The 55,293-nt window shown below is 68.8% G+C and carries 56 protein-coding genes and 5 pseudogenes (1 of these 61 only partly in view); 27 read left to right on the forward strand and 34 right to left on the reverse strand.

Annotated elements, in window-relative coordinates; genetic code table 11:
• Positions 1–129 precede the first annotated feature (129 nt).
• Positions 130–621, forward strand: a complete 492-nt coding sequence (locus tag ABTX60_RS15680) for an NUDIX hydrolase (protein ID WP_352097592.1) — start codon at positions 130–132, stop codon at positions 619–621.
• A 472-nt stretch (positions 622–1,093) separates the two neighbouring features.
• On the opposite strand, the gene ABTX60_RS15685 is transcribed toward ABTX60_RS15680, so the two are convergent.
• Positions 1,094–1,450 carry an ANTAR domain-containing protein gene (locus ABTX60_RS15685; RefSeq protein ID WP_352097593.1) on the reverse strand — a complete coding sequence of 119 codons (357 nt, stop codon included), beginning with the start codon at positions 1,448–1,450 and terminating at the stop codon, positions 1,094–1,096.
• Between the two features lie 139 nt (positions 1,451–1,589).
• Entirely contained in the window at positions 1,590–2,051 is a 462-nt protein-coding gene (locus ABTX60_RS15690; RefSeq protein ID WP_502992336.1) for an ATP-binding protein, read from the reverse strand.
• A 594-nt stretch (positions 2,052–2,645) separates the two neighbouring features.
• Between ABTX60_RS15690 and ABTX60_RS15695 the strand changes: the two genes are divergently transcribed.
• Positions 2,646–3,089 carry a hypothetical protein gene (locus ABTX60_RS15695; RefSeq protein ID WP_352097594.1) on the forward strand — a complete coding sequence of 148 codons (444 nt, stop codon included), beginning with the start codon at positions 2,646–2,648 and terminating at the stop codon, positions 3,087–3,089.
• A gap of 602 nt (positions 3,090–3,691) precedes the next feature.
• Here the strand turns inward: ABTX60_RS15695 and ABTX60_RS15700 are convergent.
• The gene (locus ABTX60_RS15700) at positions 3,692–3,829 is read right to left on the reverse strand and encodes a hypothetical protein (RefSeq protein ID WP_352097595.1); all 138 of its coding nucleotides are present in this window, start codon (positions 3,827–3,829) and stop codon (positions 3,692–3,694) included.
• Between the two features lie 174 nt (positions 3,830–4,003).
• On the opposite strand from ABTX60_RS15700, the gene ABTX60_RS15705 reads away from it, so the two are divergent.
• The gene (locus tag ABTX60_RS15705) at positions 4,004–4,588 is read left to right on the forward strand and encodes a dihydrofolate reductase family protein (RefSeq protein WP_352097855.1); all 585 of its coding nucleotides are present in this window, start codon (positions 4,004–4,006) and stop codon (positions 4,586–4,588) included.
• Positions 4,585–4,998 (forward strand): VOC family protein, encoded by a 414-nt coding sequence (locus ABTX60_RS15710; protein ID WP_352097596.1) that lies wholly within the window; start codon positions 4,585–4,587, stop codon positions 4,996–4,998. Before ABTX60_RS15705 ends, ABTX60_RS15710 begins: the two co-directional genes overlap by 4 nt.
• A gap of 296 nt (positions 4,999–5,294) precedes the next feature.
• Here ABTX60_RS15710 and ABTX60_RS15715 read toward each other — a convergent pair whose 3' ends face one another.
• Entirely contained in the window at positions 5,295–6,113 is an 819-nt protein-coding gene (locus ABTX60_RS15715; RefSeq protein WP_352097597.1) for an SAM-dependent methyltransferase, read from the reverse strand.
• A 107-nt stretch (positions 6,114–6,220) separates the two neighbouring features.
• Here ABTX60_RS15715 and ABTX60_RS15720 point away from each other — a divergent pair, with 107 nt between their 5' ends.
• Positions 6,221–6,901, forward strand: a complete 681-nt coding sequence (locus ABTX60_RS15720) for an SMI1/KNR4 family protein (protein WP_352097598.1) — start codon at positions 6,221–6,223, stop codon at positions 6,899–6,901.
• A 53-nt stretch (positions 6,902–6,954) separates the two neighbouring features.
• Here ABTX60_RS15720 and ABTX60_RS15725 read toward each other — a convergent pair whose 3' ends face one another.
• A complete protein-coding gene (locus ABTX60_RS15725) occupies positions 6,955–7,110 on the reverse strand; it encodes a hypothetical protein (RefSeq protein WP_352097599.1) in 156 nt (51 codons plus the stop codon).
• A gap of 68 nt (positions 7,111–7,178) precedes the next feature.
• The gene (locus ABTX60_RS15730; RefSeq protein WP_352097600.1) at positions 7,179–8,930 is read right to left on the reverse strand and encodes a DUF6528 family protein; all 1,752 of its coding nucleotides are present in this window, start codon (positions 8,928–8,930) and stop codon (positions 7,179–7,181) included.
• Positions 8,931–9,251: 321 nt separating this feature from the next.
• Here ABTX60_RS15730 and ABTX60_RS15735 point away from each other — a divergent pair, with 321 nt between their 5' ends.
• Positions 9,252–9,698: a CbrC family protein gene (locus ABTX60_RS15735; RefSeq protein ID WP_352097601.1), complete on the forward strand. Its 447-nt coding sequence runs from the start codon at positions 9,252–9,254 to the stop codon at positions 9,696–9,698.
• 28 nt (positions 9,699–9,726) lie between these two features.
• On the opposite strand, the pseudogene ABTX60_RS15740 reads toward ABTX60_RS15735, so the two are convergent.
• The 4 genes and pseudogenes from ABTX60_RS15740 to ABTX60_RS15755 all read right to left on the reverse strand — a co-directional run.
• Positions 9,727–10,054 (reverse strand): annotated as a pseudogene (locus ABTX60_RS15740) (transposase family protein); the annotation flags it as partial.
• Positions 10,055–10,126: 72 nt separating this feature from the next.
• Positions 10,127–10,651: a hypothetical protein gene (locus ABTX60_RS15745; RefSeq protein WP_352097602.1), complete on the reverse strand. Its 525-nt coding sequence runs from the start codon at positions 10,649–10,651 to the stop codon at positions 10,127–10,129.
• A gap of 143 nt (positions 10,652–10,794) precedes the next feature.
• Positions 10,795–11,664, reverse strand: a complete 870-nt coding sequence (locus ABTX60_RS15750) for an alpha/beta fold hydrolase (protein WP_352097603.1) — start codon at positions 11,662–11,664, stop codon at positions 10,795–10,797.
• A gap of 271 nt (positions 11,665–11,935) precedes the next feature.
• The gene (locus ABTX60_RS15755; protein WP_352097604.1) at positions 11,936–12,541 is read right to left on the reverse strand and encodes a dihydrofolate reductase family protein; all 606 of its coding nucleotides are present in this window, start codon (positions 12,539–12,541) and stop codon (positions 11,936–11,938) included.
• A gap of 62 nt (positions 12,542–12,603) precedes the next feature.
• Between ABTX60_RS15755 and ABTX60_RS15760 the strand changes: the two genes are divergently transcribed.
• Positions 12,604–12,795: a hypothetical protein gene (locus ABTX60_RS15760; protein WP_352097605.1), complete on the forward strand. Its 192-nt coding sequence runs from the start codon at positions 12,604–12,606 to the stop codon at positions 12,793–12,795.
• A 5-nt stretch (positions 12,796–12,800) separates the two neighbouring features.
• On the forward strand, positions 12,801–12,971 hold the full coding sequence (locus tag ABTX60_RS15765; RefSeq protein ID WP_031106884.1) for a hypothetical protein: 171 nt from the start codon (positions 12,801–12,803) through the stop codon (positions 12,969–12,971).
• Positions 12,972–13,179: 208 nt separating this feature from the next.
• On the opposite strand, the gene ABTX60_RS15770 is transcribed toward ABTX60_RS15765, so the two are convergent.
• Entirely contained in the window at positions 13,180–15,849 is a 2,670-nt protein-coding gene (locus ABTX60_RS15770) for a SpoIIE family protein phosphatase (RefSeq protein ID WP_352097606.1), read from the reverse strand.
• A gap of 189 nt (positions 15,850–16,038) precedes the next feature.
• On the opposite strand from ABTX60_RS15770, the gene ABTX60_RS15775 reads away from it, so the two are divergent.
• Positions 16,039–17,166, forward strand: coding sequence for a PP2C family protein-serine/threonine phosphatase (locus ABTX60_RS15775; protein ID WP_502992327.1), 1,128 nt, complete (start codon positions 16,039–16,041; stop codon positions 17,164–17,166).
• Positions 17,167–17,355: 189 nt separating this feature from the next.
• Positions 17,356–17,550, forward strand: coding sequence for a double zinc ribbon domain-containing protein (locus tag ABTX60_RS15780; RefSeq protein ID WP_352097607.1), 195 nt, complete (start codon positions 17,356–17,358; stop codon positions 17,548–17,550).
• 441 nt (positions 17,551–17,991) lie between these two features.
• On the opposite strand, the gene ABTX60_RS15785 is transcribed toward ABTX60_RS15780, so the two are convergent.
• Positions 17,992–18,441, reverse strand: a complete 450-nt coding sequence (locus ABTX60_RS15785; protein ID WP_352097608.1) for a VOC family protein — start codon at positions 18,439–18,441, stop codon at positions 17,992–17,994.
• Positions 18,442–18,689: 248 nt separating this feature from the next.
• The gene (locus ABTX60_RS15790; RefSeq protein ID WP_352097609.1) at positions 18,690–19,394 is read right to left on the reverse strand and encodes a helix-turn-helix transcriptional regulator; all 705 of its coding nucleotides are present in this window, start codon (positions 19,392–19,394) and stop codon (positions 18,690–18,692) included.
• 84 nt (positions 19,395–19,478) lie between these two features.
• Between ABTX60_RS15790 and ABTX60_RS15795 the strand changes: the two genes are divergently transcribed.
• Positions 19,479–19,916: a hypothetical protein gene (locus ABTX60_RS15795; protein ID WP_352097610.1), complete on the forward strand. Its 438-nt coding sequence runs from the start codon at positions 19,479–19,481 to the stop codon at positions 19,914–19,916.
• A gap of 353 nt (positions 19,917–20,269) precedes the next feature.
• A complete protein-coding gene (locus ABTX60_RS15800) occupies positions 20,270–20,767 on the forward strand; it encodes a peptidylprolyl isomerase (protein WP_352097611.1) in 498 nt (165 codons plus the stop codon).
• Positions 20,768–20,970: 203 nt separating this feature from the next.
• Here the strand turns inward: ABTX60_RS15800 and ABTX60_RS15805 are convergent, their stop codons facing one another.
• The gene (locus tag ABTX60_RS15805; RefSeq protein ID WP_352097612.1) at positions 20,971–21,213 is read right to left on the reverse strand and encodes a DUF5302 domain-containing protein; all 243 of its coding nucleotides are present in this window, start codon (positions 21,211–21,213) and stop codon (positions 20,971–20,973) included.
• 239 nt (positions 21,214–21,452) lie between these two features.
• Here ABTX60_RS15805 and ABTX60_RS15810 point away from each other — a divergent pair, with 239 nt between their 5' ends.
• From ABTX60_RS15810 to ABTX60_RS15820, 3 genes are all read left to right on the forward strand, one after another.
• Positions 21,453–22,073 carry an SRPBCC family protein gene (locus ABTX60_RS15810; protein WP_352097613.1) on the forward strand — a complete coding sequence of 207 codons (621 nt, stop codon included), beginning with the start codon at positions 21,453–21,455 and terminating at the stop codon, positions 22,071–22,073.
• A gap of 36 nt (positions 22,074–22,109) precedes the next feature.
• Complete coding sequence (locus tag ABTX60_RS15815) at positions 22,110–24,410, forward strand: FdhF/YdeP family oxidoreductase (protein ID WP_352097614.1); 2,301 nt, start codon at positions 22,110–22,112, stop codon at positions 24,408–24,410.
• A 627-nt stretch (positions 24,411–25,037) separates the two neighbouring features.
• Positions 25,038–26,546 carry a DUF4246 domain-containing protein gene (locus tag ABTX60_RS15820; RefSeq protein WP_352097615.1) on the forward strand — a complete coding sequence of 503 codons (1,509 nt, stop codon included), beginning with the start codon at positions 25,038–25,040 and terminating at the stop codon, positions 26,544–26,546.
• 129 nt (positions 26,547–26,675) lie between these two features.
• On the opposite strand, the gene ABTX60_RS15825 is transcribed toward ABTX60_RS15820, so the two are convergent.
• The 8 genes and pseudogenes from ABTX60_RS15825 to ABTX60_RS15860 form a co-directional block, all read right to left on the reverse strand.
• Complete coding sequence (locus ABTX60_RS15825) at positions 26,676–28,037, reverse strand: outer membrane protein assembly factor BamB family protein (RefSeq protein ID WP_352097616.1); 1,362 nt, start codon at positions 28,035–28,037, stop codon at positions 26,676–26,678.
• Complete coding sequence (locus tag ABTX60_RS15830) at positions 28,034–28,585, reverse strand: SigE family RNA polymerase sigma factor (RefSeq protein WP_352097617.1); 552 nt, start codon at positions 28,583–28,585, stop codon at positions 28,034–28,036. The genes ABTX60_RS15825 and ABTX60_RS15830 overlap by 4 nt, the downstream gene beginning before the upstream one ends.
• A gap of 235 nt (positions 28,586–28,820) precedes the next feature.
• Positions 28,821–29,960: an ABC transporter substrate-binding protein gene (locus tag ABTX60_RS15835; RefSeq protein ID WP_352097618.1), complete on the reverse strand. Its 1,140-nt coding sequence runs from the start codon at positions 29,958–29,960 to the stop codon at positions 28,821–28,823.
• 155 nt (positions 29,961–30,115) lie between these two features.
• Positions 30,116–30,610 (reverse strand): MarR family winged helix-turn-helix transcriptional regulator, encoded by a 495-nt coding sequence (locus ABTX60_RS15840; RefSeq protein ID WP_352097619.1) that lies wholly within the window; start codon positions 30,608–30,610, stop codon positions 30,116–30,118.
• A 116-nt stretch (positions 30,611–30,726) separates the two neighbouring features.
• A complete protein-coding gene (locus tag ABTX60_RS15845) occupies positions 30,727–31,362 on the reverse strand; it encodes a DUF6461 domain-containing protein (protein ID WP_352097857.1) in 636 nt (211 codons plus the stop codon).
• A gap of 141 nt (positions 31,363–31,503) precedes the next feature.
• Positions 31,504–31,687, reverse strand: a pseudogene (locus tag ABTX60_RS15850) (winged helix-turn-helix transcriptional regulator); the annotation flags it as partial.
• A 290-nt stretch (positions 31,688–31,977) separates the two neighbouring features.
• On the reverse strand, positions 31,978–32,157 hold the full coding sequence (locus ABTX60_RS15855; protein WP_352097620.1) for a hypothetical protein: 180 nt from the start codon (positions 32,155–32,157) through the stop codon (positions 31,978–31,980).
• Between the two features lie 117 nt (positions 32,158–32,274).
• Entirely contained in the window at positions 32,275–32,721 is a 447-nt protein-coding gene (locus ABTX60_RS15860) for a hypothetical protein (protein WP_352097621.1), read from the reverse strand.
• 171 nt (positions 32,722–32,892) lie between these two features.
• Here ABTX60_RS15860 and ABTX60_RS15865 point away from each other — a divergent pair, with 171 nt between their 5' ends.
• Positions 32,893–33,282: a hypothetical protein gene (locus ABTX60_RS15865; protein ID WP_352097622.1), complete on the forward strand. Its 390-nt coding sequence runs from the start codon at positions 32,893–32,895 to the stop codon at positions 33,280–33,282.
• Between the two features lie 167 nt (positions 33,283–33,449).
• Here ABTX60_RS15865 and ABTX60_RS15870 read toward each other — a convergent pair whose 3' ends face one another.
• Positions 33,450–33,686, reverse strand: coding sequence for a hypothetical protein (locus ABTX60_RS15870; RefSeq protein ID WP_352097623.1), 237 nt, complete (start codon positions 33,684–33,686; stop codon positions 33,450–33,452).
• 88 nt (positions 33,687–33,774) lie between these two features.
• Positions 33,775–35,148: a C40 family peptidase gene (locus tag ABTX60_RS15875; protein WP_352097624.1), complete on the reverse strand. Its 1,374-nt coding sequence runs from the start codon at positions 35,146–35,148 to the stop codon at positions 33,775–33,777.
• A 943-nt stretch (positions 35,149–36,091) separates the two neighbouring features.
• Between ABTX60_RS15875 and ABTX60_RS15880 the strand changes: the two genes are divergently transcribed.
• Positions 36,092–36,823: a LamG domain-containing protein gene (locus tag ABTX60_RS15880; protein WP_352097625.1), complete on the forward strand. Its 732-nt coding sequence runs from the start codon at positions 36,092–36,094 to the stop codon at positions 36,821–36,823.
• A gap of 122 nt (positions 36,824–36,945) precedes the next feature.
• Here the strand turns inward: ABTX60_RS15880 and ABTX60_RS15885 are convergent, their stop codons facing one another.
• The 4 genes from ABTX60_RS15885 to ABTX60_RS15900 form a co-directional block, all read right to left on the reverse strand.
• Positions 36,946–38,415, reverse strand: coding sequence for a serine/threonine-protein kinase (locus ABTX60_RS15885; protein WP_502992328.1), 1,470 nt, complete (start codon positions 38,413–38,415; stop codon positions 36,946–36,948).
• 197 nt (positions 38,416–38,612) lie between these two features.
• Positions 38,613–39,935, reverse strand: a complete 1,323-nt coding sequence (locus ABTX60_RS15890) for an aldehyde dehydrogenase family protein (protein WP_352097627.1) — start codon at positions 39,933–39,935, stop codon at positions 38,613–38,615.
• Positions 39,936–40,092: 157 nt separating this feature from the next.
• Entirely contained in the window at positions 40,093–41,028 is a 936-nt protein-coding gene (locus ABTX60_RS15895) for a glutathione S-transferase C-terminal domain-containing protein (protein WP_352097628.1), read from the reverse strand.
• A 395-nt stretch (positions 41,029–41,423) separates the two neighbouring features.
• Positions 41,424–41,858 (reverse strand): VOC family protein, encoded by a 435-nt coding sequence (locus tag ABTX60_RS15900; protein ID WP_352097629.1) that lies wholly within the window; start codon positions 41,856–41,858, stop codon positions 41,424–41,426.
• Between the two features lie 654 nt (positions 41,859–42,512).
• Between ABTX60_RS15900 and ABTX60_RS15905 the strand changes: the two genes are divergently transcribed.
• From ABTX60_RS15905 to ABTX60_RS15920, 4 genes and pseudogenes are all read left to right on the forward strand, one after another.
• On the forward strand, positions 42,513–43,091 hold the full coding sequence (locus ABTX60_RS15905; RefSeq protein ID WP_352097630.1) for a TetR/AcrR family transcriptional regulator: 579 nt from the start codon (positions 42,513–42,515) through the stop codon (positions 43,089–43,091).
• 93 nt (positions 43,092–43,184) lie between these two features.
• Complete coding sequence (locus tag ABTX60_RS15910; RefSeq protein WP_352097858.1) at positions 43,185–44,066, forward strand: alpha/beta fold hydrolase; 882 nt, start codon at positions 43,185–43,187, stop codon at positions 44,064–44,066.
• Positions 44,067–44,173: 107 nt separating this feature from the next.
• Positions 44,174–44,302: pseudogene (locus ABTX60_RS15915) on the forward strand (oxidoreductase); the annotation flags it as partial.
• Between the two features lie 181 nt (positions 44,303–44,483).
• Complete coding sequence (locus ABTX60_RS15920; protein WP_352097631.1) at positions 44,484–47,249, forward strand: hypothetical protein; 2,766 nt, start codon at positions 44,484–44,486, stop codon at positions 47,247–47,249.
• Positions 47,250–47,350: 101 nt separating this feature from the next.
• On the opposite strand, the gene ABTX60_RS15925 is transcribed toward ABTX60_RS15920, so the two are convergent.
• A complete protein-coding gene (locus ABTX60_RS15925) occupies positions 47,351–47,497 on the reverse strand; it encodes a hypothetical protein (RefSeq protein WP_352097632.1) in 147 nt (48 codons plus the stop codon).
• Positions 47,498–47,809: 312 nt separating this feature from the next.
• Here ABTX60_RS15925 and ABTX60_RS15930 point away from each other — a divergent pair, with 312 nt between their 5' ends.
• Entirely contained in the window at positions 47,810–47,983 is a 174-nt protein-coding gene (locus ABTX60_RS15930; protein WP_352097633.1) for a non-oxidative hydroxyarylic acid decarboxylases subunit D, read from the forward strand.
• A 6-nt stretch (positions 47,984–47,989) separates the two neighbouring features.
• Here ABTX60_RS15930 and ABTX60_RS15935 read toward each other — a convergent pair whose 3' ends face one another.
• A complete protein-coding gene (locus ABTX60_RS15935; RefSeq protein WP_352097634.1) occupies positions 47,990–48,985 on the reverse strand; it encodes a phosphotransferase family protein in 996 nt (331 codons plus the stop codon).
• Positions 48,986–49,080: 95 nt separating this feature from the next.
• Between ABTX60_RS15935 and ABTX60_RS15940 the strand changes: the two are divergent.
• The 4 genes and pseudogenes from ABTX60_RS15940 to ABTX60_RS15955 form a co-directional block, all read left to right on the forward strand.
• Positions 49,081–49,206 (forward strand): annotated as a pseudogene (locus ABTX60_RS15940) (M15 family metallopeptidase); the annotation flags it as partial.
• 378 nt (positions 49,207–49,584) lie between these two features.
• Positions 49,585–51,357, forward strand: coding sequence for a S8 family peptidase (locus ABTX60_RS15945; protein WP_502992337.1), 1,773 nt, complete (start codon positions 49,585–49,587; stop codon positions 51,355–51,357).
• Between the two features lie 103 nt (positions 51,358–51,460).
• Positions 51,461–51,952 (forward strand): DUF2975 domain-containing protein, encoded by a 492-nt coding sequence (locus tag ABTX60_RS15950; protein ID WP_352097636.1) that lies wholly within the window; start codon positions 51,461–51,463, stop codon positions 51,950–51,952.
• A gap of 126 nt (positions 51,953–52,078) precedes the next feature.
• Complete coding sequence (locus tag ABTX60_RS15955) at positions 52,079–52,543, forward strand: ATP-binding protein (protein WP_352097637.1); 465 nt, start codon at positions 52,079–52,081, stop codon at positions 52,541–52,543.
• 85 nt (positions 52,544–52,628) lie between these two features.
• Here ABTX60_RS15955 and ABTX60_RS15960 read toward each other — a convergent pair whose 3' ends face one another.
• Entirely contained in the window at positions 52,629–53,207 is a 579-nt protein-coding gene (locus ABTX60_RS15960; protein ID WP_352097638.1) for a TetR/AcrR family transcriptional regulator, read from the reverse strand.
• Positions 53,208–53,276: 69 nt separating this feature from the next.
• Between ABTX60_RS15960 and ABTX60_RS15965 the strand changes: the two genes are divergently transcribed.
• On the forward strand, positions 53,277–53,879 hold the full coding sequence (locus ABTX60_RS15965) for a dihydrofolate reductase family protein (RefSeq protein WP_352097639.1): 603 nt from the start codon (positions 53,277–53,279) through the stop codon (positions 53,877–53,879).
• A 172-nt stretch (positions 53,880–54,051) separates the two neighbouring features.
• Here the strand turns inward: ABTX60_RS15965 and ABTX60_RS15970 are convergent, their stop codons facing one another.
• The 3 genes and pseudogenes from ABTX60_RS15970 to ABTX60_RS15980 all read right to left on the reverse strand — a co-directional run.
• Positions 54,052–54,777 (reverse strand): dienelactone hydrolase family protein, encoded by a 726-nt coding sequence (locus ABTX60_RS15970; RefSeq protein ID WP_352097640.1) that lies wholly within the window; start codon positions 54,775–54,777, stop codon positions 54,052–54,054.
• A 124-nt stretch (positions 54,778–54,901) separates the two neighbouring features.
• Positions 54,902–55,057: pseudogene (locus tag ABTX60_RS15975) on the reverse strand (telomere-protecting terminal protein Tpg); the annotation flags it as partial.
• 105 nt (positions 55,058–55,162) lie between these two features.
• Positions 55,163–55,293, reverse strand: partial view of a pyridoxamine 5'-phosphate oxidase family protein gene (locus ABTX60_RS15980; protein ID WP_352097641.1) — the end only. 541 nt of this gene lie beyond the right edge of the window; 131 of the gene's 672 nt are visible here — the last part of the coding sequence; its start codon lies beyond the right edge, outside the window; the stop codon is at positions 55,163–55,165.

Below are 55,293 nucleotides of genomic sequence, written 5' to 3' on the forward strand. Positions count from 1 at the left end.
CGCCGTTCTCATCAGTTACTTCCGACTCAGCAACCTCAGACCAATGTGACCTCTAAAGCACCACGAAACAACCCCACCGGGACAAAACGCTCTTTTAGACGTCGTTTTGGGGTTCCCTATGCTTGCTGGATGGCGACACCAGATTTCATCCTCGCGTTGCGCGAGAAAGTGGGAAGCGATCCACTATGGCTCTCAGGGGTGACCGCTGTCGTTCTGAGGGGCGATCGTGTTCTCTTGGCAAAGCGTGCGGACAACGGTAAGTGGACAGCCGTGACGGGGATCATTGACCCCGGAGAACAACCGGCGGATGCCGCGGCTCGGGAAGTGCTTGAAGAGACGGGCATCGTCGCGGTTCCGGAGCGGCTGGCGATGGTTCACGTCACGGATCCTGTCGTCTACGACAACGGAGACCAGACGCAGTACCTCGACCTGGTGTTCCGTTTCGCTTGGCGGTCCGGTACTCCGCTGCCTGCCGACGGTGAGAACACAGCCGTCGACTGGTTCCCCCTGGACGATTTGCCTCCCCTGTCCGACGGCATGCTCACTCGCATCGCAGCTGCCGTGTCCGACGAGCCCGCAGCCCGGTACCTCGTCTCCGCGCAGCGCAACGCCGGCAGTTGAGCGCACCATCCCCTGGCAGTGTGGCTGCGCAGCGACCACCCCGCGCTTCTGGGGGACTTCTGCCGAGGAGCAGGGCCGGATCGTTGCGGCGGCGAGACCGCTTCTCTCGATGACGACGGCCCAGGGCGACCTCCGACGCCTGACCGACCGCCTAGACCACGCAGACCTGCGCTCCCAGGCACAACGCTGCCGGAACCATCTTCAGTGAGGGACGAGAATCCGGCCTGCTGAGGCGGTCGCCATTTCCTCGACCGGCCAGACTATGCCGGTTCGGCGGCAGGTCAGGTGAGAGCCGGGATCGCGTCGGCAACCCCAACCACTGGGACGATGAGCAGGCCGTCGCCGCACAGCTACGCCAGCGTCCGTGACGACGTCAGCAGACCCTCCGCGGCATACCCCGACCCGTCCACCTGTAGTCGATGCGCTCATCCTCTGCGACTCCGACACTGAGCAGGCCCTGGCCGTATTAGCGCTATCCGGCATGCCCTGAGCCGTGGCCTCGGCTCGAGCGTCGCTGCACGGCCGCGTCCAGTGCCTTGCCCACGAGCCCCGGCAGTGGTTCGCCCAGCGCCCAGCCGATCACCGTCTCGGCGACGGAGTGCAGCTTGATGTTGGTCTGCTGGGAAATCTCACGCAGCACCTCGAAACCGGCCGTCGGCGGGATGCGGTGGACCGCCAGAAGGACGCCGATGGCCTGGTCCACCGTCGCATGAGAGGCGACCGCTTGGCGCAGCTGGTCGTTCTCCTGCTCGAGGTGAGTGGCCGAGGCGTCACTCCTGCTCTGGGACAGGGGCCTCGGTGTGCCGGAGGTCGTCATCACCAACTCCATCGGGGACAAGGTCTCCTTAGACGCCTGCCCTCGGCCGCGGCGCCAAGACATGTGTTCTTCACCGGCCGGCAACATCGGCGCGGGCACACCGCCAGCCCGGCTCACGCCGATCACGGCCGGCCGGGCCACGGCTGCCGTCTCACAGCAGGCGGCCTGCCGGATGGCCGCCGGGATCATCGGCCAGCACGATCGCAGCCCTCACCCGCTTGCCGACCGGCTCGCGGCGGATTTCGAAGCTGCGGCACACCGCCATCACGATCTCCAGACCGTGCTGGCCCACCCGGCCCGCGTCCGCGCCCTGGGGTACCGGCAAGGCCGGATCGCTGTCCCACACGCTGATCTCCACGGCGCCGTCAACGACCTCCAAGTCCAGCAGGCTCGGGCCCGGCGCGTACTTATGGGCGTTGGTCACCAGCTCGCTGACCACCAGTTCCACCAGGCCCATGGCCCGGTCCGACACCGGGATCCCGTGAACGGCCTGCACCTCGGTCATGAAAGCGCGCGCGGCATGCCGCGCCTCAGCGATCCGCTCCCCGCCCGCCAGAGCAACAGCCGACAGCACCGGCCGGCCCACCAGCGGCTGGTCCTCATCTTCATGCACCACCGGCACCACACCGTCACCCTCGTCCTGAGCAACCCGTCCAACGGCGCACGGATACCCCCCAAACACAGCCCCACGCCATCTTCACGGACTATCGACAGATCCACGCGCCTGTCATGGCGGCATCAAAGGACCCGTAACGCAAAGTTACCTGCGGTGCACTGACGGATCCGCCGAGCACGGTCTTCATCGCGTGGTGCTCCCGTTCCGGTATTCGCCCGCAGGGACACGTCGGTAGCCGTAGTGACCCCATCTGATTACGCCGGCGGCATCCAGCAGCCCCTGGCTCCTCAGCTGCGCGGTTCTCCAGGGGGCCTGGCACCCACAGCGAAAAGCGCTGGGCCCGCCCACCGGCCTGACCACCTGGCCCACAAGAGGACCCGGCGCCCAGGCGGCCTCTCTACATAAAATGGCTGCATGCATTCCTCTTAGAGAAGCATCAAGGGGTGTGTCATGAACCAGCCTCAATATCCAGAGCAGCGACCACCCGGCTGGGGAACGCCACCACATTCCGGAGACGGGCCGCCCCCTCAGCAACCGGCCTGGGGAGCCCCTCCACCGCAACCGCCGAAGAGGAGGAGTACCGGGAAGGCCGTGGGATTCGGCTGCCTCGGAATCCTGATCGTCGCGATCATCATCGGCATCGCTGTGGCTCTCGGAGGCAGCTCAGAAGACACCAGCAATAAGGTCCCCGGCACTGAGGCCACCTCATCCTCCCAGCCGGAGAACAGCCAGAACGACAAGGAAGAGCCCACGCGGAGCCAGGCCGACATATTCAAAGAGTGCGTCACCCAGAAGGGAACACCAACGGAGCAGACAGCCGTCAAGCACGTCACGAAAGTCACAGGAGCAGATGAGAAAAACAACATTCTGGACTCAGCTGAGGTCTTCACCGACTACACGGGCGGCATCACAGGCCCCCACGCAGCCGACGGCAAGCTGATCGCCTCAGCCTTCGCAACCTGCTACGACTCTGACAACGGGCTCGTCACCGTCTACGACAAGAACGGAGAGATGCTCTCCAACGGCAACTTCTGACCACTGAATCGCGCTGACGCATCCTGGCATCCCGCCCATACGGACTCGCCTCCTCGCACCCCGGCCCAAGGGATCAAGGCCGTCCTCGGAGCCTGCGTGGACCGGGCAGGATAGGAGGCTGGGCGCCGACGGCCCGTGCCGGACACAGGCGGCTCGGCGCCTCTGATGGGCGTCAGCCGTGCCCGCGGGGTGTGAGGCCGGGCGGCGTCGGCGGGCAAGTAGACGCCCCGCTGAGCACGCCGGCGGGGGGCGCTCGGCGTCGCAGGTGGGGCAGAGCTCCATCCACACACCAGTCCCCCACGGCCCGTTCCACAGGGTCTGGTAAGGGGGCTGGAAGCCGTCGATGAACACTGGAACCCGGCATGGCCGGTCGAATGGCAACGCCACTACACCGCCGTGCGCGAAATGCTGCGCGCCGAAGCGGAAACAGAGGTCTTTCCCGGCGTCACCATCCACGGTCAGGACATCGGCCGATGGCTCGCCCGTCAACGCCACACCAACACCTCCGCTACATGAGCGCCGGTCCGGCAGGGCGGCACCTTTCTTTCGCCCCGCGTGGTGCCACCTCGGTCCGATCCAGCTACGGGCGGGGTTTCTCGACCTCAGTCATCCGGGTTTTCGATGCCGCCCGGCGGCTGGATGCGCCCCGGCGGGAACAGGGCGATGGCCCTGCTGATGAATTCGCGCGCGGTCGCCTCGTCGAATGCCCCAAGTGCCTCGTAGTCTGAACGCCCCTCCATTCATCCGCAGATCCTGACTGCAACTCCCCCACGCGTGCCGCCCTGGGCAGCAGGGTCGGCGCGTCGGACCGATGAGTTTGCCGGTTGCCTGGAGTCTTCCCTGCGACAGGCCCGCCCCGTCGGCCGGTCAGGAAGCGGCGGGCTCGGTGTCATGGAGGAGAGATGCAGGCCAGGATGCCCAATCCGATTCGGCTTTACATGTCGATGTCGCTCGACGGCTACATCGCCGGGCCGGACGATCGGCCAGGTCAGGAACTCGGACGCAATGGAGGACGGCTATTCGACTGGCTCGACGATCGGCGATCCGACGGCCCGAGCGGCCAGGTCTACCGCGAGGCCCTGTTGACCGGCGCGGTGATTTCTGGCCGTCGGACCTTCGAACTCGCCGGGCGTTGGCAGGGCGATCATCACGACGGCGTGCCGATCTTCGTCCTCACCCACCACGTGGATGACGGGGACGTGCCACCCGGCCACGCGCGTTTCGTCACCGACGTCGAGGACTGCGCCCATCAGGCTCGCGCGGCCGCCGGGGACCGGCCGGTCATGGTCCACGGGGCGGGGGCCGCCCAAGCGCTTCTCCGAGCCGGGCAGATGGACGAGATGGAGATCCACCTGGTCCAGGTTCTCCTCGGGGGCGGTCGACGGCTGTTCGACCACCTGGGCGGTGATCACATCGAACTCGACCTCGTCCGACGGCTCGAGGACCGAGACGTCACGCACCTCCGCTACCGGGTGCACCAACCCCGGGAGGCCGCGTGAAGACCCTCTTCGTCGCCTGTCGCGTCACCGATCTGGACCGCTCGCTCCGTTTCTACTCCGCCTTGGGCTACGGCGAGCTGGGCAGGGTCGAGGTCGGCGAAGGGAGTCGCCTCGTGATCCTCAAGTTCCCCGGCGAACCGGCGGCTTCGCTCGAACTGGTCCACCGTCCCGCCGACGGACCGGTCGACGTGGGCAGCGGAATCGACCACCTCGCGATCCAGGTGGACACGTTGGCTGTCACCCTGAAGGCGCTGGCCGAAGCCGGCCTGGAGCCGGAGCCTGTCCAGTATCCGGGCGGCCCTCACGGCCCGAAGACGTCGTGGCTCACGGACCCGGACGGTTACCGGATCGAGTTGGTGGAGTGGCCGTTCGGGCATCCGGACGGCATCACCGCAGCTGACTTCTCCTGAGGTGGTCACGGTGAGCGGGGCGGCGACGCTCAGCGTCATCCCACCCCATTCAAAAGTTGGCCGGGCGCCGACGACGTGGGTCGCGCCGGGGACGACCTCTAAGGCAGTTGCAGGACCGGATCAGCGCTGGAGCCTGCGTGCCCGAGCCGTCCTGGAGCTGCCCGATTCGCATATGCCGGGCCAAGGGGCAGCTTCTTCCCCCTTGGGGGCTTGTGGGCTGACGGCCACGGCCCTAGAAGACGGGCCACGCGCGGCGGGTAACCGGGTGGGCGGCCCGGCACTTCGGTCGTCGAAGGCTAGGGTTTCCGGGCCAGCCCGGCGGCGATGAGGCGTTCCCAGACGGTGAGGGCTCGTTCGCCGCCGCCCTTCCAGGGGCTGTCGGCCACGACGGGACGCCACAGGGACGCGGGGACGATCCCGGGGTCGAGGATCTCCAGGCCGTGCAGCAGGGCTTCGATCTCCTCGTCGGTGCGCCAGCGCCCGCGGCCGAAAGTCTCCTGGAGGACTCTCTCGGCCTCGGCTGTCTCTGTGTTGTTGCCGGAACGGAAGTGGCTGACAAAGAAGTAGCTCCCCGAGGGAACGTGGTCGCGCCAGTAGCGGACGATTCCGGCTGGGTCTTCCTCGTCGTTGACGTGGTGGAGGATGGCACTGAACACGACGGCGACGGGACGATCGAAGTCGATCAGTTCCAGTGTGTCCGGATGCGCACGGACGCCTTCGGGGTTGCGTACATCGACGGGGACGACCCGGGTCCGGTCGTTCTCCTCCAACAGTGCGCGGCCGTGGACCAGTACTTGGGGGTCGATGTCGACGTAGACGACACGAGAGTCCGGAGCGTGCCGTTGCGCAACCTGGTGGACGTTGTCGGCGGTCGGAAGACCGCTCCCCAGGTCGATGAACTGCCGTATGCCGGTGGTCGTCGCGATCACCTCGACCGCACGGGTCAGGGCTTGGCGGTTGGCGAAGGCAATGGCCACCGAACCAGGAAGGTCGCGTTTGAACACGTCGCCAACCTGCCGGTCCACGGCGTAGTTGTCCTTGCCCCCGAGCAGGTAGTCGTAGACACGGGCGATACTGGGCTTGGTGGGGTCGATGGAGGACCCTGCATCCGTCATGGCGCCCATCTTCTCGCGGCCGACGACACCTTGACGTCATCATCTTCGCAGGACGGCAGCAGTGGCCCCGCGACCCAGGTGTCGGTGGCTGCACGTACGGTCTGCGCATGATTGATCAGTGGTGGGCGGGCGTACGTCAACGGGTGGAAGCGGCGGGTGCAGGGCCTGGGGGCGGCAAGGTGTTCGGGGCGTCGGGGCACAAGTGGGTCGTGGAGGAGCCGCTCACCCGGGGCGAGCTTGCCGAACTCGAGGCCCAGACAGGCGTGCGGCTACCGGAGGAGTACCGAGCCTTCCTGCTCCACGTCGGCGCGGGTGGCGCCGGCCCCGCGCACGGCCTGTTCCCGGTCCGGCGTGTGCAAGGCCGCTGGCGTTGGGAAGGCGACGGCGCCGACATGGCCGACCTGTCGAGGCTTGCCGAGCCGTTTCCGGACCAGGGCCCGGATCCGAAGGTGCTCGACGACCTCCTTGCCCAACGCCCCGAGGAAGAGGACTTCGACGACATCGAGGACTTCGACATCGTCATCGAGGCGTGGGACGAGCGGTGGGAGGCCGTCATGTTCGCCCCGGAGCGCACGGTCGGCGCCATCGTGATCTCCCACCTGGGCTGCGCCCAGAGGGAGTGGCTGGTCATCAGTGGCAGCCATCGCGGCACGATCTGGTCCGACTGCCGAGTGGACGACGTCGACCTCGCGCCGCTCCTCGACGACGACGCCAAGCCGATGAGGTTCGCCCGCTGGTACACCGACTGGCTGGAGAAAGCCGAGCGCACAGCCCTGTCGACCCCGTAAGCACGTCGCCCTGTTCTGTTGAGCAATGCAGTGGGTAAGCGGGCTGAGCGGCCCTACCTGCGCGCGGCGGTGTCGGACGGCACGACGCGGGCCGTGCTGCGTTCGCCGACCGGCTCCTGCTCGACGAGCAGCTCTTCGGTGACGGCTTTGACGATCTCCAGGCCGTGTCGGCCGACCTGGGCGGGGTCTGTGGGCCGGGCCGCGGACACTGTGGGAAAGGCCCGGCGTGATCGTCCTGCAGGAGCTGGTCGTTCACGCCGGGCCTTTTGACCGTTCGCTACCTGTAGGAGGCGACCGCCCAAGTCGCCTTGTAGTGCTTGCTGTTCTCGCTCCAGCGGTATTGCTTCAGACCATTCGTGGAGTCAATGGTCTCGATCCAGCTGGTGGTGTAGGTGGGCTTCCCGTCCGCGCCGAGGTTGGCCAGGCCGCATTCCTTGGCGCAGGTCGTAGCCACCCGGCCCGTCACCGGGTCGCTGCCGACACTGTTGAGCATGATCCGCGTGTTGACCAGCGGCTCGTTGGCGTAGTCGGTGCACCAGCGGTTGGAGCCGTTCTCGATCTCCGCGACCTGCGTGGTGGCGGGCCACTTGGTGGGGTCGTCGTTCGTGTGGCACGAGGCGGTGCCGCTCTTGGAGAACTGGGCGACGCCGCCGTTGGCGCCCACCCAGAGGCGGTCCGGGTTTCCGTGGACAGGGGTCAGGTCATGGCCCCAGGCGCCACCCCCGCCGGGCTGCTTGGGCAGGGCGAAATGTTTGGGATCGGTGAGTTGCTTGGTGCCGGTGTCGTACGTGAACCTGACCAGTTCCAGGCCGCCGAGGGCCCAAACGTACCCGCCGTTCGGGTCGTACACGACCTCATGTGCGGAGTTCAGCGGGATCGTCTGCTTCGGCGTGCCGCTCCAGTTGCCCGGCGTACCCTGCGCTCTGGTGTACAGCTCGATCTTGCCGGGGAAGCCATTGCCTCCGGCGAACGCGGCCACAACTCCCCCGTCGGGAAGGACTTCCACGCCGTGCAAATCCCCTGGTTCGCCCGAGCTCTTGACGTTGATGGCCCAGTGGTATCCGGAAAGGGCCGGGTAGGGGATGACACCGATGAAACCGCTGGTGCCGTCTCCCGTGACCAGCACTTGGTCGCCGTAGACACCGCCGGGCCGGAGCTTGTGCGAGGTTCCTCCCTTCCAGGCGGCGCCGTTCAGGGACGTGTCCTCCACCGCGTGGTAGGCGTCGGGGAGCCACCGCTGGTACGGCTTCGAAGCCGGCCACACAGAGGGCTTGTTGGAGTCCAGGAACTCCAGCGCCTCGGTCGCCACGGGATAGCCGCCGGCGTAGGGCGGGCCGTACTCGTTGCCCGCGATCAACGGAGTGGACCCCTCGTTGAACTCGACCTCCAGGGTGGGCGCGAAGTAGGCCTTCGTGCACGCCCTGTCCTTGTCCGGGGTCGTCGGGTTCATGGAGCAGAAGTCCTTGTACCCGGTGGCGCCGGTCGTCGGGTGGGGTGCTCCCTCGTTGCTGCTGAGCCTGATGCCGTGATTGGGCGTCGTCGTGCCCGGCCGGGTCCAGGCCGTGACCATGTCGGTGATGTCGATCCGCAGGATGCCCGAGGACTCGTCCGGCAGGTACTTGTCGGGCTGGTCCTCGCAGGTGGGGTGTCCGACACCGAACCACTTGCCGACACCTTCACCGACCGGGGGCTGGTTCGCCCAGGTGATCGTCTGCTGGTCCCATGCCTCGGCCACGCGGTACACACCGAACCACGGGTTCTGGTTGCAGTCCTGCACTGCCACGAACGAGTTGTACATCCGCAGGGACGCCCTCTTGATGTTCGCGCCGGTGAGGCGGGAGACGTCGAACTTCAGGAAGCTGCGGTACTTGGTCGCGCCACCGTTCGGTGTGCCTATGTGCAGCAGGCGTTCCTGCGAGTGGTCGGCGGTGTCCGTGTTGCTGATGTACGTGTCCTGGAGCCGCTTGATCATGTTGCGCGGGCCACTCTGGGCGAACGGTGAGACCGCGCCCGTCGCTGTCGCTGCCACCGGCTGTATCGTCGGCTGCGTCTGCTCAGGCCGTTGTGCGGAAGAGACCGGCGTCAACAGAGAGACCGCCAGGGCCAGACCGCCCGACGCAACGAAGACCTTACGTCTGAAGATCCTCGCCAGGTGCCGAGACATTCGTTCCCCCCTCATGCTCGCATCCCGCCGGAGCGGGCCCACCTCACCGATTCGGGTGGGTGTTCTATTTCAATGCGATCATGACTCTACAGCCGGATCGACCGGAGACACTGGAACTGCGTTCGGAACCACTGCCCCGCGACGTCGCGCCGGCTCGGTGGCGAGGGAACGGTCGGTCGGTGGCGCGTGCTGCGCCAGGGCGGGGGTCAGCGGGTTCGGCGGGTTCCGGCCCCGTTCTTCAGCTATCACCCGGACCCCATCGCAAGCGGGTCCATCCGCGCGGACGCCGAGACGTTCGCGGGTGAATTCAGTGACTCCTACGGGCTTGCCGGTGTCAGCGAGGATGTCTTGCATGAGGCCACCCGCCGCACTCCTGGCTTCCACGCCTCGCAGGACCCGCACTGGCTCGTCCACTGCCAGGACGCGGCCGCCTTCGTGGGCGAAGTCGGGTACACCGAGCTGGCGGCGCGTCCCGAAGCCCTCGACCAGCTGCGGGCCGACATGCGCCTCGACGGCTGGCACGACGAAAACCGGCTTCAGCACTTCCTGACCCACCTGGGCGAGGGGGCGACCGCCATGCTCTTCCGATGCACCGTCTGCGGCGCCCATCTCGCCTATGCCGACGCGTCCTGAAAGCCGTCTGCTTGGGCGAGTCGTCGGTAGCGAGCCAGGCCATAGTGCGTTCGATGGTCCAGCGGTGCCGGGGCCGGACCGGCGGTATTCCCTGTACCAGCGGGATGAGGGCCGGGCTGTCGTGCGTGTGCGCGCCGGAGACGCCGACGGACAGGGGCAGACCGGTCCGCCCAGTCCAGGTCGCCGCGGGCACCGAGCTCGTCGAGGACCAGGCGGTGAAGCTTCGCCCACATCCTGGCCTTTGAACACTCCGCAAAGCGCCGGTGAACTGGCGCTCCCGACGGCCCGAACGAGGCGGACGGCCACTGCTGCCAGGTGCAGCCCGACGTGGCCCCGAAAACGATCGCAGCCAGCACCGCTGCAACAAGGGCTATATCCGCTCCCCCTGCGCGTCGTTGACAGCATGACCCGACCAGTGATCCGGTGACTCAGAGGGAAACGGCCCGCCCCTCTGGCTCCCCGGCTCGCTTGTCCGGCTGGGTCCACATCACCCTGACCCGGTCGGCGGCAATGTCGAACCCGAGCAGCGGATCCGTCCCGCCACCCTCAGGGAGGAGCATGACCGACTTGCCCAGCCGTCGCCCGATCGCAGTCAGGAACCCACACAGAACATCCAGCCGCTCCTGCCCCTGGAGCTCCCGAAGGTCTACGTCGAAATCGATCTGCTCTTCCCCGAGGAAGCGAAAGATCGCACAGACTGCGAGGCCCGGCCACACCTTCAGGCTTGGGCACTCGGCGCCAGCCGGGCGAGACAGCACGGCTTCGGCTCGAGGCAGCGGCAACACCGCGTCGCCCTCGGCGTACTCGAAGACCCAGCCCTGTTCCTCGATCAGATCGAGCACGACCTGCCAGTCCGCCGCTGTCGTCTCCTCGACGAACACGTCGGGGAGACAGCCCCCATCAGTTGGATCGAGCAGCCACGCGACCTGGTCGTCCCACCGGAGAAGGGCCATCCGACCATCTTGCCCTCCGGACCACACCAGGCCGAGCTAGTTTTCTCGCAGCCCTCAGTGCCCGTCTCGTGGGACGTGCGCCAACCCGCAAGATTCACAAGAAGGCGCGGGTGTTCCTCCGGGGGAAACGGCCCCGGAAGGTCTTACTCGTGCCCTGTGGCGAAGAACGGCGCGAGGGAAGAGGCGAGTGCTTGTGGAGCCTCTTCTGCCACGTGGTGCCCGGCATCGATGCCGTGGCCTCGTACGTCCGGTGCCCACTGGCGCCAGATCCTCACCGGGTCCCCGTACAGGTCCTCGAGGTCGTCGCGGAGCGACCAGAGGATGAGTGCCGGGCACTGGATCCGTGCCCCGGCGGCGCGGTCGTCCTCTTCGTGCCGCCGGTCGATGGTGAGGCCGGCCCGGTAGTCCTCCAGCATGGCCCGCACCACGTCGGGGTTCCTCGTGGCTGCGCGGAACTCGTCGTGGTTCTCCTGGCCCATGCTGTGCGGATCGCCGCGGTACCAGCTGTCCGGATCGGCGTTGATGACCCGCTCGGGGATGTCCGGCTGGGCGAAGAAGAACCAGTGCCACCACTGGGTGGCGAACTCGGTCGTGAGGCGCGAGAGGTGCTCGGTGAGGGGCAGACAGTCGATCAGCGCCACCTGCGAGACCGCGCCGGGGTGGTCGAGTGCGAGACGCAGCGCGACAGCGCCTCCGCGGTCGTGCCCGGCGAGCGCGAAGCGGGCGTGACCCAGGGAACGCATCACCTCGACCACGTCACCGGCGACGGCCCGCTTGGAGTGTGCCGCGTGGTCCGCGGTAGGTTCCGGGCCTGTGGACCGGCCGTACCCCCGCAGGTCGGGACATACCACGGTGAAGCCGTGGCGGACGAGGAGCGGGGCGACGCGATGCCAGGTCGCAGATGTCCGGGGGTGGCCGTGCAGCAGCACCACCGGCGGTCCTTCCCCGCCGTAGCGAACGAAGATCGATGCTTCACCGACTTGAACCTGCTTCGTCTCAAAGCCCTCGAACAAGACTCGGACCTCCCGCCTCGTCGGTACACCGCGCCGGGCACCTATCGGCCCCGGACAAGCCCTCACTCGTCCACACGCACTGCCGGGTCAACAGGCTGCGCAAGCTGCCCCGCTCGTCGGCGAGTGCCAAGCCGGCAAGGCTTTCCTGTTACCCCCGCGGAGGCCGTGAACACAACTGTCCCGAGTGTCGGCCGACTTGGGCGCGAAGAGCGCCGGAGGGCGACTACCTGTCCGCCCATCAGGCTGTCACCAGTGTCCCGGGACAGCACACCTAGTAGCTGTCGTATCCGGGCTCACCGTTCGGCCGGTAGATGCCGACGGTGGTGCCGCCCTTCGTCGTCGAGAGGCTGACCGGCTCCAGTGCGGTGGGGACCGCTCCCCCGGCGAACAGCCGCTTGCCGGTGCCGATGATCACCGGATGGATGGTCAGCCGGTACTCGTCGACGAGGCCGTGCCGCATGAGGGTCTGGGCGAGGTCGCCGCTGCCGACGACGTTGATGCTGCCGCCGTCGGACGCCTTCAGCTCGCGTACGGCTTCGACGATGTCGCCCTCCAGCAGTGTGGAGTTCTGCCACTCGACGGACGTCAGGGTCCGGGAAGCCACGTACTTGTGCATGCTGTTCATCCGGTGGGTGAACGGGTTGTCGGGATCGGCGGTCGGCCAGTACGACGCGAAGATCTCGTACGTCTTACGGCCGAGCAGCATCGCGTCGGAGTGCTCGTACCAACCGGCGATGGCCGCACCGACCTCGTCGTCTGCCACCGGCTTCTGCCAGCCGCCGTGCTCGAAGCCGCTCTCAGCATCCTCGTCCGGACCGCCCGGCGCCTGCATGACGCCGTCCAGTGTCAGGAACGTGCAAACGATGATTTCGCGCATGGTGCGCTCCCTTCGTCTACAGGTAGACCGCACACCCGCCAGAAACTCATCGCGTCGATGGCGTGGCACAGGCATCAGTCATCTTGGAATCGGCGCGCGTGAGCCCGGTCCACCGTCCGAGCGCCGACGTGCCGGGCGTGAACGCCGCGGCCGGTGACGAAACGGAAACCAGTTCCCGCAAGAGCGGTGAAGAAACCAGGCAGATCTGCTGCGTGTTCTTCGAATCGCCGGGCAAGAGGAGCGACGGAGGTTGATATCTATGGTTCCCCTGCTTCTCGTCCTGCTTCTGGCTCTGATCCTCTTCGGCGCGGGCTTCGCGCTGAAGGCACTGTGGTGGATCGCTGTCATCGTGCTGGTCGTCTGGCTGCTGGGCTTCGTGCTGCGCAGTGCGGACACGGGCGGACGCAAGGGCCGCTGGTATCGCTGGTGACCCACCCAGCAGCAGTCAGCCTGCGGGCCCCGAGAACACTCGGGGCCCGCAGGCATGTCAGGGCCATGGCATCTCATCTGTCCCTGCCTGTCCGGCGGGCCGGCCCTGGCGCAGACTCGAGTCCGTTGGCCGACAGGGCGTATGCGTCACTGGCCGCCCGGGCCGCCTTCGACGTCGCGGCCTTCGTGATCGTTCGGTCTGACACGGCCTACGGCAGGGCCTGTTCGGCCCAGATCACCTTGCCTTGCGGGCTGTACCGGGTGCCCCAGCGCTCGGCCATCTGCGACACCAGGAACAGGCCCCGGCCGCCCTCGTCCGTCGTCGCGGCGTAGCGCAGATGGGGTGAGGTGCTGCTGCCGTCGGCGACCTCGCAGATCAACGCGCGGTCGCGGATCAGCCGCACGTGGATCGGCCCGGAGCCGTAGCGGATGGCGTTGGTGATGAGCTCGCTGAGGATGAGCTCCATGGTGAAGCCGAGTTCCGACAGGTCCCACGCTTCGAGCTTTCGGGACACGGCGTCGCGCATTCCCGCGACGGCGGCAGGGTCCGGGGGGACGTCCCAGTCGGCGACCCGGTCGGGCGGCAGTTGCCGCGTGCGCGCGACGAGCAGGGCGACGTCGTCCTTGGGACGCCCGGGAAGCACGCTGTCCAGCACGTCCTGACAGGTCTCCTCGGGTGGCCGGCCGGGGTTGCCGGTGAGCGCCTCGCGCAGCAGCTCCATTCCCACGTCGAGGTCGCGCCTGCGGTCTTCGATGAGGCCGTCGGTGTACAGGACGAGCTGGGTTCCCTCGGCGAGGCACAGCTCCGCGGTCTGGAACGGCATGCCGCCGAGGCCCAGCGGTGGGCCGGCGGGCACGTCCGGGAAGGTGACGGTCCCGTCCGGCCGGACCAGCGCGGGCGCCAGATGCCCCGCCCGCGCCATGACGTAGCGGCGTGTCACGGGGTCGTAGATCCCGTACAGGCAGGTGGCGCCCACGACGCCCGCCGCGCTCTCCACCGTCTCGCTCTGGTCGATGCTTCCGACCAGGTCGTCCAGATGGCTCAGCAGCTCGTCGGGGGGCAGGTCGAGGGCGGAGAAGTTGTGCACCGCCGTACGCAGCCGTCCCATCGTGGCGGCGGCGTGGAGGCCGTGGCCGACCACATCGCCGACGGCCAGGGCCACCCGGCTGCCCGGCATGGGGATCACGTCGAACCAGTCGCCGCCCACGCCCGACTGGGCGGGAAGGTAGCGGTAGGCGATGTCGAGGGCGTTCTGCTCGGGCATGGCCTGCGGCAGCAGGCTGCGCTGGAGGGTGACCGCCAGGGTGTGCTCGCGGGTGTAACGGCGTGCGTTGTCGATGCTGATCGCGGCCCGGGCCACCAACTCCTCCGCCAGCGACACATCCTCCTCGTTGAAGCGCTCATGCTGCTGTGCGCGCCAGAAGCTGGCCATGCCCAGTACGACGCCGCGGGCCTGGATGGGCGCGGTGATGAGGGAGTGGATGCCGTAGTCGATGACCGCCCTGGCCCGCTCCGGGTCCTGCACGCGCCAGCTCGTGGCGTTCGGCAGATCGCTCACCAGCTGGGAGCGGCCGCTGCCGTAGCCGCGTGCCTGGGGCGTCGCGGGGACGTAGTCGAAGAGCCGTCCCTGTTCGATGAGCGGATGGTCGTCGACGATGCCGGACACGGCCGCGCGTCGCATGGCCGTCCCCGTCGGGGCCGGCTCGTCACCGTGGAGGACGGCGTCGGCCAGGTCCACGGTGACGAAGTCCGCGAAGCGGGGGATGGGGACTCGCGCCAGTTCGTCGGCGGTGCGCAGCACGTCCAGGGTGGTGCCGATGTGGAGTCCGGCGTCGTACAGCAGCCTGAGCCGCTCCCGTGCCACCTCCGCCCTGCCCGTCACCGCCTGCAGCTCGGTGGAGTCGCGTAGTGTCACCACCGTTTCCCTGGGTCCTCCCTCACGGCCGGTGGGCCGCTGGTTGACCGCGATCAGCCGCTCCCCCGCGAGGTACACCTCGTCGGTCGCCTCGCGCCCGGAGGCGAGCAGCGCCTTCGTCTCGGGATCGAGGCCCGGCAGGTCCGAGACGAACCGCCCCTCGATGTCCGGTGGCAGCTCCAGCAGTCGTCTGGCTTCATCGTTCGCCAGCATCAGCCGCCCGTCGGCGGCGACGATCAGCACCCCTTCCCGTACGGAGTGGAGCACTGTGTCGTGGTGCTCGTACATCAGGGCCATCTCGTCCGGGGCCAGGCTGTGTGTCTGCCGTCGCAGCCGCCTGCCCACCAGTGCCGTCACGCCGGCCGACAACGCGAGCGCTCCGGCCCCCGCGCCCAGGATGATGGGAAGTTGTTGGTTCAACTGGCTTTCGACGTTCTTGACCTTCATCCCCGCCGAGACGAGAGCCACCACATCGCTGCCGGCATCCTTGACCGGAACCGTGGCCTGCACTTCGCGACCGAGCGGGCCGTCGACGCTCTCCACGTAGACCTTGCCTGCCAGCGACGGCCGGATCTCGCCCACGAACCGCTTTCCGATCCGGTCCGGCAAGGGATGCGTGTAGCGGATGCCCGTGGTGTCCATGACCACGATGAAGTCGACGTCGGCGGCCCGGCGTGCCGCCTCGGTGAGCGGCTGGAGAATCTTGCTGGGATCGGGGGTCTGCAATGCCGCCAGGACGCCCGGCGAGTGCGCGAAGGTCTGTGCCACGGCCGTGGAGCGGCGCCTGGCCTCGGCACTGCTGTCCCGCTCCGACTGCAGGATGAGAGCGAGGACGCCGCAGGCTACGAGCAGCACTACCAGAGCCACCTGGAAAACCAGCACCTGCCCGGCTACAGTCCGCGTGCTCTTGCTGATCAGACGCTTGACCGACAGCTGTCGAAAACGGGCGAAAAGACTCGCCATGCGACCTTTTTAACACCGGTGATCCCAAGTGGCCAGGGCGCGCCCCACCCCTGTCCCGCTGACATGGGGCGCCTGTGCGGCCGTGTGCCGCGTTGGCTCGCACCTCGGAACCCGGCCCTTCGTCGCGCATGCTGGTGCGCGCATGATCCTTCCGCGCCCCGTGTCCAATTAGACCGATAAGATGCTTTTGTGATCACGTCTGCACGGCCGTGGCGCCGTCGCCCCGCCTACAGCGGCCGATGGGAAGCTGCCCGGCTGGCGCCCTTGGTCCTGACCCTTCTCATCGCCGCCCTGGCGTTCTCCACCCCCAGGGATATCGCCTTCAGCCGCCTTCTGCCCGTCGCGCCCGCCCTTGCGGCCGCGATGTGGCCCGTGCTCCCCACGTTGGCGCTGGGGGCGATCTGTCTCCTGCTCATGATCGTCCTCAGCTTCTTCCACACCGACTTGGGGACGCCGTACACGTCGGCCGCGATCATCGCGGTCACCTTGGCGGCCGCGTACGGCAGTCATGTCCGACTTCAGCGGGAGGAGACGCTCTTCCAGGTCCGGCTCGTCGCCGACGCGGCCCAGAAGGTGCTGCTGCGCCCGCTGCCGCACCGCATCGAGGGCGTCGAGATCGAGTCGCTGTATCTGGCAGCTCAGGAAGAAGCGCGGATCGGCGGTGACTTCTACGAGGTGATCGGTACACCGCACGGGGTGCGGCTCCTCATCGGTGACGTACGGGGCAAGGGTCTGTCCGCCGTGGGGGCGGCCTCGGCGGTGATCAGCTGCTTCAGGGAAGCCGCCTACGACGAGCCCGATCTGCAGGGCATCGTCCACCGCCTGGAAACCACCGTCATCCGCCACAGCGCCGCCTTCCCCGCCCAGGACCAGCCCGAGCACTTCGCCACCGCCCTCCTCGCCGAGATCCCGCACGACGGCAGCCGACTACGAATCCTCAACTGCGGGCATCCCCCGCCGCTGATCGCGCACTACGGGAAAGTCCGGGTCCTGGAGCCCACCACCCCCTCCCCGCCCCTCAACCTCGCGGCGCTCATCGGTGACCGCTACCGGGTCGACATCGTCTCCTTCGCCCCCGGTGATCAGCTGCTGCTCTACACGGACGGCGTATCGGAGACCCGGGACCACACGGGCCGGTTCTTCCCGCTGCCGGACTGGATGCACCGACACGACCCGGAGCACCCCCGCGAGCTGCTGGACCAGCTGCACCGGGACCTGCTCCGGCACAGCGGCGGAAGACTCGACGACGACATCGCGGCCCTCGCACTGAGACGCACCGCTGAGCAAGATCGCGGAGTGGCGGGCGCCGGGGGCTGAGCTGTCTGCATCGCCAGCACCCCCGTCTGCCGTCCGGCGGCACCGAGGGCTGCGGCTGGGCGGTCCGCCGGCCGACGATCCAGGTCAGGACGGCTCGGGCGCTCGCAGCACGGCCGACCGCGGAATCGACTCCGGCGGCATGGGTACCAGGCATCCGAACCCGACACTTCCAAACTGCTCCGGAGAGTCATGACGCAGGGGATCGAGAACGACAAGGGCAATCGGTTCTGCAAGGCATGCGGCACGCCCGCCGAAGACGGGAAGCTGTGCAGCCACTGCGGGGCGGTTCTGGACTTTCCCGCTGGGGAAGGGCTGATCGAGGATGAAGGTGCGGCAGTGCGCCGGGACTTCGAGGGACGCGCTCGGCAGCAAGAGCAGGAGTGACGGGCCGAAGGGAACCGGGCCGCTGGTCGGCCCCACCCGGGTCTCGGCGAAGCAGGGGGCGGGCGCCCACTCGTCGCTCGCGTCCGTGAACTCGACGGCCACCGCAAGGCCGGTGGGAGAGTCAGCCCGCACCACGCCGACACTTGCGGCGAGGGTCCGCGGTTTGACGACGACTGGACGGTGCGGCCGGCCGCGTACGCCCCTTCCCACGTGGGAGGGTCGGTCAGCACCAGGCGGACGCGGAAGTCGCGTCCAATCGACTGCAGCAGGTACTCGGCGGTATGCGCGGAGGCCGGTCGTGATCGCGAGCAGGTGTCCCATCGTCATGGGCACCGGATAGCCGTGCGCCGCCGGGCGGGCAGCCCCTGCTGGGCGGACCCCTGACGGCCTTCGCCCGCAGGGGCTGCCCGCCCGCCGTTGCCGGCCCGTGCTCATGCAGGGCTACTCGTCCCGCTCCGCGACGAAGATGCAGAACGGGTGGCCCTCGGGATCCCGGTATACGCGGAAGCGCTCCTCGTCGTCGGGATCCGGCCGGTCCCGGTTGCTGAGCAGGCTGCCGCCGAGGCTGAGCACGCGCTCGTGCTGGTTGCGCAGTTCCTCCAGCGAGGCGACGCTCAGATCGAGGTGCATCTGCTGGGGCACCGGGCCGTCGGGCCAGTCCGGTTCGCGCAGGCGCTCCACTTGCTGGAAGGCGAGTTGCGGTCCACCGCCGGGATTGCGCAGGACGAGCCAGTCCCTGCCGTGCTCGTCCGGCCGTCCGGGCGGAGGCGGCTCGTCCCCCTCCGCGTATTCGAGCCCCACCAAGGACCGGTAGAACTCGGCGAGTTTGCGGGCGTCGGTGCTGTCGAGCACGGTCTGCACCAGCCGGATGCGGCGCGCGTCGTCGGTCATGGACTCCAGGTGCCCGGCCCGGCCCCGCCCGAACGACCCACTCGGCAGAACTCCCGCGGCGAACGACGCACGGCGCTCGACCCCGGCCTCGGCATCAAGTCGCCGGGCCCGGCCGCCTCGGTCCGCAGGGGGCAGAACTTGGAGTAGTGGACGAAGCAGGCGTACAGCTTTCATGTTGCGGACGTTGCATCTGTTGCTTTTGGCATCGCCGGGATGCCGTTGTCGGGAACCGGCGGCGGTGTCACGCCTCAGGTCGGGCGCACGCTGGTGGGCGGTGGGGAAGCCGGCTCCAGGCGGACGCAGCAGTGGCCGGGGCGGGGCGCCAGGCATGCCTGGAGGCCGCTTTCCGTGAGCCCCTCCAGCAGGCCGCGGAGCAAATGCAGGTTCATGCCGCACACCGTCTGGGTGTGTTCGCGGGCGAGGGTGTGGAAGGGGCAGTTGCCCAGGACGATGGCATCACCCTCACGGCGGGGTTCGAAGCCGTTCACTTCCAGCACGGCGAACACATCCGTCCTGCCCGGTCCGGCGAGCTGTGCGCCCACTCCGTGTGCCTTTCGGTGCAGGACCGAGCGGACCGGTTCACCTGTGGCCTCGGATTCCTCCAGCGCCTGGGCCAGGAGCCGTCCGGCCAGCTCGTAGTGCCGCTCCGGGAGGCTGACGGTGACCTGCTTGGCTGAGCGCTTGTAGAGCTTCGCGGGCCGGCCCGCTCCGGGTCCGGTGCGTCCGCTGCGCCGCTCGTAGACGACGTCGAGCAGTGACTCGTCGGCCAGCCGGTCCAAGTGGAAGGCCGCGGTCTGCCGGGCAAGCCCGAGGGCCTCGGCGGCGTCGTCGCGGCTGACCGGTTCCGGCTGGCGCACGACGTGGTCGTAGAGCCTCCTGCGGGTCGGCTCGTCGAGAGCGGCGACGGCGGAGACGTCAGGGCGGGCTACTTCCTTCGAGGGGTCCACGAACACCAGTGTAAAACCAACAGCGATTGACTAAAGAAGTTTTCCGCGCTTCTATCGTTAATGAGAGTTGCCGATAGAAGGAAGGGCGTCATGTCGTCCGCAACCACAACCACCACAACCGCCGCCTCCCGGCGGCCCACGCTCAGCGATCCCGGCTACCAGGCGTTCGTCATCCTGCGCGCCGGGTTCACCGTGGCGCCGATCCTGTTCGGGCTGGACAAGTTCGCCAACCTGCTCGTGGACTGGCCCACCTACCTCGCCCCGTGGATCAACGACATCGTTCCGGGCAGCGCCCAGGCGGCCATGTACGCGGTCGGAGTGATCGAGATCGTCGCGGGCCTGGTCGTCGCGCTCGCCCCGCGCTTCGGCGGCTGGCTGGTGGCCGGATGGCTCGCCGGGATCATCGTCAACCTGTCGACCATCCCCGATTACTACGACATCGCGCTGCGCGACTTCGGCCTGTTGCTCGGCGCGGTGGCCCTCGCCCGGCTCGCCCAGAGCTACCAGGGCAAGCGGCAGTCTCACTGACAGCAGCCGGCAGCGACAGGAGGTGACGAGGCGGGTGGGCCCCTCCAACGGCTCACCCGCTGGGTGTGAGGGCGGCCCGTGCCCATGCCCGGGCCCGCGACAGTCAGGGCAGCAAGCGGAGGGATGAGCCGAGGCGAAGCGAGGATGGAAGATCATGGATGTGAAGCTGGACCGGCCAGGGCGCCGAGGGCGTAGCCGTCTGCCTTAATGACCCGGCCGGGAGCGACTCGCCAGTAGCCACCTGACAGCTGTTCGGCAAGCAGATCCGGGTCGAGCACTGCGTCCTCGCGCTTCGGGGCTACGTCCAGGGGGCCCGGGCCCGGCCGGAGAGCGCCAGGTGTCAAGATGGAAACATGACCATCAAGGTATTTTTTGACATCACCATCGACGACGTCCCCGCCGGCCGGATCAACTTCGACCTGTTCGACGACGTCGCCCCCAAGACCGTGGAGAACTTCCGCGCGCTGGCGACCGGCGAGAAGGGCTTCGGCTACAAGGGGTCGTCCTTCCACCGCGTCATCCCGGAGTTCATGCTCCAGGGCGGCGACTTCACCCGCGGCGACGGTACCGGCGGCAAGAGCATCTACGGTGAGAAGTTCGCCGACGAGAACTTCACGCTCAAGCACACCAAGCCGGGCCAGCTCTCCATGGCCAACGCCGGCCCGAACACGAACGGCTCGCAGTTCTTCATCACCACGATCGTGACGTCGTGGCTGGACGGCAAGCACGTGGTGTTCGGTGAGGTCGCCGACGAGAGCAGCATGGAACTCGTGCGGAAGATCGAGAGCTACGGCTCACGGTCCGGCCGTACCTCGGCCACCATCACCATCGCCGACTGCGGCGCTCTCTGACCGTACGCCGCGAGTGGGGCGGTAGCTGAGATTCGTGGGTGTCGGGACAGACGGTTCCCGACACCCACCTCGCCTCATCCGATCGGTCCGGGCTCGCCCGGGAAACCGGATACCGGCGGCGTAATGCCACGGGCGCAGCCCACCTCATCAGCGTGGTGGCCGGGCCCCGTCCTGCCGGCTCGCCCCCAGCGGCCGTTCTCGGCTCAGCCGCCGCTCTTGCGCCGGAACGACCGCTGGTGGGAAGCCGGGCCGTGCGCGCCGCGGATCTTCGACCCGTGCGGATTCACGGTGGGGTCTGCGGCATCCGCCTGCAGCCCGCGCTTGCGGGCCAAAGCCTCCCGGAACTTGCGCTTCAGATCGTATTGACCGTCAGCATCGGGCGTGAGGGCAGGGCTCTCGGCGTCAGCCGGCTCCGGACCTTCCGGTGTTGGAGACTCTGCGGCCATGGTGACCTCCTGGGCTCGGGCGTTGGAGAGCACAGCTTGTCATGCCGGGCACCGCATGAGGCGAGGACCACCCGGGTACGGGTCGGGAACGGGATGACCGGAGGGGTGCTGCCGGGGTGGGCCGGACATCGGCGTGACTCGAAGTGGTCGATGTGGGAACCGGAAGAGCAGCCCTGACGCATGAGGGCAGGCCGGATGCCCGGACGGACGCCGGTCCCTTCACCGGGAAAGAGACCACGATGGCGCACGAAGACGACATCGGGCAGGCTGTGACGAGCACGCCGGCGATGCGCACCGACGGCGGCGGCACAAGGCGCCGTCGTCCCTTGGGAGAGCGGCACGTCGAAGAGACGGTCGAGGTCGCGGTGCCGGTGCGGACGGCGTACAACCAGTGGACGCAGTTCAAGACCTTCCCGCGCTTCTCGACGGTGGTGCACGGCGTCGAGCAGGTCAGGCCCACGGTGACCGCCTGGACCATCGGCTACGGACCCCTGCGCCACCGCTTCGCGGTCGAGATCGTGGAGCAGGACCCCGACGCCTACCTGGCCTGGCGCGGTCTGGGTCAAAGCCCCTCCCACCAGGGCGAGATCGAGTTCCGGTCGACAGACTCCGGCGGTACCGCGATCACCGTCCGGCTGCTTCTGGAACCGCGGGGAGTCGCGAGGATCCTGGCCCGCTCGTCCCGGGCCGCCCGGCTGACCGCCCGTCTGGTGCAGGGAGAGCTCGTGAACTTCAAGCAGTTCATCGAGGGACTGGGGCAGGAGGGCGGGGCCTGGCGCGGCACCATCCGCAACGGCCGCGTGCAGCACGATCACCCGGAACCGCCCAGGAGCCGCGTGGCCCAGTGGCCCGTCGGCTGACCCGCGTGACGGACACGGCAAGAGAAAGGCGAACCGATGCAGAACCCGCCCGGCGGGGAGCCGGAGACCACCCTCTCCGTGACACCGCCGAAGAAGTGGGCAGCCGGAGTCCCCGCGGTCGTGCACGCGTTGGAGTACTCCTTGGAGCAGACCTCCCCACGCAGGACCGGGGTGGATCTGCTGGCCATGAACCAGGTGGGCGGGATCGACTGCCCCGGCTGCGCGTGGGCGGACCCGGCCCCGGGCCGGCGCCATCGCAACGAGTACTGCGAGAACGGCGCAAAGCACATCAATGACGAGGCCACCACGCGCCGGATCACCGCCGACTTCTTCCGTGAGCACAGCGTCGCCGACCTCGCCGCACGCTCCGACATGTGGCTCAACCAGCAGGGCAGGCTCACCGAGCCGATGATCAAGCGGCCGGGCTCCGAGCACTACGAGCCCATCGGCTGGAACGACGCCCTGAGCGTCCTCGCGCAGGAACTGAAGGCGCTGGCCTCCCCCGACGAGGCCGTCTTCTACACCTCGGGCCGCGCCAGCAACGAGGCCGCCTTCGTCCTGCAGCTCTTCGCCCGCGCCTTCGGCACCAACAACCTGCCCGACTGCAGCAACATGTGCCATGAGTCCAGCGGCTTCGCCCTGAGCGAGACCCTGGGCACCGGCAAGGGCACCGTCAGCCTCGAGGACCTTCACCACGCGGATCTGATCTTCCTGGTAGGGCAGAATCCCGGCACCAATCACCCGCGGCAGCTCAGCGCCTTGGAGGAGGCCAAGCGGGGCGGGGGCCGGATCGTGGCGGTCAACCCGCTGCCGGAGGCCGGGCTGCGGCGCTTCAAGAACCCTCAGAAGCCAAGCGGGGTCGTCGGACGTGGCACTCAGATCGCCGACCGTTTCCTGCACATCAAGCCCGGCGGTGACCTCGCCCTGTTCCAGGCCCTCAACGGTCTGCTGCTGGAGGCGGAGGACGCCCGGCCCGGCACCGTCCTGGACCACGACTTCATCGACGCGCACACCACCGGTTTCGAGGAGTTCGCCCAGCACTCCCGCGCCGTCGACTGGGACGACGTGCACACGGCGACCGGACTGACGCGCGAAGAGATCGAGAGGGTCCGCGACGAGGTCCTGAGCAGCGAACGGGTCATCGTCTGCTGGGCGATGGGCATCACCCAGCACAAGCACGGTGTGCCCACCATCCGGGAGATCGTCAACTTCCTGATGCTGCGCGGCAACCTGGGGCGCGCCGGAACCGGCGCCTGCCCGGTGCGCGGCCACAGCAACGTCCAGGGCGACCGCACCATGGGCATCTGGGAGCAGATGCCGGACACCTTCCTCGACGCGCTGCAGGACGAGTTCGGCTTCGACCCGCCGCGTCCGCACGGCCTGGACTCGGTGAACTCGATCAAAGCGATGCGCGAGGGCCGCGTCAAGGTCTTCCTCGCCCTGGCCGGCAACTTCGTACGCGCCGCTCCCGACAGTGAGGTCACCGAGGAGGCGATGCGCTCGTGCCGTCTGACCGCCCATATCTCCACCAAGCTCAACCGCTCGCACACCGTCTGCGGCGACACCGCGCTGATCCTGCCGACCCTGGGGCGCACCGAGCGTGACGTCCAAGCCGACGGCGAGCAGTTCGTCACGGTCGAGAACTCCATGAGCGAGGTACACACCTCTCAGGGTCGCCTCGAACCGGCCTCCCGGCTGTTGCTCAGCGAGGTCGCCATCCTGTGCCGGCTCGCCCGCCACACCCTGGACGGCAAGGCGGACATCCCCTGGGACACGTTCGAGGGCGACTACGGCACCATCCGCGACCGCATCTCCCGCATCGTGCCGGGCTTCCATGACTTCAACGCACGGGTGACCCGCCCCGGGGGCTTCCAACTGCCCAACCCGGTCAACGAAGGCGTCTTCAACAACAAGGTCGGCAAGGCGCTGTTCACCCGCAACGAGCGCGTGGTCCCCCGGGCACCCGAGGGGCACCTGCTGCTGCAGACGCTGCGCTCGCACGACCAGTGGAACACCGTCCCTTACACCAACAACGACCGCTACCGCGGAATCCGCGGCAGCCGTCACGTGGTGCTCGTCAACCCGGCCGACCTGACCGAACTCGGTCTCGCCCAGGGTGATCGCGTCGACCTGGTGAGCGTTTGGGCGGACGGCTCCGAACGCCGGGCCGAGGACTTCGAGGTCGTGCCCTACCCGGCGGCCAAGGGCTCGGCCGCCGCCTACTATCCGGAGACGAACGTCCTGGTGCCGCTGGACAGCGTCGCCGACATCAGCAACCAGCCCACGTCCAAGGGCATCGTCGTACGCCTCGAACCCGCCGTCGACCGGGGGGTGTGACGCCCCGGTCGACGAGGATCACGGTTCGCTCAGCAGGAACTGCTGCAGGACGACGAACTGCTCCCGCACGACGATGAGCTGCTCCCGCACGAGGACGAACTGCTGCCACAGGACGACGAACTGCTTCCGCACGATGAGGAATCACCGCTGGAGCAGCCACTCGACGTGCCTTCGCTCGCGCCTGCCACCCACCACGATGAGTGGTCGACCGGGCTGCAGGCATCGTGCGGCGTCGTTGTGCTGTGCGTTCCGGTGCTGGTCGGCCAGGTTGCCCAGCCTGGCCCGGCGCCAGATCCGTGCACGTTAGCGCGCACGGCCAGATCGTCCCAAGCACGACGCCATGCCCGGCGCACCATCCAGGTCACCACAGTGACGACTGTCAGTACGCCCACCAGCACGAATGCGATCTCCACGACGTCCCCCTTCCGCCGAGCCGCGCCCGGATTGCCCGCAGTATGCCCGGCGTTGTGGTGACCTGAAGCGCATCTTGAGCAAGTCCAGAGCTTCGCCACGAGCCGTCTCTCCGGCCCAGCGTGCCGGACCAGCGATGACAAGGGTCCGGAAGCACTGTCAGTCCGCCGAAGTATCCTTCCGGCCACCGCGCACCGACTGTGAGGACCGAGAGAGTTGACCGGCTTGCCCGCTTTCCCCTTGCCTTTTCACGCTGCCCGTTCCCTGGCGTTCACGCCACCGCGAACGCTGCGGGAGCTCCAGATGATGCAGTGCAGCGCACACATCCGGGCGAAGCCCGGGTGGTTCGACAAGATGAATGATGCCGACATCGTCGCGAAGTGGACACGGGAAGCGGTCTGCCAAGGCCTCACCGAAGCGCAGGTTCGCTATGTGCTGGCCGAACTCACGCATTACGCCGCCCTGAGAGACGGGCGAACCGGCGTCGAGGTGTCCGCCGTGGACGGGGTGTGGCAGTCGGACGCCCTGGTCGACGACACGCTCAGATCGCGGTTGCGCACGGCGGTTCAGGTCTTGGAACAGGTTCCCGAAGCGGAACTGGACTGGCATCCCGGCTCCGACGGACAGGTACTGGATCTGGTTCATCCCTCACTTTTCTGTCTGGTGAGAGGGGTGAGCGGTGCGCCCGAGCGGGCTTGGCGGAACCCTGCGAACCCCTACTCGAAGTACGAGTTCTCGGAAAAGTTCCAGTGGCTGCCCACGGACGTCGATGTCAGTGACGACGGCGATGTCGCCTTCCGCTCGTACGTCAACAACGTTCACCCGGAGACACATCACGAACTGGCCTCCGTCCTGCCGGACCTGTTCGCGCGTATGCGCCCGCTACTGGAGAACGTGCTCACCGATCTGCGCCATCCGCGGCCCCTGCGGATCGAGACCGATCCCTACGGCTGGTACGACTCGGAACCCGAGTATCCAGACAAGTCCTCTTACAGCGATGACGAGGCCTACGCGGAAGCCCGCCGCATATGGGCAGCGACTTATGACGAATGGTGGGAAAAGCGCCGCCCCGCCGTCCCGGACGCACCGGCCTTCACCCAGCCCGAGCGACTCGATGAATCCACCCGGGTCGACCTGCGCGGCCACCGCCTCCAGGTCATCGTCAAGTTGGCCACGATTCACCTCACGCCCGGCAAGCCCGAGTACCCCGGCGGATCCTGGCATGTCGAAGGGATGCTGAACGAGCGGATCGTCTCCACCGGCATCTACTACTGGGACAGTGAAAACATCACCGAGAGCCAACTGAGTTTCCGGGCGGCGCTCCACGACCCTGATTACCAACAGAACGACGACAACGGCCTGCGTGAGGTCTATGGCCTGGAGGACGAAGACGCACTGAACCAGATGCTGGGATCGGCTTCGACCCCGGCGGGCCGCTGCCTTGCGTTCCCGAACATCCTGCAACACCGGGTCGGCTCATTCCGCCTCGTGGACCCCACCCGTCCGGGATACCGCAAGATCCTTGCGTTCTTCCTGGTCGACCCATCGGAAACGGTCGTCTCGACATCCGATGTGCCACCGCAGCAACCGTGGTCCGACACGTCGACCATGACGCTCGAGGAAGCCAAGAGCTACCGCGAACAGCTCATGCTGGAACGCAAGTTCTTCGTCGACGAACACAACGAGCAGCTGTACGAACGAGAGTTTTCCCTCTGCGAACACTGAACAGCTGGAGGTAATCGGCCGAGGCCCAGTACGCCGTCGCCTGCTTTCCGTCGAGCAGGCGACGGCCGCTGATCCCCGATGAGACTCAGGCGTGTCCAGCCACAGGAGTTGGTCTTCGAGATCTTCGGGTCAGTCGCCGATCCGCGGCAGAAGGGAGACCATCTCGCTGCCGTTCCGGGCGACCAGCACATCCTGGTACAGCAGGAGTTGGGGCGAGCCCCCGAACCCGGGCCTCGTCTTGCCGGTGTCGAGGTGCGTGCGCCAGACCTGCTCACCCGTGTGCAGGTCGAGTCCGGACAGGTCTCCGGCCGGGTTGAGGAAATACACGACCCCCTGCTTCGCTGAAGCCACGGGTTTCGCGAGGCCGGGAATCGTGTCCGGGCTCGGCACCTTGATGCCCACCGGGCGGGTCCACAAGTTCTTTCCCGTGGTCAGCGAGCGCGCCGAAGCCTTGCCCTGCCGGGACACGGTGATCAAACGATCACCGACGACAGCGGAGGTGACCACAACGCCGTCGATCCGATAGGGGTGTGAAACATGCTCTCCCGAGCTGTTGACGGTGGTCAGCTGCAGGTCCTTGCGCCCACCGTCCCCGGCTGCGATCAGGACGATCCGGTCCCCCGAGGTCCCCACGAGCTGCTGCCCGCCGGGCAGAGTCGCGACCTTCGTGATGGTTCCGGTCGTGGGATCGAGACGGAGGACATCGGTGGCGTCCGGCTTCTCGATGTCCGGTGTGCACAGGAGGTAGGGCACTCCGCTCAGCACGGCCCGCTGACACACGATGCCCTTGTCCCAGGTGTGGCGCCACTTCTCCTTACCGGTCAGCGGATCAAGGGCCGACATCGTGCGGATCGACGGGGTGTTCGCCAGTACCGCGCCGTCGATGAGCATGGCGGCCTGGTCCGTGCGGTCGTCCTGCGGCATCTCCACGGTCCACAGCACCTTGCCGGTGCCGGCGTTCACCGCCATCAGGTCGGTGCCGCCGCTGTAGTCCCCGTCGGGCCGGTTCTCCGCGGTGTGGTTGCGGTAGGCGTACACCACGCCGTCGCGCCCGGCGAGCGGGTGGTCGATGCCGTCGCCTTCGCGATTGACCTCGACGCCCCACAGCCGCTTGCCGGTGTTGGCGTCGATCTTCGCGGCGTCGTACGCGGACCCGCTGCAGTACAGCGCGGCACCCTCCACCACACATCCCCGCTCGCCGACATCCAGACCGCTGGTCTGCCACGGCTTCCAGCCCTCCGGCGGCGTCGCCGGGGACGCCGCCGGCCGCACGGGCCGATCATGCCGTGCCGTACCACCGTCGGCGAAGCCGAACACCGCGCCCACGCTGATCGCGGCGACCGCGACCGCCGTTCCCGCGGCCTGCGAGAAACGGCGCCGGCTCCGCCGCCGCACCACCTTCTCCACCAGGTCCCCTGGGGCTCGCACCCGGTCCAGCGCGACCGCGCGCAGCGCCTGCCGGACCTTTTCCTCCACGTGCTCCGTCGTCATCGCTGAACCTCCTTGGGCGTGTAGCCGAGCGACCGGATCCGTTCCTTCGGCCCTTCGGGCCCGAGCTCCGGTACGAGCAGCCGGAGCTTGGCGAGTGATCGGTGCGCGGTACTGCGGACGGTGCCGACCGGGCATCCCAGCAGCGCCGCGACCTCGGCCTCCGGCAGGTCCTCGAAGTAGCGCAGCACGACCACGGCCCGCTGCCGCTTGTTCAGACGGCCCAGAGCCGCCCACAACGCGACCCGCAACTCGGTGTCGGACCCGGCCTCCGCGCCCGTTGCCTCGTCAGGCAGAACGGGCACCGTCGTCTCTGCGCGGTGTCTTCGCAACCGCCAGCGGTTGACTTGCTGGCGGTACATCACCTGGCGGACGTAGGCCTCGTGTTGCTCGATGCGCCCCCAGCGCCCGTAGGCCTTCATCAGTGCGATCTGCAGCAGGTCTTCCGCCGCGTACCGGTCCCCGCCGGTGAGCAGCACCGCTAGTCGTAGCAGCGCGGTGGAGCGCATCTCCACGAACTCCCGGAACTCGTCATGACTCGAGGCCTCCATCGACCCTCCCCTTCTCGAATCATCACGACGCGATGAGCCGCCCCCGGCTATCCCTCCCCGGGCAAGATCGTGCGTTCGTCCAATGAGGCGTCGTTCGCCTCTCAGCCCACCTGTTGCTCTACGCCGCCGACCACGACGTGGCCGCACTGCCTTCGCAAACAGGCCGGAGCCGGCCGTCCGTATCATCGGCCGGCCGGTTCCTGGACGTCGGGCTGCGATCAGTCGCAGAAGGTCGTCAGCCCTGGGTGCCGCTCTGGTCGACGGGGTACAGACCGAGCACACCCTTCGGGTCGGACGGGTTCACACCCTTGACGTCGCCGACGTAGAGGGTGATACGGGCCTTGTAGCGGTCCAGGGCGCCGCGGTCGTTCATGAACGCGCCGAGACCGAGCGGGTTCATGTTCTTGTAGTCGAAGATGCCCTTGCGGCCTGCCGGAGGGGCGACGTCGCTGCGCGCGCTCCACGTGCCGATGGCGTTCTGTTGGGCGTCCTTGGAGAGCAGCCAGCTGAGGTAGAGCTTGGCAGCGGCTTTGTGCGGCGCGTTGCGGAGGATGGCGCCCGTCTGCGGCCAGGCGACCCACGGAGACTTCGTCGGCAGTGTGGTCCGGGCGATACCGGGGGCGCCGCCGGCGGTGCCGAAGCTCGCCACGTAGCCGTTGGTGCCGACCAGATCGGCGGAGTCCTGGGTGCCCCGGACGAACTTCGGGTTCTGGGCAAGCAGTTTCCTCAGGTAGTCGAAGCCGTACTTGTCGGTGAGCTGCTTGAAGTAGTAGAGGACGGCGTCGTCGTCGTTCGGGTACGTGAAGACCAGCTTGTTCTTGAACTCCGGCTTCAGGAAGTCCTTCGCCTCCACGGGTGCACCGCTGCCGAGCTTGGTGGCGGTGACGTTGGAGAAGGCGAAGAAGAAGAGGCCGGTGTAGTAGCCGTCCTTGTCCTTGATCTGGTTGTAGACCTTGTTCCAGCCGACCGGCTTGTACTCCTGCAGGACGCCTTCCTTCTTCCAGCGCGGGAAGTCGTCGATGGTCTGGAGGTGGACGACGTCGGCGACGACATGATGCTCGTCGATCTGGTTGTCGACCCGTGCGTCGTGGTTCTTGCTGAAGTCGACGACGATGTCGACCTTCATCTTCGGGAACTTCTTGACGAAGGCGTCTTTGAGGTAGTCGGCCTGGCCGGGCTTGTCGCCGCCGGCGTAGACGACGAGGCGACCGCCTTGGGCGACGGCCTCCTTGTACAGCTTCTGCAGCTGGGCTTCCTCGCTGGTGTGCCGGTCAGCCGGTTTCGTGGAGGGGGTGGCGGCCGCGACGGTGACACCGCTCGTGGCCAGGACTCCCAGCGTGACGGCGGTGGCCCATGCCTTTCGGGTGATACGCACACTCGTCTCCTTCGTGGTGGGGTCAGAAGGGGAAAGACTTGATAGTTCAAGTACTGAGCTTCACCCTAGGGGCTGGTATTGCAAAGTTGCAACACTTGAGGACGGGGCCCGCCTCTGCACGCGGAGCGGTCGACGGCCGCCGAGGAGTGTTTCTGTCAGCGCCGCCAAGGAAGGCCGGACGAGGAGGCCGGACGTCCGGGGCCTGTCAGGCCGGCAAGGAGGATCTCGCACGCTTCACCGAAGGCGCTCGCCTGCTCCGGCGTCAGCCGGTCGAAGACGGCGGCCCGGACGGTGGCGACATGACCCGGGGCCGCCCGCTCGAGGGCGCTCAGGCCCTCGTCCGTCAGCACGGCGAGCTGGACCCTCCCGTCGCCCGGCGCATCGACGCGGCGTACCCAGCCCCGCTCCTGCATGCGGCTCACGGTGTAGGAAAGCCGCGTCCGAGCGATCTTCAACTGCTCGGCGAGATCGGTCATCCGCAACCGCTGCTCGGGAGCCTCGGAGAGGAACACCAGCACCGAGTAGTTCAGGTGACTCAGGTCCGCCTCGTGCCTCAGCTGCTGGTCGAGGGCGTCCTCGAGCACCAGGCTGAGATCGCGGTACGCGCGCCACGTGCGTTGTTCGTCCGGGGTGAGCCAACGGGGTTCCATGGTTGGCACTCTAAGAGGTGGCAGGAACTGTTCCCTGCCCACGTGTTACGGCCACTCGGGCACGAAGAAGCCACGGCCGTGGTGATGGCGACGCTGATGGCCTGTCCGCCACCTGCTCAGTACCCGCCCTCGATCCTGATGGTGAGAAGGCGGCTCTCGTCGGCTTCCTGCGGCACCGTGCACCGCAGTCGCTGCTGGATCGCTCGCACGGCGTTCATGTACGCGTCGGCACGGTCGCCGTTGTGGATGGCTGCCACGTGTCCGGTGAGCCGATCGAGCACCGCCGGCCGCGTGCCGTAGTCGTTGTGCGGGAAGAGCGGATCGAAGGACGAGAGGATCTCGCCGTCCTCAGCGTAGGAGATCCAGCACGAGCCCGACTCGCTGTCCCGCAATGAAAGCGCCACCGTCTCCCGGGACACAGATTTCGCAATGTCGTCTGCCGCCAGATAGGAACCCTCGGGCTCGATCACGAACGACCAGCCGTTGTGTGTGCCTGCCCTGAGGACAGGACCGTCACCGGCGAGGACCCCACTGTCCCGCAACCGGTCGAATTCCGCCTCGGGCACGTCGCCTTCGTCGATGTCCTCGCCGAGGGCCTCGATGAGGGCCGTCTCTGTGCGGGTCAAGGCGACGGCGTGGAGGCCTTCGCCTCCTACACGGGCCAAGAGGTCAGCGGGAGTGACGCCCCTTGCCAACACGGCGCAATAGCCGAACTGGTAGAGCCGGCGGTTCGGGAAGATGTCGATGCTCACTGCGCTGCCCCCTCCGAGCTGTTGCGACTTCAGTTCCGCGTCGTCAGCGTTCCCTGCGCACGGATGTCGTGTCCGGATCCATCGGGGCGCCGCTTGAGTTCGTGGGCCGTAGCTCGGCCAGTTGGTGGCCGTGGTGGTCGAGGTGAGGATGTTGCGCGCGATGCCGGTTCGCTGCTGAAAGTCGGTGAAGGCTCGCGCGCCGTCCATGGCGTCGCGAACGATGAGCAGGCTCCAACCGGTCACCGACCAGATCCAGAGTGCGCGCGACCAGGCAGGTCGGGTCGGTCCAGGTCACGTCATCGCCACGGATCTCCGGCTGGGTCATCCTGCCTCCAAAGAGTTGCTGGGTGCGGTCGTACCGCGGTTCTGAGGGGACGTCTCCGTGAGGAGATCATCGCAAGCTCACGGGCAGCGACGGCGGCCGCCCGCCGTCCTCCGCCCGCCAGGCCTACAAGCAACGCAACACCGTCGAGCGCTGCATCAACCGACTCAGGAACTGGCGCGGCCTCACCACTCGCTACGAGAAGACCACCACCGTGTTCCAGGCGGGACTCCACATCGCGGGCCTTTTCATCTGGTCCGCTCGATGATCCGAGAGCAGCCAACTGACGAGCGTCAGTTCCACGGTTCCCGGTGTGGGTTTTCGCCCAGCAGCGTGGCTGCGGCCACGCAGAGGTCTTCGCCGAAGAGCTGGTTACTGCACCATTCGGAGCCCCACAGGTCGGACGCGGCCTGGGCCACAGCGCGCCAGGAGTAGTCCTCATCGCATCGCCACGTGCGGATCTGAGCAGCCATCTCCGACGTGATCGTCGCCGGGTCAACAGTCTTATGTGTCACCCGGCGACCCTAGGGTCGCTCCGGGACAGTGGCCACAGGATTAGCCTTCGCTCACGCAGCGGACGGCCCAGGCGCTTACAGGTGGAGCGGCGTGGTGCCGTCCGGGTTGCGTCCGAAAGCCGCCTCCAGAACGGCGGGGAGGTCTGGCTCTGGGACCGTGGCGCGCAGTTCCGCCAGGACATGACGGAAGCTGTCGTCGTCGATGACTCCCATGTGTTCCTGACGGAGTTGGTGGATGATCTCGACGAGGTCGGACCTCAACCGCATCCAGGCACGGGAGGTTCGGATCTCCTCGTCGACCTGGTGCATGAACCAGCGCATGACGCCGTACGGGATGTCCAGGTGCCCTGCGAGGGGGTTGAAGCACACCGTCGGCTCCCGTGCCGGGTCCTCGTCGGGGACGATCGCGGTCACGACATTCCGTTGCCCGGCCACGACGTCCAGTTCCAAGTACCAGGCGTCGTCCGGTACGGAGTACATCGTGGTGATCGTGTAGTCACCGTCGGGGTGTGGGAAGGCCATTGCCGCATGCTGCCACGTGGGTCCGGGGCGCGTCTCCTCCGGTCACACGGCATCCCGGCCGGTCACAACACGGCCACGTGCCCCGCATGTCACCCTCGCGGGACGCATGATGTCCTGTCAGCACACAGCACCCGGGGGGGGACCATGCGCACGCGGCCGACACTCACGGCAGTGACCACGCTGCTGCTCATCACGCTCACCGCCTGCGGAGGTACCGAAGCCAAGGCAGACCCGCAGGCTTGCGAGAAGGGCCTCTTCGAGCAGTACAGAGACACGGTCGCGGCAGGCGGCGACGCGCCCGAGAGCAAGAAGCCCGCAGCCTGTGACGGCGTCGACGACAAGACGCTGGAGCGCCTCGCGGGTCAAGCGATCAAGGAGTACCTGGCGAGCGACGATGCCGAGAAGGTCGTCGACGATGTGGTGGAGGACGCCATCGACGACGTCCCGTGGGAAGAGGTGAAGCCGACCCCGGACGTCTCGGACCTCGGCAAGGAGTTCGACGACGCCAGGAAGAAGCTGGACGACCTGATGAAGGAGACCGACGGGGCTCGGACGCCGTAGTACCCGAGTACGCGGTCCGCTGGGACGGACGGACACGGCGGGAACGTGGTGAACGCCCCACCGCTGCGACGACATCCGTCGTCCAGGAGCTGCTCGCCGGACGCCGGGCCATCGCGCCGACGAGCTCTCGGGCCGACTTCCACCTGCGGTGGGGCGATGACGCGGCGCTACTCAGTTGATTCGCCTCGGCGGCGAGCCCGCGCCCGCTCACCTGCTCTCCGCGCCTTTCCGATGAACCGGTCCCGGCCCCATGACAGCAGGAGGGCCAGAGGTGTGGCGAGCAGACCGATCAGCAGTGCCGGACCCCAGTCCATGCCGTCTCTTCGATAGCGCATGAGCAGTACGAGAAGGGCGTAGGTCAGCACGATGATCAGTGCAGTCTTCAGCGGTCCGGGCAGTGTCATGAACCGCCATGTGCCCTAGTTGCTCGGGCACATGGCGGAATCACACACCTCACTTCTCCCCTGCTTCAGGCCGGGCCGGTGAGTGGCGTCAGGCCGGGCGGATCGCACCCTTGATCGCCGACTGACCGGCGAAGAACACCGACTCCTCACGGATGAGTGCTCCCGGACCCGGGGCGTGGATCATCATGCCGTCGCCGCTCCAGATGCCGACGTGGCCGAGGTCGTCGTGGAAGAAGACCAGGTCTCCGACCTGTGCGTCAGCGAGCGAGACCTGCACTCCCGCGCCCCACTGGGCCAGGGCGGTCCGGGGAAGCGTGACACCGGCCGTCTTCCACGCGGCCTGGGTAAGACCCGGGGCGTCGTACGATCCCGGCCCGACCGCCCCCCATACGCAGGGCCGACCGATCTGCGCGCGTGCGAAGGCGATCACCCGCTCGGCCCTGGTGCTGTGGCCGCGGTCCGGCGACGGCCAGGATCCGCCGTGGGCGCCGGGTGTGTAGGTGGTGGAGGGAGTCGCACCTGCCGTGGGGAGGTCCGGGGCCGGTGAGGCGGCACCCGGCGTCGGTGCCGCCGGGGCGAGTGCGGTGACCGGCCCGGTCGGCATGGGTGGAGCGGGAGCCGCCAGGGTCGATACGGGGGTGTCCGGCAGACCCGCGCCGTAGCTCGCGAGGGTCACCTCGGCCAGGGGACCGGAGGGGTGGTAGGCGGTGAGATCGGCTGCCGGAGCTGTGGCATACGGTGCGGTCGCGACGGCCGCCGGAGCGGCACCGTACGTCTCCGTGCCGCTTGCGGGAAGATCCGCCTGGCGAGCACCCGTGGTGGGGGCGGGGACGGCGGACAGCGCCGCGGTGGGGTCAGGCACGGCGGGCAGCACCGCGGTGGACTGGGGGCTGAACTCCGGTGCGGGCGCCGACGAGGGCTCGTACGGCGGCCACGCCGACATGCCGCCTGCGATGGCCGGCTGTGCACCGGTTCGCCAGGCACTCTCGTCCTGCCGGGTCGTGTCTGCCGCAGCCGGTGCGGCACGCTGGGCGGGGAACTCCGGCAGGAAATCGGTGGCCGGTGCCTTGGCTGATCCGCTGGTCAGCTCCAACGGAGCAGCCGCAGGTGTCGAGGGTGCTTCGAGGGCGCGGGGTTCTGTGCGACGTTCCGCCTGGCGCACGGGGCGTGCTGCCTGGGGCGCGTGGTCGGGCCGGGCCGGCAGCCTTTGGCCCGTCTGCCATGCCGGCACGGTCGGGCCCAACTTGGAGCGGGCCGCGTCGAACCACTTCCGGGCCAGGGTTCCGACCGCCGGCTCCGCGTCATTCTGGGACCGGCCACGGGCGGCCGCGTCTCGCTGTCGCGGGATGGCGGCGGCACGGGTCGCGTTGAACTTACCGGTGTCGCTCTCGGCCCGGTCGTAGAGCCTGTCGACCCACCGCCGCACCTCGTCAGGGCTCGGCCCTTCGCTCTCAGTCGCCAACGCGGGCACCAGCCAACTGCGAGAGCCGGGCATCGGCAGTGCGAGCCTTGGGGGCAGCGGAGTTGGCCCTGTCCGGGAAGTCGGTCACTCCGGGGCGCGAGGGTCGTTCAAGTGCCATGAGAAGGGCACTCCTTCCGTTCCGAGAGCACACGAAACCACCGACCTATCGGTGAGAGTTGTGCACACGGTGACCAACTTAGCTAACTTGTGCGCCTTCCGTGAAGATCGAAGAGCGAAATGCCTGATATGCCGCTGTGATCTTCGCCCCTCCCTTCGCAAACCCCGACGCAATCGAACTCATCGGCGCAGTTTCTGCGGCGCACATCGGAGGCGGGCATCAAGCGGCCGGGGCCGTGCGCGGATTGCCCGGGGGATCAGAACAGCCGCCCCTGGCAGCCTCGTCGAAGAGAGCGCGGACCGGGCCGGCTTGTGGTTGTTGACGTCGGTTCGTCGCCGAAGAGTGGAGCCGTGCCGCATTCGTCCAACTCGGCCGGGATGCGTCCGTCGACCTCCGGACGGGGCGGCGCGTCACGGTCGAAGTCGTCCGGGGTCATGCCCACCCAATCCCGGCCGCCTTGCTCACTCACTCGTCGTCACCGCCTCTCCCCCGGACTCCACTCCCGGAAAGCCTCCAGGGTCAAGTGTTCCCCACCCGTGATCAGTTCCACCATCGGGCGACTCTGAACACCGGAGTGCTCAAGTACGCCGGGACTGGTACGGCGACGAATCCGTCACGCCGCCGCCCTGGGCTCAGTGGCGCGGCATCCGCCTCTACGGCATCACCACATGGTGCGGTCTCCTCTTCAACGCGTGGAACTGAGCCCGTCCGCGCCTCCAGAACATTTGGCGGCCTTGTCCCCGCCCGTTCACCTGAAAGGGTCAGATCCGGCTCGAAGCCGGAGGCCAGGCGCATAGGCGGCCTCCGAGCGGTCAGACATTCGCCATGACCGAACCCTTACCGGCCGGCTCACTCCCCGCTGCAGGCCGCCCGCTCTCCACACCGGTCGTCTTCACCGCCGACTTCACCTCCACCACCCAATGGGTCGCGGGACGTTCATGGGCCTATCCCGGCGGAGGCCCGGTCAACCCGCGCGACGACAAGCTCGACCACCTGGTGGCCGACGCCGCATACAGCCGTTCCGGCGTCTTCCGTGCCAGACGAAGGCAGGACGGCCGGTGGAACACCGGGCTGCTCACCACCGAGGGAAGCGAGGAAGGTTTCACCGTCCGTGCCGGGGATGTGCTGGAAGCCAGAGTGCGGTTGCCGACCGAGATCGGGGCCTGGCCCGCGATCTGGACCTGGCGCGACGGCGGTCAGGAAATCGACGTCTTCGAATATCACCCGGACAACCCTGATTTGCTCGAGTTCACCAACCACGTACACGGCACCAACCGCTACCACCACGACCAGGCGATCCGTCCGGGCGCATGGGTGAACCTGCGCACCGTCTTCGGCAGCCGCTCGGTGGAGTGGTGGCTCAACGGCAGACCCGTCTTCGCCGACGGGCGAGGAGTGGGCCGGAGCTGGCATGCCTGCCTCATCGTCAACCTCTCCGTGTGCGCCGGGAGATACCACCCCGCACCGCAACCGGGAGCGACTGAGATGTCATACGAGGTGAGCCACCTGCTCGTACGGCGACCCACCACAAGCGACCAGACGCGTGAGGGCGGGTGAGGCGGCGTCCGGGAAGAAGGGTGGGCCGCCCTGGCTGCGGCACGGCCCAGCCCGAGGACCTGATCAGCCGGCCCCGCGCCACCACTGGGAGGCACACGCTGACTGCAGTTCGGCTGTACGCCTTACTTGGCGGGTGCTGTCTTCTTTCCCCTCTTCTTCTCCCGTGCTTGACCCGGCGGCACGTTGGTGGTCTTCGGCCTGTCCTTGACTACCGCGTGGGCCGCTGTCCGTTCAGGGTTGCCGGCAGTGGCGGCGCGCTGGGTACCCGGCTGCGGCTTGGCAGAGCGCGGATGAACGTCGCGCACGGGGACGGAATCCTTCAGCGGGCGCGCGGAATCGGAAGGGCTGCGCGAGGGCTGCGTCACCGACGCGGAGGGCGCGTCGTTGTCGTCGTGGCTTGCGGTGTCCGGAGGAGTGGTGGGAGCGACCGGATCCGGGGCGGACGGGGCCGCTTCGTCCGCGGCGTCGTGCTGTGACCAACCGTCGGTCACGACCAGCCCGGTGGCGAGCACTGCGGCCAGTGCGGCTGCCACCCCACGCGTTCGCAGGCGGCCACCTATGGAAGCGGAGCGGGGCATCTCCTGGAAACGTCCTGTCGAGGTACGCCTCCCGGGTGCTTGCGCAGCAGGCGGCAAGCTCCGGTGTGTACGGTCGGCGCGATCCGCGACCGTGAGGGGTACGAGGCTGCGCGCGGGCCCCGCAACGGATGCGGCAGGCACCTCTGCGCTCGTTCCGGAGAGACGGGTCAGGGCCTGTGCGCAGTCGTACGCCCCGGGACGGACGTGTTCTTCCAGGCTGGTCATGTCCCGAAGAAGGGTTGCGAAGCCGTCGGGCAGGAAGTCGGGGAGGACGGGCCGGCGGTGCAGGCGCGCTACGGCGGACTCCAGGGGGCCGCCGTCGTATTCGAGTCGGCCGGTGAGACTCTCGAGGAGGACCAGGCCGAGGGCATAGATGTCGGCGGGTCGGCCGACCGGCCGGCCCAGCACCTGCTCGGGGGAAAGATAAGCCGCCGTGCCGGTCATGGTGTCGGCGGCGGTGCGGGTGGTCGCATCCACCATCCGGGAGATGCCGAAGTCCGTCAGGTGGGCGTGGCCGGAGGAGTCCAGGAGGATGTTGGACGGCTTGACGTCCCGATGGACGATCCCCTCCTCGTGGGCATGGGCCAGAGCTTCGGCCAAGGACGCCCCGAGCGCGGCCGCAGCCTCGCACGACAAGGGGCCCTCGGCGATGCGGGACTTCAGGGTGCGTCCGTCGATCAGCTGCATGACCAGGAAGGCTTCACCGTCATCGCGTCCGGCGTCGAAGGCGGTCACCAGCCCGGGGTGCTGCAGTCGGGCGAGGATCACCGCCTCGCTCCGGAAGGCCTCCTCCGTGTCGAAGCCGGTACCGGGGCGGAAGACCTTCACGGCGACCGGCCGTCGCAACCGCAGGTCGAGCCCGCGGTACACGTCAGCCGCGCCACCCGAACCGATCCGCTCATCCAGACGGTATCGGCCCGCCAGTATCCGGGCACAGCCTCGAAAAGCCCGGGCGCCCCGCACCTCGCGCAATCCCACCTCGATCTCCCCACTCCGCGCACTCGCACCGCTCACAGGCCCGCCGTCGACGCGCCGCCGAACGCAGGTACCCATCCATCCGCCGCTTGCACAACAGTGGGGGTGTTTCGCCCCTCCAGCCCGAGGCAGGTCGAGCGCCCAGACGGGGCCGGGCAGCGCTCAGGACGACGCCGTGATCCCCACCAGCGGCGATGGCGACGCGGTGCGGTGCGGTGCCCGGCCGAACGACGTGGTCAGCTCAGCGGCTTGTCCAGGACCGCCTTGCGGTGGCTGAACGTCTCGATGGAGTACCGGCCGTGGTAGTTGCCCATGCCGCTCTCCCCCACCCCGCCGAACGGCAGGTCGGAGACGGTGAGATGGGCGAGCGGCAGGCCGTATCCGAGGCCTCCGGAGGAGGTCTCCGCGGCGATCCGGTCGCGGGTTTCACCGGACTCGCTGAAGACGTAAAGGGCGAGGGGCTTGTCGCGGTCGTTGATGAAGCCGATCGCCTCGTCGAGGCCGGAGACGGAGACGATGGGCAGGATCGGCCCGAAGATCTCCTCCTGCATCACGGGGGACTTCGGGTCGACGTCCGCGAGCACCGTGGGCGCGATGTACCTGCCGGTGCGGTCGCTGTCGCCGCCGGTCACGACTCGGCCCGAGTCGAGCAGTGCGGACAGCCGGTCGAAATGCCTCTCGTTGATGATCCGGCCGTATTCCGGCGAGGCGGCCGGGTCCGCCCCGTACAGGGCGTCGACGGCGCGGACGAGGGCCTTCTCCAGGGCGGCTGCGGTCTCCGGGGTGGTGAGGACGTAGTCGGGTGCCACGCAGGTCTGCCCGGCGTTGATGAACTTGCCGCGGGCCAGCCGGTCGGCGACCACGTCGAGGTCGGCGTCGAGGTCGACGAACACCGGACTCTTGCCGCCGAGTTCCAGGGTGACCGGGGTGAGGTGCTCGGCTGCGGCGCGCATCACGATGCGGCCGACGGTGCCGTTGCCGGTGTAGAAGACGTGGTCGAACCGCTCCGCCAGCAGGGCCGTGGTCTCCGGGACGCCACCCTCGACGACGGCGACCGCGTCGTTGTCGAGGTAGGCGGGGAGGAGCTCTGCCAGTGCGGCGGAGGTGGCCGGGGCCAGCTCGCTCGGCTTGGCCACGACCGCGTTCCCGGAGGCGAGCGCGCCGACCACCGGGGCGAGCAGCAACTGGGCCGGGTAGTTCCACGGGGCGATGACGAGTACGACGCCGAGGGGGTCGTACCGCGTCCAGGCGGTCGTGTCGGCGCCGAGGTGCGCGGGGACGGGAGCGGGCTCGGGGCGCAGCCACCCCTCGAGGTGGTCCAGGGTGTGGTCGATCTCCCGGATGGTGAAGTCGATCTCGGTGCGGTAGGCCTCGGTGCTGCTCTTGCCGAGGTCGGCGTGGAGGGCGGCGGCGAGGTCGGCGCCCCGCTCGGTGAGCATCGCCCGCATGCGGCGCAGCTGGCCCGTGCGCCATTCCACGGGCTTGGTGCGTCCCGTGCGATAGGTGGCGCGCAGCCGGGCCACTACGTCGGCGGGCTTCTCGGGTGTGTGGTGGCTCATGGCGCCTCTCCGGTGAGCGCCGGGTGGTCGCCCGCCCGGCGCGGAAACTCGATCAGATGTATATGCCAACCTTTCTTGTGCTCCGACGCATCCCGGCAACACGTTTTCGTGACGAGGCTCACGGGCCGGCCGTGATCACCGGCACGCGGATCCGGAGTCACGCCGGGCGCGGTCGGGCCGTGCGGCCTTCCGTACCGGCGCGGGCGAGCACTGCCGCGGTACGGCCCGCGATGTGAACCGCCCAGTCCAGGATCTGTACCGCTGCCCCTGCGGCCTCCAGGCCCTGGCAACGGGCGTGGTGTCGGTGAGCGATGCCGTCCAGGTCGAGATGGGGGCCGAAGGCGGGGTGGGCGGCGAGGCGGCGGGCGTAGCTCCACAGGTGGGGATGGTCGGCGATGCGGTGGACCGCGGCGGCGTCGAGGTGCAGGCGGTGCACGGTGTCGAGCTGCACCAGGGCGGCCCACAGTCGTACGTCGGCGGCGGTCATCTCATCCCCGAGGACGAAGTCCTGGTGGGCGAGCCGCCACTCCAGTGAGCCCAGCACGCGGAGCAGGGAGCCGAGGGCGGTGTGGCGCGCCGCGTCGTCGATGTCGGCCTGCCCGGCGACCTGTGCGGCGTCGTCGATGCGGTCCTCGCAGAGGCGTTCGACGGCTTCGATCTCCTTCTCCGCACCCTGCGGGTAGAGGAGGGGCCGGTCCTGGGCGTCACCGCCGAAGTGACGGGCCAGGTCCCGGAGGATGTGTGAGGCGTGCGTGGTGACGATCCGGCCTGTCCAGCCGTCGCTCAGCACCGGCGCCACGGCCGGTCCGGGGTGCCGATGTGAGCTGGCCTCGTACAAGGCGTGCAGCGCGGAGTGTCCGCCGTCGGGCCTGTCGGGGACCGCCGGCAACAGGACGACCGGGAGTGTGTCCTCCAGACCGAGCAGGCTGTGGGTGATGGCGATCTGCAGACAGTTCGGGCAGGACAGCGAAAGGTGCAGGCGGTAGCGGCGCGGCACGGCGTAGTAGCCGCTGTTCGCGTCGCAGCCGATCCTGCCTCGGAACGACCGCGAGGAGGGGGAGGACGGCACGGTGGTCAGGGGCGTGGACGGCATGTGTCTCCCTGGGTCCGGGATCCGGCTGCTGGCTCTGGGAGGTGCGGCGGGCGGCGCACGCACCCAATGGGCGCGCGGGGGCATGGGCGCACATCCGCACGCGGCGGAGCGCGGTGCCTCTGGGCACCCCGGTTTCAGCGCAGAAGGCTCGCGGCGCTGCAGACCCGCAGGAGATCGATGTGCCGGCGGGAAGTCAGGAGGAGGGAAGACCGGCCGACCCGCGGGGCGCGGTCGGCGGTCGGCTCCGGACGCTCCATCATTTCCTACCCATGCACTAGGGAAGTCTCCTTTGGAGTGTCAGGGGCCTTTCCCGCCACGTCAAGAGGAGGTGCCGATGTTCCGTCCGGGGTCCGAGACGCAGGGCGTCCCCCCGGTCTCGCCGTCGCGCGGGATGCTCAGTCGAGGCAGAACTCGTTGCCCTCGATGTCCTGCATCAGGATGCACGACTCGTTCTCCTCGTCGGCGACCATCGTCCGTACGTGCACCGCGCCGAGCGCGATCAGTCGTGCGCACTCGGCCTCCAGTGTGGCGAGGCGCTCATCTCCTACGAGCCCCGTGCCGGCTCGCACGTCGAGGTGTACGCGATTCTTGACGACCTTCCCCTCGGGAACGCGCTGGAAGAGCAGGCGCGGGCCCACGCCCGAGGGATCGCTGCACGCGAAGTACACGACCTGTTCCTCGGGCGGCAGCGAGCGGTGGTAGTCCTCCCACGTGGCGAACCCCTGCGGGACCGGCGGTACGACGTACCCCAGCACCTCACACCAGAAGCCGGCGAGGCGCGCGGGCTCCGCACAGTCGAAGGTGACCTGGAACTGCCTGATCGATGACATCGGCGCACCATAGCAAGGGACTCGGTTGCTCATCTCCCGGCCTGGGCAGGAGGGTTGGGCAGACCGCTGCCCTCTCCCTCCAGGGCGACGGCGAGATGCAGTGTGGATGAAGCAGTCGAGGACACGAGGGGCCTTCCTGCAGGGGTTTGCCTACGGGTATGTCCTGGGCAGCCCGGTCGGGCGGATCTCCGGCTTCAGGACCTTCGCGTACGGCGGTCGGGTACGACACCTGCGCGGGCGCAGGCCAACTGGCCCGCGTACAGGGAGAAATGGCCGGACGACACCGGCGGATCAGGTGACGCGGAGGACGTGCCGTGTCCGTCCGGGAACGCCGTGTGCCGGGAAGCGGTGAGAGCGCGAGGCGGAGAGTCGGTTCGGGAGGAACTCACCGAGCGCGGGAAAGGCCGGTCGGACAGCGCGCTGCCGGGTCAGGCGCAACACGCCGCGGACCACACCCGACCGAAGTCGATGTGGCCACGCGCGACCAGGCGTTGCTGCGCGTTCATGGGGTCAGTCGGGCAACACACCGTGCTGCTCGTCAAGGAGCGCCCGGATGCCGGACCTCATGACGCGAAGGCCGTCCGGCTACCCCCGTTGAACGGGACGCCGATCTCGTTTCTTGAGCGACCGATCCAGATAGGTTACGGTGGGACCATGGCAAGGACCCGGGAATTCGACACCGAGGCGGCGGTGAGCCGCGCCATGGACCTGTTCTGGACGCGCGGCTACGAGGCGACCTCGGTGCGCGACCTGACCCAGCACCTGGGGATCGGGCAGGGGTCCCTGTACGCCGCGTTCGGCGACAAGGACGGTCTGTACCGGGCCGCACTGGAGCACTACCGCACCACCCTCGCGGCGGCCGCCCTGCGCAGCCTGAAGGAAGGGGCGGACGCCCGCGCGGCGATCCGTGCGCTGCTGACGGAGCGGATCCGCATCGCCGTCAGGAGAGACGGCCAGGGCTGCCTGGCCGTCAACGCCGTCTGCGAGCGGCTGCCGCAGGACGCGGCGACCCGCCGCACCGTGCGCGACATGCAGGACGCCGGCCGGGAAGCACTCACCGAGGTGCTGCGTGCCGGGATGGAGCGGGGTGAGGTCGCGGCGCGGCACGACCCGCACACGGTCGCCGCGTTCCTGGTCACCTTCCTCAACGGACTACTGGTCTCCGCGAAGGTGACACCGGACGCGCCCGCCCTCGAGCCCCTCGTAGAGGTCGCGCTGACCGCTCTCGACTGAGGGGCCTCGCGACCCCGGCCGGAAGTTTCCCATGCCTCGAATCTGTAACGCGCGATAAAGAATATGAGCACCCGAGACAGGGAGCACCACGTCATGATGTACGACCACACCGCAACACCCCTGCGCACCGGCCGTGCGGCCGTCAACGGAACGAGCCTGCACTTCCGGACGGCAGGGACCGGCCCGGCCCTGGTGCTGCTGCACGGTGTGCCCAAGACCGGCTACCACTGGCGCCACCTGGTCCCGAAGCTGACGCCTCATCACACCGTCGTCGTGCCCGACCTGCGCGGTCTCGGCGACTCCGCCCGCCCCGCGGACGGTTACGACTCCGCGACGATGAGCGATGACATCGCCGAGCTGATGGCTCGTCTCGGACACGAGACGTACGCCGTGATCGGCGAGGACTGGGGCGCGGTGATTGGCTATCAGCTCGCAGCCCGCCACCGCGACCACGCCACCTCCCTGGTCTTCGCCGAGGCCCTGTTCCCCGGCTTCGGCTTCGAGGACCACACGGCCCTCACCCCCGAGAACGTCTCCAGCGGCATGCACCTGTGGCACCTCGGCTTCTACTTCCAGCCCGACGTCCCCGAGATGCTGATCGCGGGGCACGAACGCGAACTGATCACCCACATGATCAAGAACGAGCGCAGCCACCCCGACACCGCCACCCCCGACGCCATCGAGGAGTACGTGCGCTGCTACTCCATGCCCGGGGGCATCCGCGCGATGCTCGCCGTCTACCGGGCGATGCTCACCGACGCCGAACAGAACCGGCGGGCCGCCCGGCGGAAGCTGGACATCCCCGTCCTCGCGCTCGGTGGCAACGCCTTCATCGGCGAACGCAACGAGTCCCAGGCACGGCTCGTGGCCGATGACGTCACCGGTCACGTCTTCGACGCGGGCCACGACCTCGCGGAGGAAGTACCCGACGAGATGGCCGACATCGTCCTGCCGTTCCTGGCCGCACACCGGTAGCACGCACCCGGCCGCCGGGGCCGGAAGCCTCCGGCGGCCGGCGCCGGGCACCGCGGGTGGCTTCGTCCTGACCGGTCAGGCGCTCACAGCCGTGTCGCCGTGCGGATCAGTCCCCACCGAACATACTGCTCATCCCCGGCACCCCGTCGGCGGCGCACCTGCGCGAGAACGTCGCCGGCGCGGGGCTCCCGCTCTCCGACGAGGACCTCGCCGAGTTGGACAAGATCGGCCGCTAACAGGACCTTCGCGGCGACGCATCCGAGCGCGATCAGCTGCAACCGGCTCGACGCATCACTCGCTCGCCATCTCGGCTCCTCCGCACAGACAACCCACGGACCTCCCTCTCCGTCCTTAGTGACGCGAGAGGCGCCCGGGACCGACGGGACGTCTGCGCACGGGGTTCTGAGGAGAGAATCATTGATCCGTGCCCGGCGAATATGGGTGACGGCCGTGGCGGTGCTGGCGGCCCTGGCCGGCTCGCCCGGACCGGCACAGGCCGAACAGCCGCACCACTTAGGGCTGGTCGACGCGGCGAACGACAACCCGCTTCCGCAGGGGTGGCGGATCGACGGGGAGGCCGGAGCGCGTGAGCTGGTCTGGCGTGCGCCGAACGCCATACCCATGGGGGATGCGCGGGTCGAGTTCCGTACCGAGGACCGGCTGCTCGGAGTGCCGAAGCCGGCCAGGGACGGGCGGACCTTCCGGCTCGCCCTCGGTGGAACGCGGCCCGAGCAGCTGACGGACCTGCAGGTGACGGCCGCGGGGCGGCGGCTGGACGCGGCGGCCGACGACACGCACAGGCGCGGCGCGCGCGTGGGACGGATGCCCGCGCAGGCACCGGCGAACGGCGTTGATCCGGGCAGACCCGGCTCGTACCGCACGGTCACCGGGGAGTACGACCTCGACCCGGTGCACCTGCCCGGGTACGCCGCCCCGGTGGAGATGACCGCCAAGGTGGTGGCGCCGAAGGGTGTCACCGGCAGCCGGCCGCTGGCACTGTTCCTGCACGGCCGACACGACACCTGCTACAAGCCGGGCTCCGAGGACGACGTGACCGGCGACTGGCCCTGCGCGAGCGGCTACAAGCCGATTCCGAGCTACCGGGGCTATCTGCGCGACCAGCGACTGCTGGCCTCCCAGGGCTATCTGACGGTGTCGATCTCGGCGAACGGCATCAACGCCCAGGACGACACCGAGGACGCAGGCGCGCAGGCACGTTCCTCGTTGGTGCGGAAGCACCTCGCCCGCTGGGCCGCCTGGGCCGCCCATCGCTCCTCCGCTCCGGCCGTGGTACGCGAGGGGCCGAAGGCAGACCTGTCCCGGGTCCTGCTCGTCGGCCACTCGCGCGGCGGCGAGGGCGTCAACCGGGCCGCCATGGACAGCCTCTACCCGCCGCCGGCCGCCGAGGACGGCTACCGGGGCCCGGTCCGCTGGAAGGTGCGCGGGACCGTGCTCATCGCACCGACGATCTTCGGGCAGAATCCGGTCGCCGACGTGCCGTCCGTGACGCTGCTGCCGGGCTGCGACGGCGACGTGTCGGACCTGCAGGGCGAGGACTTCGTCGACGGGACGCGCGGGATCAGCCGGGGCACGGCACTGCACAGCGCGGTCTACATGGTCGGAGCCAACCACAACTACTTCAACAGCGAGTGGACCCCGGGCGAGGCCGTCGCACCGGCCCGGGACGACTTCAGATCGGACCCGGATCAGCCGGACCCGGTGTGCACACCGGGTGCCGCGACCCGGCTGACCGCCGCCCGGCAGCACAAGGCGGGCGCCACCTACATCGCCGCCGCGGCCCGGCTCTTCCTCGCCGGCGACGACCGGGTGCGTCCGCTGCTCGACGGTTCCGGCAAGCGGGCCCCGTCCGCGGACCCGGCCCGGGTGCTGACCCACGCGGTCGGCGGCCGTCGCAGCGGTGGGTTCCTGCCGGACGGCGGGGCGAAGGTGACCGGCGCGCGGGTGTGTTCGGCGATCGATCCCGACCCGGCCGTGGCCTGTATGGATCCGGAGACCCTCGGATCGTCACCGCACTTCGCGTCGTGGGAGACGGACCAGGAGTCCGGCCGCAGCGCGGTGGACCTGAAGTGGTCCGCGCCGGGCAGGGCCGCGCGCATCACTCCGGCCGAGCCGCTGTCCCTGAGCGGGTCGCAGAAGCTCGCGCTCCGGGTCTTCGTGCCGCCGAACACCACCGGCACGAAGTTCGACGTGTCCGTCACCGACTCCCGGAACCGCACGGCCACGCTCGGTCGGGTCGCGGTGGCAGGGCTGCCGGGCTCCGCCGATACCGCGTCCTACTGGGCACAGGAGCTGCGCGTCCCGCTGTCGGCCGCGACCCGGGCCGGGCTCGATCTCAAGCATGTCAAGTCCCTTGCCCTGACGCCCCGTTCGCGGTCCGGGCGGGCCTGGCTGATGGACGCCTGGGGCTGGGCCCCCGGCACTCCGGCGGTGAAGGCGGCCGCACTGCCGCGGGTCGACGTGGGCCGCACGATCGTCAGGGAGGGCGACTCGGGCACCCGCACCTACCGGATCCCGGTCGAGGTCTCCGGGCACGGCAGCGGGCAGGTCCGCCTGTACGTCCTCGATCCGGACGGCGAGCGGGCCGAGAACCGCCTCGTGACGGTACAGCCCGGCAGCGGCGCGGTCGACATCCCGGTCGAGGTGAAGGGCGACACCGTCTACGGCGACGACGTGGAGCACGATGTCGCCGTAAAGGCCGTCCGGGGCGCCGTCGTCGGCAAGCACAGGGGCGGGCTCACCGTCGAGAACGACGATCCCGAGCCGGAGATCACCCTGTCGCCGGTCGCGGACCGGGTGACCGAGGGAGAGGCGCTGACCTGGCGGTTGTCCGTGGACGTGCCCGCGGCGGTGGACCTCTGGCAGCCGGTGCGGGTGCTGCCGGTCACCGACGGCACCGAACTCTCCACCAAGGACGTGGACCCGCAGTGGCTCAAGGAGTCGTCCGGGGATGTGCCCGACCCCGAGCGGCCGCTGTCCGGCGCGCATCTGTGGGTGTGGGTGACCATTCCGGCGGGGAGCACCGGCGTCGACTTCGTCGTGCCGACCGTCCGGGACATGGTGGCCGAACCGGCCGAGTCCACGCGCCTCGCACTGACCGACCGCCGGGCCGAGCCGCTGCCCGGCAGGCCGGTGCTGAGAGGGACGGTGCTCGACAAGCCCTGAGCCCGGGCCGATGCCGAAGCTCGATGGACGAGGCATCGTGAGCACCACCTTGCGCGGGGTCCGGTCCATCCGGGCCCCGCGCTGCACGAGGACGCCTCGAGTCAGTCGGCCGGCCGCGTACCACGCGCCGCCGCGCGGAACTCCTGCGACGCACGGCCGTCGCGCTTGCGGAAGAACTTGGCGAAGTCGCCCGGGTCCCGCAAGCCCAGCCGGCCGGCGATGTCCGCCGAGGTGGCGCCGGTGTGCACCAGGAGGCGCTTGGCTTCGAGCAGGATGCGCGCGTCCAGGTACTGCTTGGCCGTGGAGCCGGGGCCACGAGGGTCGCGCGGGTGAGGGTGCGGACGCTGTAGCCGAGCGCCGCGGCGAAGTCGGCGACCCGGTGCGTATGGGGGAAGTCCCGCTCAACCGCCGCGTGGTAGCGGCTGGACGCCCCCTCGGCAGAAGCGGTCTCCAGCGGCCTGCCGGTACGGGCGTGGGTGAGGCGGAGCAGCAGGACGCCCGGCAGGTGGCGGAGGGCCTCGATGTGGGCGTCGAGCGGGATGGCGCCCGAGTCAACGCACATGTGGCGCACGACGGAGCCGGGCCGCCGCACCCGGCATGACCGGTACCCGGCCAAGTTGCGGACGACGCGGGCCGACCTCGACGACGCCCCCGGGGTTCCGGCGGTACCGCCCCGGGCTGCCGACCCGGCGACCGGCGGGAGCACGGGCCGGATCGGCAACGCAGCATCCTGACGGCGTCTACCTCACCGAGACCAGCGCCAGCGCCTCGTTGCCGTGATGCTCGGCGATTGCCCGCATGAACGCCCGGTCGGGGAAGTCCCCCTCGAGCAGCCGGAGCGGACCCGCCGTCAGTGACAGGCGCTGGACGAGCGTGTAGAGCGCGAGCCTCTCCTCGTCGAGCCCCGGCACCGCCAACCGCCGGGCGTGGCCGTCGGGATGGCGGAGCCGCAGGAACACGTGCTCCCACTCCACGTCGAAGTACATCAGGTCCTCGATGTCGATCAGAACAGGGTTTCCGTCCCGGTCCACGAGTACGTGGTCCAGCCCCAGTTCGCCGTGGACGACGGCGTACTCGGCACGCGGCCGCACCGCCGCGGCGAGCTCGCGGAGCCGCTCCTCCAGCCGGTCGCGGGCGCCCGCGATCCTCTTGTCGCGGGAAGCCGCCTCGGCCAGGCAGTACAGCCCGAAGTCGAGCGCGGCCCGCTCGCACGACGTGGCCCGTGACGCTCCGCCCGCATCGATCAGGCCGACCTTGCCGAACCTCGGTCCGTGGCGTCGTCCCATCGCCGCCACCGCGTCGGCGAGGCGCGCCAGGGTCGGTTCCGCGGTGTGCGGATCGCTGCGGAGCAGGTCCAGCAGGTTCTCGCCGGGGAAGTCCTCAAGGATCGCGAGGTCGGCCGGGTAGTGGGTGCCCTCACGGTCGGTCAGGTGGAGCTCGGGGACCCGCAGGCCCACCGACTCCAGTCGCACGTGAGCGGCCTCGAACAGGTCGAGCCCGGAGCCGGGCGAGAACGGGTTCGTGAGGTCGTCGTCGCCCTCGCCCGTCGGCCAGTAGTTCTCCGACGCCTCCCAGATATAGGCGACAGCTGTCGTGGCGTCGTCCATCGTCAGCCGGTAGACGCCCTTCTTGCTGCCGCCGGTGAGCCGCTCGACCGTCTTCAGCCGCCGCCCGCCCCCCAGAGCGGCCCGCGCCGCCCCCGCCAGTTGGTCCCGTGTCACTGTTCGGGGTGCCATGCTCACGCCCCGCCCTCCCACTCGACAACCGGGGCACCCTACGCGAGGCACCACGCAATGCCGAACGCTTTGCCGGAGCCTCGACGTTTACTCCAGCCGTCGATCTGACCCTGGCCGACGCCGGCGGCCGCGAACTCGACCTCGGGACGCGGATGAACGCCAGCCCGGAGGGAAGCGCAGGGGCCTGTTGCACCGACGCCGACGGCATCAGCGCCGATGCACTTGTTCAATGGGCAACCATCAGTGGCTGTTCCGTCCTCGGCTCGTACGCGTGGTGATCCGTGCCACTCCCCCGGGGCTCGCCATCTCGGTTCGTCACGTCACCCCATGAGCACACGCCGCCCTCTGTCGCGGCAGGACAAGCCATGCCACTGGTCGCCGTACCGGTCATGTCCGGGATTGATCCGGAGCGGACCCAACCACTTGCCTGCTCACGGCCATCGATGCACCGCAGACCCTTCCCTTGTCATGCCCTCATCTGAAATCTTGCGTCGACCCATTCGGCCCACGGCCCGGTCGGCGCCACCCATGGCCCCGGGCTATCGGAGGATGCTGTGACAACCCCCCGCATATCCCTGCACCGTCTCAGACGGTCGCTGCTGCCCGTAGCCGCTGCCGGAGCGGCCCTCACCCTCGCCGCCCCCGCCGGCGCGGCCGACGTGGACACCGGCCTGCCGCCGGGTCCGGCCCCAGCCGCCGCCCGCGCCGCCACGCCCGCCCAATCCGCCGCGGGATGGGCCGCCGGAACCCGCTCCTATCTCGTCATCACCGCCCCCGGTGACACCTCGGCCGCACGCAACGCCGTGACCGCGAACGGCGGTTCGGTCTTCGCCTCCTACGACGCGATCGGCGTGGTGGTCGCGCACTCCTCCGCGGCCGGCTTCGCCACCGCGATGCGCTCCGCGACGGGCGTGCAGAAGGTGGGGGCGACCCGCACCTCGGACGTTCCCGCGGACGCCTACTCCCCCACCCTGCCGGGTGCTCCCGCACAGTCGCCCACCACGCTCACCGAGACCGCGCGGTGGGACATGACCAGGATCAACGCCGACAAGGCCTGGGCCGTCAGCACCGGATCGCCGTCCGTCACGGTGGGTGTCCTCGACACCGGAGTGGACGACCGGCACCAGGACATCGCGCCCAACTTCGACGCGCAGGACTCCGCCTCCTGCGCCTACGGCAAGGCCGACGCCCGAGCCGGCGCCTGGCGTGACGTCGGCACCCACGGCACGCATGTGGCGGGCACCATCGCCGCCGCGAAGAACGGCAAGGGAGTGGTCGGCGTCGCACCGGGTGTGAAGATCGCCTCCGTGCGCATCGCCGAACCGAACACGAGCATGTTCTTCGCCGAGAACACGGTCTGCGGCTTCATGTGGGCCGGTGACCACGGCTTCGACGTCACCAACAACAGTTATTACACGGACCCGTGGATGTTCAACTGCCCGGACGACCCGGACCAGGCGGCCATCATCGAGGGTGTGCGCCGGGCGCAGGAGTACGCGGAGGGCAAGGGCTCGCTCCAGGTCGCGGCAGCGGGCAACTCCGACTACGACCTGGCGAACAAGCGCACCGACGACTCCAGCCCGAACGACTCCACCCCGGTCAACCGCACCATCACCAACGCCTGCGTGGACATCCCGACGGAGCTGCCGGGCGTCGTGACCGTCGGGGCGATGGGCAACGGAAACATCAAGGCGTCCTACTCCAACTTCGGCCGGGACGTCATCGACGTCGCGGCACCGGGCGGCGACGGAGCCTACGGCGTCTACTCCACACTCCCCGGAGGCAAGTACGGGAACATGAACGGCACGTCGATGGCCTCACCGCACGTGGCCGGCGTCGCCGCGCTGCTGAAGAGCGCCGACCCGGCCGCCACGCCCGCCGACCTCCGCGCGCGGCTGGGAACCCAGGCCACCGACACCGCGTGCCCGTCCGACAGCCGCTGCACCGGCACCACGGCGAAGAACGCGTTCTTCGGGGAGGGCCAGGTCGATGCGCTGAAGGCTGTCGGTGGCACCACGCCGCCGCCGGGCCGGTACTTCGAGAACGCCACCGATGTCACCGTCGCCGACAACGCAACGGTGGAGTCCGCTATCGCCGTGACCGGCGTGCCGGGCAACGCCCCGGCCGCACTGAAGGTCGGCGTGGACGTCAAGCACACCTACCGCGGCGACCTGGTGCTGTCGCTCGTCGCCCCTGACGGATCGGTCTACGTCCTGGAGGACTTCGCCGACGGCGACAGTGCGGACAACGTGGTGAAGACGTACACCGTCGACGCCTCGTCCGAGAGCGCGTCCGGGACGTGGAAGCTGCGCGTCCGCGACATCGCGACCCAGGACACCGGCCGTATCGACACCTGGAATCTGACCTTCTAGAGGAAGAGGTCCCCCAGGGCGCGTACGCGCCTTCACTGTCACCCCTTGCTTGGCCTATCGAAATTCGATAGGTTCCCATCGCAAGTCGATTGAAGGATGGGTCATGGGGAAGCTGGCAGTGTGCGCGCTGCGCGCCGTGCTCGTGGTGCTGCTCGTCGGCACCGTGTTGGTCCAGGCATCGATGGTGTGGGCATTGGTCAGCGGGAACGACCCGGAGGACGGGTCGCTCCCGCTGACTCCGATGCGCGTGATCACGATCGTGGGCCTGGCGGCGGCCCAGGCGGCGCTGGTCTGCGTATGGCGGCTGGTGACGATGGTGCGCCGTAGAACCGTGTTCTCCCCCGCCGCCTTCCGGTACGTGGATGTCGTGATCGGCTCGATCGTGGCGGCCGCCCTCGTATGGTTCGCGGTCACGATCCTCAACGCACCAGGGCAGCGGGACGACCCCGGCGTCACCGTCATCATGGGCGGCGTCGGTCTGGCCATCCTGGGAGTCGCACTCATCGTGCTCGTGCTGCGGATGCTGCTCGCGCAGGCCGTCGCTCGCGATGTGGAGGCATCGCAGATGCAGGCCGAACTGGACGAGGTGATCTGACGCCGATCGTCGCCGGAGCCTCCCGTGCGGGCAGTCGTTCGGTTGCATTGCCTGGCGCATTGTGGGTAGGCGCGGCTCGTGTTGGACGAATACTCGAAGGACGCGGCGGCCCCCATACATCAGGAAATGGGAGGAAACGGCCCGGATCCGCTGTCCACCAGCGTCATTTCCGTATCCGCGGCGTTCGACGGCGACACAGGGATCGCCGAAGCCCGCGACCTGGCCCGGGCCTTCCTGACCCGGGTGCAGGCGGTGCACGGCCTGCCCGTCTCCGGCCGGGCCATGGGGATGGTGCAGCTCGTGGTCAGCGAGCTGGTCACCAATGCCCGCAAATACGCTCCCGGCCCCTGCCTGCTGACCCTGGACATCGTGGACGGGGCCGTGCGGACCAGCGTGTGGGACAGCAGCACCACGCTGCCGGCGATCCTGGCGCCCGACCCGAGCCGGATCGGGCAGCACGGCCTCGAGATCGTCGCCGCCGTCTGCGTCGGCTTCGCCATCCACCGCGAGCCGGTCGGCAAGCGCATCACCGCCGACGTCGTACTCGCCGACGACCCCGGCGGGTCCGCGGCGGGCCACCAGGTGCTGTAGGACCGACTCACGAGGTGAGCCGGACACCGTAGGCGTCGGCGCCGGTCAGGACCGCATGCGCGGCGGCCGGTGACAGCGCACGTTTCTACTCCGCCGCCATGATGCGTTCCACCGCGGCCGTCACCAGTTGTTCACGCTCCGCCTCCGTGAAGACGTCCGGCAGGGTGAGCTGCTCGACGATCAGCCAGTTCAGCGTCAGCATGAGCAGCTTGACGGCCATCGCGTCGCCGGGGAGGCCGGAAGCCTCGTGGTGGGCGACGTTGGCGTCGACGTCTGCGCGGACCCGTTCGGTGAGGACCTTACGCAGTCCGGGGCGACGGGTGGCCTCGAGGCGAAGTTCCAGCAGGGCCAGGTAGCCGGTGCGGAAGGACGCGATACGGCCGACGAGTTCTCGCATCAGACCGACGTAGCTCTCCCGGTCGCAATCGGCCGCCTGCTGTCGGACGATCATCGCTTCGTCGGGCTGGAGCCGCTCGTACACCCGGGCGCCCGCCTGCGTGAACAGGTCGTCGCGGTTGGCGAAGTAGTTGGAGGCCGTGCCGGCCGGGACGGCGGCCTCGGCGTCCACAGCCCGGAACGTCAGGCCGCGCGCGCCGTCCCGGGCCAGGACCTCGATCGCCGCGTCCACGAGGGCCGCACGCCGCTGGTCGTTCCGTCTCACCATTGACACCACTCCAGGCGTAGTACTACGTTCAGACCACTTCAATCAGAGTACTACGCATGAGGGAGCACTGTGCGCAAGCTCGTGTACTACATCGGCATCTCGCTCGACGGCCGCATCGCCGGCCCCGACGGAGAGTTCGACTTCTTTCCGCAGGGCGACGAGCGGCAGGCCGCCGCCTATGCGAACCGGATGAACGCGTTATTTCCGGAAACCGTCCCGACGGCCTACCGCGCGGCCGCGGGTGTGGCCGACGCGCCCAACCGGCGCTTCGACACCGTCGTCATGGGCCGCGGCACCTATCGCCTCCCCCACGCAGGCGGGATCACCAGCCCGTACGCACACCTGCGCCAGTACGTCGTGTCCAGCACCCTCCAGACCGACGTCGACCCTGCCGTCACCGTCGTGGCGAGCGACCCTCTCGGCCTCGTCCGCGAGCTCAAGGGCGAGGCCGGCGACCAGGACATCTGGCTCTGCGGAGGGGGCCGACTGGCGGGGACCCTGATGCCCGAGATCGACGAGTTGCTGATCAAGACCTATCCGGTCATCGCGGGAAGCGGAATCCCGGTGGTCGACGGTGTCTTCGACCCCACCGTCTTCGAGGTCGCCGAGCGCACGGCGTTCCCCAGCGGAGCCACTTTCACCCGCCTCACCCGTTGCGCCGAAGCGTCCTAGCCGACGCAGCGTCTGACCGCCGAGGCTCCCGCTCGGTGCTGGTGTCGAACGCTCAGAGCCTGTGAACAACCCCCGGCTGCACGCGGCGTCCGGCACGCACGCTCGCGGCGGTGCCGAAAAGCCCTGGTCGACCGGCTTGGTTTGCGGTCCGGGATCGTCGTTGCCGCTCAGGTCACTCCGTTATGGGCAGGCACTCGGCCAGCAGGTCGACGACGTCACGCCAAGCTCGCTGCGCGTGCTGCGGGTGGTAGCCGACGCCGGGGAGCACGGTGTGGTCGACCGGTGGGTGATGGAAGGCGTGCAAGGCGCCGCCGTAGACCACGAGGCGCCAGTCGACGCCCGCCGCCTGCATCTCGGCGGTGAATGCGTCCCGTTGCGCGGGCGGCATGATCGGGTCTTCCGACCCGACCCCGGCCCACACCGGGCAGTGAATTCGCGCCGTCTCGCCTGGTCGGCCCGTGGTCAGTCCGTTGACTGTCCCGATGGCGCGCAGATCGACGCCGTCGCGCCCGAGTTCCAGCGCGATGGCGCCCCCGGTGCCGTAGCCGACGGCGGCGATCCGGCCGGGGTCGGTCCGCGGCTCGGCGCTAAGCACGTCGAGCGCCGCGTGGCCGATGCCTCGCATCCGGTCGGGGTCGGCGAGCAGCGGCATGCAACGGGCCAGCATCTCCTGAGGGTCGCCCAAATAGCGCCCGCCGTGGAGGTCGAAGGCCAGCGCCACGTATCCCAGCTCGGCGAGCGCATCGGCCCTGCGGCGCTCGACGTCGCTGAGCCCCACCCCCTCGGGCCCGACCAGGACCGCGGGCCGGCTGTCGACACCGGCCGGGAGCGCGAGGTGCCCGATCATCGTCAGGCCGTCGGCCGCGTACTCGATCGTGCGCGTTCTCACCGTCGTCATGAGCCTGGACTGTAGTGACCGTCGAGCCCGGTCGGGCCGGTGTTCTGCCGCTGGCAGAAGGCAGGTTTCTGGCATATTCCGGATCCACCCCGTCAGCGGTTCAGCTGAGACACGCGATTCGCCGAGTCAACGATCTCCAGTAGCCGTCGTCGGTCCTGCCGATCGGTGCTGGGCAGCCGCAGCGGGCCCTGGTCTCCACCGTGATCCCGCCTGTGGAGGCGGCCTCCTTGCGGCGGCGTCTGCGGGCCTGGGGCTGCAACCGGATGCGGCGGCATCGGTCCTCTGCTGGATCCCGTTCGGCGGCGTTCACCGCTCGGCGTCAATTCATCCCGCTCCTTTGTCCCTGTCGGACCGTGCGTGTGTCGGTGCCCGGCCGGTGCGTCGATCAGCGCACGGCCTGGTTGCGTCGTGCCTCCGCCGCCTCGAAGTAGTCGCCGCCTTTGCGCTTGACGTCGTCCGTGCCCCAGGCCCGTTCTCCGTCGGGGGCGGTGGTGCCGTCCTGTGCGGCATGCGGCC

Source organism: Streptomyces sp. NPDC126510, assembly GCF_040302345.1.
Lineage (GTDB): Bacteria > Actinomycetota > Actinomycetes > Streptomycetales > Streptomycetaceae > Streptomyces.

Bases quoted from the DNA above. Each gene is read 5' to 3' on its own strand.
- ABTX60_RS15715 (WP_352097597.1), bottom strand. From the start codon at position 6,113: ATGACGGATGCAGGGTCCTCCATCGACCCCACCAAGCCCAGTATCGCC.
- ABTX60_RS15950 (WP_352097636.1), top strand. From the start codon at position 51,461: ATGGGGAAGCTGGCAGTGTGCGCGCTGCGCGCCGTGCTCGTGGTGCTG.
- ABTX60_RS15895 (WP_352097628.1), bottom strand. From the start codon at position 41,028: ATGCCGTCCACGCCCCTGACCACCGTGCCGTCCTCCCCCTCCTCGCGG.
- ABTX60_RS15905 (WP_352097630.1), top strand. From the start codon at position 42,513: ATGGCAAGGACCCGGGAATTCGACACCGAGGCGGCGGTGAGCCGCGCC.
- ABTX60_RS15810 (WP_352097613.1), top strand. From the start codon at position 21,453: ATGGCGCACGAAGACGACATCGGGCAGGCTGTGACGAGCACGCCGGCG.
- ABTX60_RS15960 (WP_352097638.1), bottom strand. From the start codon at position 53,207: ATGGTGAGACGGAACGACCAGCGGCGTGCGGCCCTCGTGGACGCGGCG.
- ABTX60_RS15860 (WP_352097621.1), bottom strand. From the start codon at position 32,721: ATGGCCTTCCCACACCCCGACGGTGACTACACGATCACCACGATGTAC.
- ABTX60_RS15840 (WP_352097619.1), bottom strand. From the start codon at position 30,610: ATGGAACCCCGTTGGCTCACCCCGGACGAACAACGCACGTGGCGCGCG.
- ABTX60_RS15770 (WP_352097606.1), bottom strand. From the start codon at position 15,849: ATGGCGAGTCTTTTCGCCCGTTTTCGACAGCTGTCGGTCAAGCGTCTG.
- ABTX60_RS15870 (WP_352097623.1), bottom strand. From the start codon at position 33,686: ATGACACTGCCCGGACCGCTGAAGACTGCACTGATCATCGTGCTGACC.
- ABTX60_RS15830 (WP_352097617.1), bottom strand. From the start codon at position 28,585: ATGGAGGCCTCGAGTCATGACGAGTTCCGGGAGTTCGTGGAGATGCGC.
- ABTX60_RS15825 (WP_352097616.1), bottom strand. From the start codon at position 28,037: ATGACGACGGAGCACGTGGAGGAAAAGGTCCGGCAGGCGCTGCGCGCG.
- ABTX60_RS15880 (WP_352097625.1), top strand. From the start codon at position 36,092: ATGACCGAACCCTTACCGGCCGGCTCACTCCCCGCTGCAGGCCGCCCG.
- ABTX60_RS15755 (WP_352097604.1), bottom strand. From the start codon at position 12,541: ATGCGCGAAATCATCGTTTGCACGTTCCTGACACTGGACGGCGTCATG.
- ABTX60_RS15815 (WP_352097614.1), top strand. From the start codon at position 22,110: ATGCAGAACCCGCCCGGCGGGGAGCCGGAGACCACCCTCTCCGTGACA.
- ABTX60_RS15685 (WP_352097593.1), bottom strand. From the start codon at position 1,450: ATGGAGTTGGTGATGACGACCTCCGGCACACCGAGGCCCCTGTCCCAG.
- ABTX60_RS15890 (WP_352097627.1), bottom strand. From the start codon at position 39,935: ATGAGCCACCACACACCCGAGAAGCCCGCCGACGTAGTGGCCCGGCTG.
- ABTX60_RS15780 (WP_352097607.1), top strand. From the start codon at position 17,356: ATGACGCAGGGGATCGAGAACGACAAGGGCAATCGGTTCTGCAAGGCA.
- ABTX60_RS15935 (WP_352097634.1), bottom strand. From the start codon at position 48,985: ATGGCACCCCGAACAGTGACACGGGACCAACTGGCGGGGGCGGCGCGG.
- ABTX60_RS15680 (WP_352097592.1), top strand. From the start codon at position 130: ATGGCGACACCAGATTTCATCCTCGCGTTGCGCGAGAAAGTGGGAAGC.
- ABTX60_RS15800 (WP_352097611.1), top strand. From the start codon at position 20,270: ATGACCATCAAGGTATTTTTTGACATCACCATCGACGACGTCCCCGCC.
- ABTX60_RS15700 (WP_352097595.1), bottom strand. From the start codon at position 3,829: ATGGAGGGGCGTTCAGACTACGAGGCACTTGGGGCATTCGACGAGGCG.
- ABTX60_RS15970 (WP_352097640.1), bottom strand. From the start codon at position 54,777: ATGACGACGGTGAGAACGCGCACGATCGAGTACGCGGCCGACGGCCTG.
- ABTX60_RS15910 (WP_352097858.1), top strand. From the start codon at position 43,185: ATGATGTACGACCACACCGCAACACCCCTGCGCACCGGCCGTGCGGCC.
- ABTX60_RS15855 (WP_352097620.1), bottom strand. From the start codon at position 32,157: ATGGCTGCTCAGATCCGCACGTGGCGATGCGATGAGGACTACTCCTGG.
- ABTX60_RS15795 (WP_352097610.1), top strand. From the start codon at position 19,479: ATGTCGTCCGCAACCACAACCACCACAACCGCCGCCTCCCGGCGGCCC.
- ABTX60_RS15930 (WP_352097633.1), top strand. From the start codon at position 47,810: ATGTGGCGCACGACGGAGCCGGGCCGCCGCACCCGGCATGACCGGTAC.
- ABTX60_RS15955 (WP_352097637.1), top strand. From the start codon at position 52,079: ATGGGAGGAAACGGCCCGGATCCGCTGTCCACCAGCGTCATTTCCGTA.
- ABTX60_RS15745 (WP_352097602.1), bottom strand. From the start codon at position 10,651: ATGGCCCTTCTCCGGTGGGACGACCAGGTCGCGTGGCTGCTCGATCCA.
- ABTX60_RS15720 (WP_352097598.1), top strand. From the start codon at position 6,221: ATGATTGATCAGTGGTGGGCGGGCGTACGTCAACGGGTGGAAGCGGCG.
- ABTX60_RS15705 (WP_352097855.1), top strand. From the start codon at position 4,004: ATGCCCAATCCGATTCGGCTTTACATGTCGATGTCGCTCGACGGCTAC.
- ABTX60_RS15805 (WP_352097612.1), bottom strand. From the start codon at position 21,213: ATGGCCGCAGAGTCTCCAACACCGGAAGGTCCGGAGCCGGCTGACGCC.
- ABTX60_RS15900 (WP_352097629.1), bottom strand. From the start codon at position 41,858: ATGTCATCGATCAGGCAGTTCCAGGTCACCTTCGACTGTGCGGAGCCC.
- ABTX60_RS15785 (WP_352097608.1), bottom strand. From the start codon at position 18,441: ATGACCGACGACGCGCGCCGCATCCGGCTGGTGCAGACCGTGCTCGAC.
- ABTX60_RS15765 (WP_031106884.1), top strand. From the start codon at position 12,801: ATGGTTCCCCTGCTTCTCGTCCTGCTTCTGGCTCTGATCCTCTTCGGC.